This is a genomic window from Lentzea tibetensis (assembly GCF_007845675.1).
Classification (GTDB): domain Bacteria; phylum Actinomycetota; class Actinomycetes; order Mycobacteriales; family Pseudonocardiaceae; genus Lentzea; species Lentzea tibetensis.
Genome location: NZ_VOBR01000038.1, coordinates 1 through 54197 on the forward strand (window position 1 = coordinate 1; position 54197 = coordinate 54197).

Annotated in this window: 68 protein-coding genes and 2 tRNA genes (1 of these 70 running past the window's edge); 46 read left to right on the forward strand and 24 right to left on the reverse strand. The window is 67.5% G+C overall.

Features of this window, described 5'->3' with window-relative positions; genetic code table 11:
* Positions 1-137: 137 nt before the first annotated feature.
* Genes FKR81_RS38005 through FKR81_RS38015 form a run of 3 tightly spaced genes read left to right on the forward strand, consistent with a single transcriptional unit; the run spans position 138 to position 1752 of the window.
* Positions 138-809 (forward strand): alpha/beta hydrolase family protein, encoded by a 672-nt coding sequence (locus tag FKR81_RS38005; RefSeq protein WP_146359269.1) that lies wholly within the window; start codon positions 138-140, stop codon positions 807-809.
* Positions 810-815: 6 nt separating this feature from the next.
* Positions 816-1406 (forward strand): TetR/AcrR family transcriptional regulator, encoded by a 591-nt coding sequence (locus FKR81_RS38010; RefSeq protein WP_146359272.1) that lies wholly within the window; start codon positions 816-818, stop codon positions 1404-1406.
* Between the two features lie 10 nt (positions 1407-1416).
* Positions 1417-1752, forward strand: coding sequence for a histidine triad nucleotide-binding protein (locus FKR81_RS38015; protein WP_146359275.1), 336 nt, complete (start codon positions 1417-1419; stop codon positions 1750-1752).
* Here the strand turns inward: FKR81_RS38015 and FKR81_RS38020 are convergent.
* Complete coding sequence (locus FKR81_RS38020; protein WP_186763413.1) at positions 1749-2531, reverse strand: GNAT family N-acetyltransferase; 783 nt, start codon at positions 2529-2531, stop codon at positions 1749-1751. The genes FKR81_RS38015 and FKR81_RS38020 overlap by 4 nt on opposite strands.
* Before the next feature lie 113 nt (positions 2532-2644).
* Here FKR81_RS38020 and FKR81_RS38025 point away from each other — a divergent pair, with 113 nt between their 5' ends.
* The 5 genes from FKR81_RS38025 (at position 2645) to FKR81_RS38045 (ending at position 6944) form a co-directional block, all read left to right on the forward strand.
* On the forward strand, positions 2645-3715 hold the full coding sequence (locus FKR81_RS38025) for a PhoH family protein (RefSeq protein ID WP_235922147.1): 1071 nt from the start codon (positions 2645-2647) through the stop codon (positions 3713-3715).
* A gap of 4 nt (positions 3716-3719) precedes the next feature.
* Positions 3720-4319 carry an rRNA maturation RNase YbeY gene (gene ybeY / locus FKR81_RS38030; RefSeq protein ID WP_146359282.1) on the forward strand — a complete coding sequence of 200 codons (600 nt, stop codon included), beginning with the start codon at positions 3720-3722 and terminating at the stop codon, positions 4317-4319.
* A gap of 1 nt (position 4320) precedes the next feature.
* Positions 4321-5616, forward strand: coding sequence for a hemolysin family protein (locus FKR81_RS38035; protein WP_146359285.1), 1296 nt, complete (start codon positions 4321-4323; stop codon positions 5614-5616).
* Complete coding sequence (locus tag FKR81_RS38040) at positions 5609-5944, forward strand: cytidine deaminase (RefSeq protein ID WP_146359288.1); 336 nt, start codon at positions 5609-5611, stop codon at positions 5942-5944. The genes FKR81_RS38035 and FKR81_RS38040 overlap by 8 nt, the downstream gene beginning before the upstream one ends.
* Before the next feature lie 61 nt (positions 5945-6005).
* Entirely contained in the window at positions 6006-6944 is a 939-nt protein-coding gene (locus FKR81_RS38045) for a carbohydrate-binding protein (RefSeq protein ID WP_146359290.1), read from the forward strand.
* A 66-nt stretch (positions 6945-7010) separates the two neighbouring features.
* On the opposite strand, the gene FKR81_RS38050 is transcribed toward FKR81_RS38045, so the two are convergent.
* Positions 7011-7445 carry an ester cyclase gene (locus FKR81_RS38050; RefSeq protein ID WP_146359293.1) on the reverse strand — a complete coding sequence of 145 codons (435 nt, stop codon included), beginning with the start codon at positions 7443-7445 and terminating at the stop codon, positions 7011-7013.
* Positions 7446-7572: 127 nt separating this feature from the next.
* Between FKR81_RS38050 and era the strand changes: the two genes are divergently transcribed.
* The 7 genes from era to FKR81_RS38085 are packed head-to-tail and all read left to right on the forward strand — an operon-like array spanning position 7573 to position 12636.
* Positions 7573-8469, forward strand: a complete 897-nt coding sequence (gene era, locus FKR81_RS38055; RefSeq protein WP_146359296.1) for a GTPase Era — start codon at positions 7573-7575, stop codon at positions 8467-8469.
* The gene (recO, locus tag FKR81_RS38060) at positions 8470-9222 is read left to right on the forward strand and encodes a DNA repair protein RecO (protein WP_146359299.1); all 753 of its coding nucleotides are present in this window, start codon (positions 8470-8472) and stop codon (positions 9220-9222) included. It abuts the gene before it with no gap.
* A 41-nt stretch (positions 9223-9263) separates the two neighbouring features.
* A complete protein-coding gene (locus FKR81_RS38065; protein ID WP_146359302.1) occupies positions 9264-10085 on the forward strand; it encodes an isoprenyl transferase in 822 nt (273 codons plus the stop codon).
* The gene (locus FKR81_RS38070) at positions 10082-10474 is read left to right on the forward strand and encodes a YbjN domain-containing protein (RefSeq protein WP_146359305.1); all 393 of its coding nucleotides are present in this window, start codon (positions 10082-10084) and stop codon (positions 10472-10474) included. The genes FKR81_RS38065 and FKR81_RS38070 overlap by 4 nt, the downstream gene beginning before the upstream one ends.
* 37 nt (positions 10475-10511) lie before the next feature.
* Complete coding sequence (locus FKR81_RS44065; RefSeq protein ID WP_186763414.1) at positions 10512-10922, forward strand: hypothetical protein; 411 nt, start codon at positions 10512-10514, stop codon at positions 10920-10922.
* A 26-nt stretch (positions 10923-10948) separates the two neighbouring features.
* A complete protein-coding gene (locus FKR81_RS38080; protein WP_146359307.1) occupies positions 10949-11950 on the forward strand; it encodes a permease in 1002 nt (333 codons plus the stop codon).
* Complete coding sequence (locus tag FKR81_RS38085) at positions 11947-12636, forward strand: TIGR03943 family putative permease subunit (RefSeq protein WP_146359310.1); 690 nt, start codon at positions 11947-11949, stop codon at positions 12634-12636. The genes FKR81_RS38080 and FKR81_RS38085 overlap by 4 nt, the downstream gene beginning before the upstream one ends.
* Positions 12637-12649: 13 nt before the next feature.
* Here FKR81_RS38085 and FKR81_RS38090 read toward each other — a convergent pair whose 3' ends face one another.
* Genes FKR81_RS38090 through FKR81_RS38100 form a run of 3 tightly spaced genes read right to left on the reverse strand, consistent with a single transcriptional unit; the run spans position 12650 to position 13617 of the window.
* Positions 12650-13042 carry a Fur family transcriptional regulator gene (locus FKR81_RS38090; RefSeq protein WP_146359313.1) on the reverse strand — a complete coding sequence of 131 codons (393 nt, stop codon included), beginning with the start codon at positions 13040-13042 and terminating at the stop codon, positions 12650-12652.
* Positions 13039-13386: an ArsR/SmtB family transcription factor gene (locus tag FKR81_RS38095; RefSeq protein ID WP_146359316.1), complete on the reverse strand. Its 348-nt coding sequence runs from the start codon at positions 13384-13386 to the stop codon at positions 13039-13041. The genes FKR81_RS38090 and FKR81_RS38095 overlap by 4 nt, the downstream gene beginning before the upstream one ends.
* Before the next feature lie 9 nt (positions 13387-13395).
* Positions 13396-13617 (reverse strand): hypothetical protein, encoded by a 222-nt coding sequence (locus FKR81_RS38100; protein ID WP_235922148.1) that lies wholly within the window; start codon positions 13615-13617, stop codon positions 13396-13398.
* Positions 13618-13697: 80 nt separating this feature from the next.
* Here FKR81_RS38100 and FKR81_RS38105 point away from each other — a divergent pair, with 80 nt between their 5' ends.
* Complete coding sequence (locus tag FKR81_RS38105; RefSeq protein WP_146359321.1) at positions 13698-14072, forward strand: antibiotic biosynthesis monooxygenase family protein; 375 nt, start codon at positions 13698-13700, stop codon at positions 14070-14072.
* Between the two features lie 724 nt (positions 14073-14796).
* On the opposite strand, the gene FKR81_RS38110 is transcribed toward FKR81_RS38105, so the two are convergent.
* A complete protein-coding gene (locus FKR81_RS38110; protein ID WP_146359324.1) occupies positions 14797-15480 on the reverse strand; it encodes a tetratricopeptide repeat protein in 684 nt (227 codons plus the stop codon).
* Positions 15481-15582: 102 nt separating this feature from the next.
* Between FKR81_RS38110 and FKR81_RS38115 the strand changes: the two genes are divergently transcribed.
* The 4 genes from FKR81_RS38115 (at position 15583) to FKR81_RS38130 (ending at position 18810) form a co-directional block, all read left to right on the forward strand.
* Positions 15583-16968, forward strand: coding sequence for a glycine--tRNA ligase (locus FKR81_RS38115; RefSeq protein ID WP_146359327.1), 1386 nt, complete (start codon positions 15583-15585; stop codon positions 16966-16968).
* 71 nt (positions 16969-17039) lie between these two features.
* Positions 17040-17693: a hypothetical protein gene (locus FKR81_RS38120; RefSeq protein WP_146359330.1), complete on the forward strand. Its 654-nt coding sequence runs from the start codon at positions 17040-17042 to the stop codon at positions 17691-17693.
* On the forward strand, positions 17690-18007 hold the full coding sequence (locus FKR81_RS38125) for a hypothetical protein (protein ID WP_146359333.1): 318 nt from the start codon (positions 17690-17692) through the stop codon (positions 18005-18007). The genes FKR81_RS38120 and FKR81_RS38125 overlap by 4 nt, the downstream gene beginning before the upstream one ends.
* The gene (locus tag FKR81_RS38130) at positions 18004-18810 is read left to right on the forward strand and encodes a hypothetical protein (RefSeq protein ID WP_146359336.1); all 807 of its coding nucleotides are present in this window, start codon (positions 18004-18006) and stop codon (positions 18808-18810) included. Before FKR81_RS38125 ends, FKR81_RS38130 begins: the two co-directional genes overlap by 4 nt.
* Positions 18811-18819: 9 nt before the next feature.
* On the opposite strand, the gene FKR81_RS38135 is transcribed toward FKR81_RS38130, so the two are convergent.
* Both FKR81_RS38135 and FKR81_RS38140 read right to left on the reverse strand, forming a co-directional pair.
* On the reverse strand, positions 18820-19686 hold the full coding sequence (locus tag FKR81_RS38135) for a serine hydrolase (protein WP_146359339.1): 867 nt from the start codon (positions 19684-19686) through the stop codon (positions 18820-18822).
* A gap of 68 nt (positions 19687-19754) precedes the next feature.
* Positions 19755-20480, reverse strand: a complete 726-nt coding sequence (locus tag FKR81_RS38140) for a Type 1 glutamine amidotransferase-like domain-containing protein (RefSeq protein WP_146359342.1) — start codon at positions 20478-20480, stop codon at positions 19755-19757.
* Positions 20481-20541: 61 nt separating this feature from the next.
* Between FKR81_RS38140 and FKR81_RS38145 the strand changes: the two genes are divergently transcribed.
* The 6 genes from FKR81_RS38145 to FKR81_RS38170 all read left to right on the forward strand — a co-directional run bounded on the left by FKR81_RS38145 (position 20542) and on the right by FKR81_RS38170 (position 26150).
* On the forward strand, positions 20542-21207 hold the full coding sequence (locus tag FKR81_RS38145) for a YdcF family protein (protein ID WP_235922149.1): 666 nt from the start codon (positions 20542-20544) through the stop codon (positions 21205-21207).
* Positions 21207-22445: a deoxyguanosinetriphosphate triphosphohydrolase gene (locus FKR81_RS38150; protein ID WP_146359348.1), complete on the forward strand. Its 1239-nt coding sequence runs from the start codon at positions 21207-21209 to the stop codon at positions 22443-22445. The genes FKR81_RS38145 and FKR81_RS38150 overlap by 1 nt, the downstream gene beginning before the upstream one ends.
* Positions 22446-22705: 260 nt before the next feature.
* Entirely contained in the window at positions 22706-23734 is a 1029-nt protein-coding gene (locus FKR81_RS38155; protein ID WP_235922150.1) for a serpin family protein, read from the forward strand.
* Positions 23731-24672, forward strand: coding sequence for a serpin family protein (locus FKR81_RS38160; protein ID WP_146359354.1), 942 nt, complete (start codon positions 23731-23733; stop codon positions 24670-24672). Before FKR81_RS38155 ends, FKR81_RS38160 begins: the two co-directional genes overlap by 4 nt.
* On the forward strand, positions 24669-25613 hold the full coding sequence (locus FKR81_RS38165; RefSeq protein WP_146359357.1) for a serpin family protein: 945 nt from the start codon (positions 24669-24671) through the stop codon (positions 25611-25613). Before FKR81_RS38160 ends, FKR81_RS38165 begins: the two co-directional genes overlap by 4 nt.
* A gap of 21 nt (positions 25614-25634) precedes the next feature.
* On the forward strand, positions 25635-26150 hold the full coding sequence (locus tag FKR81_RS38170; RefSeq protein WP_146359359.1) for a DUF5753 domain-containing protein: 516 nt from the start codon (positions 25635-25637) through the stop codon (positions 26148-26150).
* A 28-nt stretch (positions 26151-26178) separates the two neighbouring features.
* On the opposite strand, the gene FKR81_RS44070 is transcribed toward FKR81_RS38170, so the two are convergent.
* Positions 26179-26355, reverse strand: coding sequence for a hypothetical protein (locus FKR81_RS44070; RefSeq protein WP_186763415.1), 177 nt, complete (start codon positions 26353-26355; stop codon positions 26179-26181).
* Between the two features lie 82 nt (positions 26356-26437).
* Here FKR81_RS44070 and FKR81_RS38175 point away from each other — a divergent pair, with 82 nt between their 5' ends.
* The gene (locus tag FKR81_RS38175; protein ID WP_146359361.1) at positions 26438-27037 is read left to right on the forward strand and encodes a carboxymuconolactone decarboxylase family protein; all 600 of its coding nucleotides are present in this window, start codon (positions 26438-26440) and stop codon (positions 27035-27037) included.
* Here the strand turns inward: FKR81_RS38175 and FKR81_RS38180 are convergent.
* On the reverse strand, positions 27001-27627 hold the full coding sequence (locus FKR81_RS38180) for a dioxygenase family protein (protein WP_146359364.1): 627 nt from the start codon (positions 27625-27627) through the stop codon (positions 27001-27003). The two genes, FKR81_RS38175 and FKR81_RS38180, sit on opposite strands and share 37 nt — an antisense overlap.
* Positions 27628-27771: 144 nt before the next feature.
* Positions 27772-28638, reverse strand: coding sequence for a sigma-70 family RNA polymerase sigma factor (locus tag FKR81_RS38185; RefSeq protein ID WP_146359367.1), 867 nt, complete (start codon positions 28636-28638; stop codon positions 27772-27774).
* A gap of 23 nt (positions 28639-28661) precedes the next feature.
* On the opposite strand from FKR81_RS38185, the gene dnaG reads away from it, so the two are divergent.
* From dnaG to FKR81_RS38205, 4 genes are read left to right on the forward strand one after another with little or no spacing between them, the layout of a single operon-like run.
* On the forward strand, positions 28662-30551 hold the full coding sequence (dnaG, locus tag FKR81_RS38190) for a DNA primase (RefSeq protein WP_146359369.1): 1890 nt from the start codon (positions 28662-28664) through the stop codon (positions 30549-30551).
* Positions 30552-31064, forward strand: coding sequence for a hypothetical protein (locus FKR81_RS38195; RefSeq protein WP_146359372.1), 513 nt, complete (start codon positions 30552-30554; stop codon positions 31062-31064).
* Positions 31065-31103: 39 nt separating this feature from the next.
* Positions 31104-31844, forward strand: coding sequence for a trans-aconitate 2-methyltransferase (locus FKR81_RS38200; RefSeq protein WP_146359375.1), 741 nt, complete (start codon positions 31104-31106; stop codon positions 31842-31844).
* Positions 31841-32473, forward strand: a complete 633-nt coding sequence (locus tag FKR81_RS38205) for an MOSC domain-containing protein (protein ID WP_328593188.1) — start codon at positions 31841-31843, stop codon at positions 32471-32473. Before FKR81_RS38200 ends, FKR81_RS38205 begins: the two co-directional genes overlap by 4 nt.
* Here the strand turns inward: FKR81_RS38205 and FKR81_RS38210 are convergent.
* Positions 32457-32678, reverse strand: a complete 222-nt coding sequence (locus FKR81_RS38210; RefSeq protein ID WP_146359380.1) for a YtxH domain-containing protein — start codon at positions 32676-32678, stop codon at positions 32457-32459. The genes FKR81_RS38205 and FKR81_RS38210 overlap by 17 nt on opposite strands.
* A gap of 138 nt (positions 32679-32816) precedes the next feature.
* Here FKR81_RS38210 and FKR81_RS38215 point away from each other — a divergent pair.
* Positions 32817-32889, forward strand: a tRNA-Asn gene (locus FKR81_RS38215).
* A gap of 121 nt (positions 32890-33010) precedes the next feature.
* A complete protein-coding gene (locus FKR81_RS38220; RefSeq protein ID WP_146359383.1) occupies positions 33011-33874 on the forward strand; it encodes an oxygenase MpaB family protein in 864 nt (287 codons plus the stop codon).
* Here the strand turns inward: FKR81_RS38220 and FKR81_RS38225 are convergent.
* Entirely contained in the window at positions 33817-34284 is a 468-nt protein-coding gene (locus FKR81_RS38225; protein ID WP_146359385.1) for a GNAT family N-acetyltransferase, read from the reverse strand. The two genes, FKR81_RS38220 and FKR81_RS38225, sit on opposite strands and share 58 nt — an antisense overlap.
* Before the next feature lie 102 nt (positions 34285-34386).
* Between FKR81_RS38225 and FKR81_RS38230 the strand changes: the two genes are divergently transcribed.
* Together FKR81_RS38230 and FKR81_RS38235 are read left to right on the forward strand one after the other, a co-directional pair.
* Positions 34387-34464: transfer RNA gene (locus FKR81_RS38230), tRNA-Ile, on the forward strand.
* Positions 34465-34554: 90 nt separating this feature from the next.
* A complete protein-coding gene (locus tag FKR81_RS38235) occupies positions 34555-35862 on the forward strand; it encodes a tyrosine-type recombinase/integrase (protein WP_146359388.1) in 1308 nt (435 codons plus the stop codon).
* On the opposite strand, the gene FKR81_RS38240 is transcribed toward FKR81_RS38235, so the two are convergent.
* Positions 35851-36981 (reverse strand): hypothetical protein, encoded by a 1131-nt coding sequence (locus FKR81_RS38240; RefSeq protein ID WP_146359391.1) that lies wholly within the window; start codon positions 36979-36981, stop codon positions 35851-35853. The two genes, FKR81_RS38235 and FKR81_RS38240, sit on opposite strands and share 12 nt — an antisense overlap.
* Before the next feature lie 144 nt (positions 36982-37125).
* Here FKR81_RS38240 and FKR81_RS38245 point away from each other — a divergent pair, with 144 nt between their 5' ends.
* The 5 genes from FKR81_RS38245 to FKR81_RS38265 all read left to right on the forward strand — a co-directional run bounded on the left by FKR81_RS38245 (position 37126) and on the right by FKR81_RS38265 (position 39846).
* Positions 37126-37521, forward strand: a complete 396-nt coding sequence (locus FKR81_RS38245; RefSeq protein WP_222598539.1) for a hypothetical protein — start codon at positions 37126-37128, stop codon at positions 37519-37521.
* A gap of 252 nt (positions 37522-37773) precedes the next feature.
* Positions 37774-38160, forward strand: coding sequence for a recombinase family protein (locus FKR81_RS38250; RefSeq protein ID WP_146359397.1), 387 nt, complete (start codon positions 37774-37776; stop codon positions 38158-38160).
* 94 nt (positions 38161-38254) lie between these two features.
* The gene (locus FKR81_RS38255) at positions 38255-38527 is read left to right on the forward strand and encodes a hypothetical protein (RefSeq protein WP_146359399.1); all 273 of its coding nucleotides are present in this window, start codon (positions 38255-38257) and stop codon (positions 38525-38527) included.
* Between the two features lie 12 nt (positions 38528-38539).
* Positions 38540-38854, forward strand: a complete 315-nt coding sequence (locus tag FKR81_RS38260; protein ID WP_146359402.1) for a hypothetical protein — start codon at positions 38540-38542, stop codon at positions 38852-38854.
* 113 nt (positions 38855-38967) lie between these two features.
* Complete coding sequence (locus FKR81_RS38265; protein ID WP_186763417.1) at positions 38968-39846, forward strand: S1 family peptidase; 879 nt, start codon at positions 38968-38970, stop codon at positions 39844-39846.
* A gap of 312 nt (positions 39847-40158) precedes the next feature.
* On the opposite strand, the gene FKR81_RS38270 is transcribed toward FKR81_RS38265, so the two are convergent.
* From FKR81_RS38270 to FKR81_RS38290, 5 genes are read right to left on the reverse strand one after another with little or no spacing between them, the layout of a single operon-like run.
* Entirely contained in the window at positions 40159-42336 is a 2178-nt protein-coding gene (locus tag FKR81_RS38270) for an FtsK/SpoIIIE domain-containing protein (RefSeq protein WP_146359487.1), read from the reverse strand.
* Entirely contained in the window at positions 42314-43195 is an 882-nt protein-coding gene (locus FKR81_RS38275) for a hypothetical protein (RefSeq protein WP_235922152.1), read from the reverse strand. Before FKR81_RS38275 ends, FKR81_RS38270 begins: the two co-directional genes overlap by 23 nt.
* On the reverse strand, positions 43192-43518 hold the full coding sequence (locus tag FKR81_RS38280) for a hypothetical protein (protein WP_146359408.1): 327 nt from the start codon (positions 43516-43518) through the stop codon (positions 43192-43194). The genes FKR81_RS38275 and FKR81_RS38280 overlap by 4 nt, the downstream gene beginning before the upstream one ends.
* The gene (locus FKR81_RS38285; RefSeq protein WP_328593189.1) at positions 43515-43874 is read right to left on the reverse strand and encodes a WhiB family transcriptional regulator; all 360 of its coding nucleotides are present in this window, start codon (positions 43872-43874) and stop codon (positions 43515-43517) included. Before FKR81_RS38285 ends, FKR81_RS38280 begins: the two co-directional genes overlap by 4 nt.
* Positions 43871-44116 (reverse strand): helix-turn-helix domain-containing protein, encoded by a 246-nt coding sequence (locus tag FKR81_RS38290; RefSeq protein WP_235922154.1) that lies wholly within the window; start codon positions 44114-44116, stop codon positions 43871-43873. The genes FKR81_RS38285 and FKR81_RS38290 overlap by 4 nt, the downstream gene beginning before the upstream one ends.
* A 189-nt stretch (positions 44117-44305) precedes the next feature.
* Between FKR81_RS38290 and FKR81_RS38295 the strand changes: the two genes are divergently transcribed.
* Both FKR81_RS38295 and FKR81_RS38300 read left to right on the forward strand, forming a co-directional pair.
* Complete coding sequence (locus tag FKR81_RS38295) at positions 44306-44674, forward strand: hypothetical protein (protein WP_146359415.1); 369 nt, start codon at positions 44306-44308, stop codon at positions 44672-44674.
* 227 nt (positions 44675-44901) lie between these two features.
* Positions 44902-45993 carry a tetratricopeptide repeat protein gene (locus FKR81_RS38300; protein ID WP_235922155.1) on the forward strand — a complete coding sequence of 364 codons (1092 nt, stop codon included), beginning with the start codon at positions 44902-44904 and terminating at the stop codon, positions 45991-45993.
* Here the strand turns inward: FKR81_RS38300 and FKR81_RS38305 are convergent.
* The 3 genes from FKR81_RS38305 to FKR81_RS38315 form a co-directional block, all read right to left on the reverse strand.
* Positions 45961-46533, reverse strand: a complete 573-nt coding sequence (locus FKR81_RS38305) for an NUDIX domain-containing protein (RefSeq protein WP_146359421.1) — start codon at positions 46531-46533, stop codon at positions 45961-45963. The two genes, FKR81_RS38300 and FKR81_RS38305, sit on opposite strands and share 33 nt — an antisense overlap.
* 10 nt (positions 46534-46543) lie before the next feature.
* A complete protein-coding gene (locus FKR81_RS38310; protein ID WP_146359424.1) occupies positions 46544-48484 on the reverse strand; it encodes a hypothetical protein in 1941 nt (646 codons plus the stop codon).
* Between the two features lie 349 nt (positions 48485-48833).
* Positions 48834-49688, reverse strand: a complete 855-nt coding sequence (locus FKR81_RS38315) for a hypothetical protein (RefSeq protein WP_222598540.1) — start codon at positions 49686-49688, stop codon at positions 48834-48836.
* Positions 49689-49929: 241 nt separating this feature from the next.
* On the opposite strand from FKR81_RS38315, the gene FKR81_RS38320 reads away from it, so the two are divergent.
* Both FKR81_RS38320 and FKR81_RS38325 read left to right on the forward strand, forming a co-directional pair.
* A complete protein-coding gene (locus FKR81_RS38320; protein ID WP_146359427.1) occupies positions 49930-50586 on the forward strand; it encodes a maleylpyruvate isomerase N-terminal domain-containing protein in 657 nt (218 codons plus the stop codon).
* A gap of 58 nt (positions 50587-50644) precedes the next feature.
* The gene (locus FKR81_RS38325; RefSeq protein ID WP_146359430.1) at positions 50645-50986 is read left to right on the forward strand and encodes a VOC family protein; all 342 of its coding nucleotides are present in this window, start codon (positions 50645-50647) and stop codon (positions 50984-50986) included.
* A gap of 3 nt (positions 50987-50989) precedes the next feature.
* On the opposite strand, the gene FKR81_RS38330 is transcribed toward FKR81_RS38325, so the two are convergent.
* Positions 50990-51892, reverse strand: coding sequence for an HNH endonuclease signature motif containing protein (locus FKR81_RS38330; protein WP_146359433.1), 903 nt, complete (start codon positions 51890-51892; stop codon positions 50990-50992).
* Complete coding sequence (locus FKR81_RS38335) at positions 51892-52386, reverse strand: hypothetical protein (RefSeq protein WP_146359436.1); 495 nt, start codon at positions 52384-52386, stop codon at positions 51892-51894. Before FKR81_RS38335 ends, FKR81_RS38330 begins: the two co-directional genes overlap by 1 nt.
* A 117-nt stretch (positions 52387-52503) precedes the next feature.
* Between FKR81_RS38335 and FKR81_RS38340 the strand changes: the two genes are divergently transcribed.
* On the forward strand, positions 52504-53376 hold the full coding sequence (locus tag FKR81_RS38340) for an exodeoxyribonuclease III (protein WP_146359439.1): 873 nt from the start codon (positions 52504-52506) through the stop codon (positions 53374-53376).
* 36 nt (positions 53377-53412) lie between these two features.
* On the forward strand, positions 53413-54197 hold the 5' portion of the coding sequence (locus FKR81_RS38345; protein WP_235922156.1) for an HNH endonuclease. The gene runs 202 nt beyond the window's last position; 785 of the gene's 987 nt are visible here — the first part of the coding sequence; the start codon lies at positions 53413-53415; its stop codon lies off the right edge, out of view.

Consider the following 54197-nt stretch of genomic DNA (forward strand, 5'->3'; position numbering starts at 1 on the left):
GGGTGTCTTCTGGGGGCCGAGCCCCCAGACCCCCAGCCGGGGGCTCCGCCCCCGGACCCCCGGTTCGGCCTTCGCTTCGCTCGGCCATCCTGCAGTGGCTCGCTGTGTTCTTGTTGACCCATAGTTAGGGTCTATCTGTGCAGGTTGTTGCTTACGGTGAGCATCCCAGTCAGTTTGGTGAGCTCTATCTTCCCGACGGGCCTTCGCGTGGCGGAGTAGTCGTCATCCATGGCGGGTTTTGGCATCAGCGGTACGGGCTTGAACTTGGGCGGCCGCTGGCTGAAGTGCTTGTTGCTGAGGGGTTTTCTGTTTGGAACATTGAGTATCGGCGGGTTGGTGGGGGTGGGGGGTGGCCGGCGACGCTTGATGATGTGGTTGCTGCTGTTGAAGTTGTTGATGTTGGGCCTGTTGTTGCCCTTGGGCATTCGGCTGGCGGCCACCTGGCGGTGTACGCCGCCAAGCACAGCGACAAGGTGATCGGGGTGGTTTCACAGGCCGGGGTGCTGGACTTCGAGTCGCATCCCTCGATCACTCGGCGAGCTGCCGAGTTGTTGGGGGGCATGCCTTCCGAGGTTCCTGAGCGGTATGCGCTGGCCTCACCCGCTCGGCTGGTGCCGGTGGGGAAGCCCGTTGTTTGTGTGCACGGCGACCTCGATGAGGACGTGCCCGTTGAGCAGAGTCTCGGGTTTCCCGGAGCTGAGGTCGTCGTCGTGGAAGGGGCCGGGCACATGGATGTGATCACGCCTGGGAATGTCGCCTGGGAGCGGTGTCACGACGCTGTCGTGCGGCTCGCGCGGCCGTGCTATTAGTTTTCGATGCCCAAGGTTGTCGACCACGAGGCACGCCGGCGTGAGCTGGCGGAGGCTGTCTGGCGGATCGTGCAGAGAGACGGGATCGACCACGCGTCGGTCCGGGCTGTAGCCGCCGAGTCCGGGTGGTCCAGCGGGTCGCTGCGGCACTACTTCCCCACGCAGGACGCACTGCTCGGGTTCGCCATGGAGATGGCGTTCATGCGGTTCCTCGGCCGGCTCGAACAGGTCGACCCTGCGTTGCCCAGCAAGGAGATCGTGCGGCGAATCATCCACGAGATGCTCGCGCTCGACGAAGAACGCCGAGTCGAGTCCGCGGTGCTCATCTCGTTCCTGCCCCGGTCACTCGTCGAACCATCGCTGCACGAGCTGGAACGCACCGGGACGCGCGCTCTCTACGACCGGTTCACGCGGGTGTTCCGGCGCGCGCAGGAAGCCGGTGAGCTGCGCGAAGGCGTCGACCCGGCCAGGGAAGCGCGGCGGATCGTCGCCCTCATCGACGGGCTCAACATGCACCACCAGCAGGGCGCCGACGACATGCCCGACGACGAGATGATCACCATCACGGACGAGCACCTCGACCGGCTCTTCCCCTAGGTTGCACGGCATGGACTGCCTGTTCTGCCGCATCGTCGCCGGCGAGATCCCCGCGACCGTCGTGCACGAGACCGAGACCACGCTCGCCTTCCGCGACATCGCCCCGCAAGCGCCGACGCACGTCGTACTGGTGCCCAAGACGCACACGCCGCACGCCGTCGCGCTCGCCGAGGACGCCCAGCTCCTCGCCGACCTGTTCGCGGCCGCGGGCGAGGTCGCCAAGGCCGAAGGTGTCGCCGAGTCCGGCTACCGGCTGCTGTTCAACACCGGCGCCGACGCGGGCCAGACCGTCTTCCACGCCCACCTGCACGTGCTGGGCGGCAAGCAGCTCGGCCCGCTCGCCTAACCCAGGGCCATCGACACCGGGGCGTGGTAGAGCGAACGGTCGCCGGGGACGTCGGAAGCGTTGCGCACCATCAGGTCGCAGCTGCTTCCGACGGTGGAGACGCCGCGCGCACGGACGTGACGCGCCACCCAGTCGTCGTGCAGGTGCACCTTGACCTGGCCCGCCCGCGCGGCCGCGTCGCAGACCAGCGCGATCGCGTCCGCGGCGAACCGGGAGACGACCGGCCCGATCATCGTGGTCCCGTTGGTGAGCGTCGACGCGACCACGCCGCTGTCGGCGACCCGCACCGACCCGCAGGCCATCAGCCCCTCCCACAACGCGGCGCGCTCGACGCCGAACGCCTCGGCGTCCAGCGCGACGACGAAGGGCAGGTCAGCGGGCTCCGCGGGCCGGCTGATGCCGCCGCCGTCGCGCGGGTAGACGCCGGAATAGGTCGTCACCTTCCCGACCGAGTGAAAACCGAGGCGTTCGTAGAGCGGCTTGCCGTACGGCGTCGCGTACAGGCACGACACGCCGGAGTCCAGCACGTGCGACACGAGCTCGCCGCCGATGCCCTGCCTGCCGTAGCGCGAGTCCACCAGAACCATGCTGATCGCGGAGATCCCGGAGTAGGAGGTCACGACCGTCGTGCCGACCAGCTCATCGCCGTCGAACACACCCCACCCGGTGCCCAGTTCCAGCAGGAACCGCCAGGTCCGGTCCGAGTGCGCCCAGTTACGGTCCGCCGCCACCTTCATGCAGGCGGGTACGTCGGCGACCGTGAGTTGACGAAGCTCCACGACACGTGAGTACAGACGGTGAGCAATCAGGTAGCCACCCATTTTCCGCCCGACTAGCATCGATGGCACCCAAGAACAACGCGAGACCCCACAGGAAGCAGGACAGAGGCCACGTGGCCGAAGAGACTACGAGCAAGAGCACCCCGAACGAGGGGGTCAAGAAGGAAGGCCAGTCCCGGTTCGCCGTTCCGGACGGCGCGGTGCTCACCCTGCTGGGTTCACGCGACGAGAACCTCCGCCTCGCGGAGGAGCTGCTCGACGCCGACGTCCACGTGCGCGGGAACGAGATCACGCTGTCCGGCGACCCCGCCGACGTGGCGTTCGCTGAGCGGGTCTTCTCCGAGCTGATGACGCTCGCGAGCCGAGGCCAGGCGATCGGTCAGGACACCGTGCGGCGCACCGTCGCCATGCTGTCGTCGAACGCGGGGGAGTCGCCTGCCGAGGTGCTGAGCCTCGACATCATCTCCCGGCGCGGGCGCACGATCCGGCCGAAGACGCTGAACCAGAAGCACTACGTCGACGCCATCGACAAGAACACGATCGTGTTCGGCATCGGCCCCGCCGGTACCGGCAAGACGTACCTGGCGATGGCGAAGGCCGTGCAGGCGCTGCAGGCGAAGCAGGTCAACCGGATCATCCTCACCCGCCCGGCCGTCGAGGCCGGCGAGCGGCTCGGCTACCTGCCGGGCACGCTGTACGAGAAGATCGACCCGTACCTGCGCCCGTTGTACGACGCGCTGCACGACATGGTCGACCCCGAGTCGATTCCGCGCCTCACCCAGGCCGGGACGATCGAGGTCGCGCCACTGGCTTACATGCGTGGCCGGACCTTGAACGACGCCTTCATCATCTTGGACGAGGCGCAGAACACGACGCCCGAGCAGATGAAGATGTTCCTCACCCGCCTCGGCTTCGGCTCGAAGATCGTGGTGACCGGTGACATCACCCAGGTCGACCTGCCCGGCGGGCAGCGCAGCGGCCTGAAGATCGTCAGGGACATCCTCGACGGCGTCGACGACGTGCACTTCTCGATCCTCACCAGCCAGGACGTGGTGCGTCACCGGCTGGTCGGCGACATCGTCGACGCGTACGAGAAGTGGCAGGTCCGGCAGGACAACATCGACCAGAACGGCGCCCATCACGGACCCGGTGCGCGCCGGGGGAACCAGCGACGGGGACGATAGGTCCGTGAGCATCGAGATCGCCAACGAATCGGGCGTCGGGGTCGACGAGGGATCGATCGTCTCCGCCGCCCGGTTCGCGCTGGACCGCATGGGCGTGAGCCCGCTGGCCGAGCTGTCCGTGCTGCTCGTCGAGCTGGACGTCATGTCCGACCTGCACGAGCGGTGGATGGACCTGCCAGGACCCACGGACGTCATGGCCTTCCCCATGGACGAGCTGGACTCCGCGCGCCGTCCCGACGCGGCGGGCCTCGGGCCCGCGCTGCTCGGTGACATCGTGCTGTGCCCCGCGTTCGCGAAGGACCAGGCCAAGAAGGCGGGCCACGGCCTGCTGGACGAGCTGCACCTGCTGACCGTGCACGGTGTGCTGCACCTGCTCGGCTACGACCACGCAGAGCCGGCCGAGGAGCGCGAGATGTTCACGCTCCAGAACCGGATCCTGGCGGACTTCCGCTCCGCGGCCGAGGAGGCCGAGCGCGTCAGCAGCCAGCGCGCGGCGGACGACAAGGTGCTCGGGGCCGTGGGGCTCGACGAGGCGACCAAGGACCTCGGTCCGGTCGACCCGCCGACCGCGCCGATCGTCACGCAGACCGACCCCGACGCCTGAGATGTCCGAGAACCCCGCCAGTCTCCTGGTGCTGGCAACCGTTCTCGTACTCGCGGCGGGTGTCTTCGCGTGCGCGGACGCCGCTCTCGGCACCGTGTCGCGTGCGCGGGTGGAGGCGTTGCAGCGGCAGGGCCGCTGGGGCACCCGGCAGCTGCTGCAGGTGCTCGCCGACCGGCCGCGGCACGTGAACCTGTTGCTGTTGCTGCGGTTGTTCTGCGAGCTGTCGGCGACCGTGCTGGTCACCGGTGTGCTGCTGAAGCTGGTCGGCCCGGACTGGCTGGCCGTGCTGTACACGTGCCTGAGCATGCTCGTCGTGTCGTACGTGCTCGTCGGTGTCGGCCCGCGCACCATCGGCCGTCAGCACCCGTACGCGGTGAGCCTGATCGTCGCCGGGCCGATCCGGCAGCTGGGCCGCGTGCTCGGCCCGTTGTCGAAGCTCTTGATCCTCGTGGGTAACGCGATCACGCCGGGCAAGGGCTTCCGCGAGGGGCCGTTCTCGTCCGAGGTGGAGTTGCGCGAGCTCGTCGACATGGCGCAGGAACGCGGCGTCGTGGACGAGGGCGAGCGCGAGATGATCCACTCGGTGTTCGAGCTGGGCGACACCATCGCGCGCGAGATCATGGTGCCGCGCACGGAGATCGTGTGGATCGAGCAGACGAAGTCGCTGCGGCAGGCGCTCGCGTTGTCGCTGCGCACCGGCTACACCCGCGTGCCGGTGATCGGGGAGAGCGTCGACGACATCCTCGGCGTGGTGAACCTCAAGGACCTGATGCGCGACGCGCTGTCCGACGAGTCGTCGGCGTCGTGCGTGGCGGAGCTGATGCGGCCGGCCACGTTCATCCCGGACTCGAAGCCGATCGCGGACCTGCTGCGCGAGATGCAGTTGTCCCGCAAGCACATGGCGATCGTCGTCGACGAGTACGGCGGCACCGCGGGCCTGCTCACCATCGAGGACATCCTCGAGGAGATCGTCGGCGAGATCACCGACGAGTCGGACACCGACGACCGTCCGCCCGTCGAGCACCTTGAGGACGGTGCGGTGCGGGTGAGCGCGCGGCTGCCGGTCGACGACCTGGACGCGTTGTTCGGCACCGAGCTGGACGACCACGAGGTCGAGACGGTCGGCGGCCTGCTCGCGCAGCGGCTGGGCCGGGTGCCGCTGCCCGGCACCGAGGCGGAGATCGCCGGGCTGCGCATGCGCGCCGAGGGCGGCAAGGACGAACGAGGCCGGATGCGCGTCACCACCGTGCTGGTGCGCCCGGTGAACAACGGAGCTGCTGAGGAGAAGGATGTCTGAGCTCGACGCCGAGGACGCCAAGCTCGTGACGCTCGCCCGCTCGGTGCGCGCTCGCAACAGCGCGGACGAAGGTGCTGCCGTGCGCGACACCGACGGACGCACCTACAACGCGTCGACGGTGTCGCTGCCGTCGCTGAGGCTGACCGCTCTGCAGGCGGCCGTTGCCGCGGCTGTTTCGAGTGGCGCCGAAGGATTGGAGGCCGCCGCGGTGGTCACCGAATCGGACACAATTGATGTGGAATCGCTTTCGGCGGTGAGGGATCTGACGGCGAACGGGCCAGTATTCCGTGCGAACGCGGCAGGGGAAGTTGTCGAAACGGTCGCTTGACCGGCCTTGATCATCGGCCTACGTTCGGTTGCGGGGAATTAGCGACCGTTTGGGGATGGTCATGACAAAACTGAGACATGTTTTTGTCGCGCTCGTTTTGTTTCTCGGCGGCATCACATTCGCGGCCTCGCCCGTGCAGGCCGAGCCGCAGTTCGACAAGCTGACCGGCATGGCCGCCGGCACGGGCGAGGTGTCCGCCACCACCTGGTACGGCTGGGAAAGCCTTGGTGGCGGCATCATCTCGTCGCCTGCGGTGTCGTCGTGGTCGGCAGGCAGGCTGGACGTGTTCGCCGTCGGCAGGGACAACGCGCTCTGGCACAAGTGGTTCCAGAACGGCTGGTCCGGCTGGGAGTCGCTGGGTGGTTATCTGACGTCCGCGCCCGCCGCCGTTTCTTGGAGCAATGGTCGGATAGATGTTTTCGCGCGTGGCGGTGACAACGCGCTTTACCACAAGTGGTTCCAGAACGGCTGGTCCGGCTGGGAGTCGCTCGGCGGTTATCTGACTTCGGCTCCCGGCGTCTCGTCGTGGTCGGCCGGAAGGCTCGACGTATTCGCGCGCGGCGGTGACAACGCGCTTTATCACAAATGGTTCCAGAACGGCTGGTCCGGCTGGGAGTCGCTGGGTGGTTATCTGACCACGTACCCGGCCGCTGTGTCCTGGGGCTACGGCCGCATCGACGTGTTCGCGGCCGGCGGCGACTACGCCATGTTCCACAAGTGGTTCCAGGGCGGCTGGTCGGGTTGGGAGTCGCTGGGCGGCTACCTGACCTCCGGACCCGGCGCGTCCTCGTGGGCGTCCGGCCGCATCGACACGTTCGTGCGCGGCGGCGACGGCGCGATGTACCACAAGTGGTTCCAGAACGGCTGGTCCGGCTGGGAGTCACTGGGTGGCTTCCTCGTCGCGGGCACCGGTCCCGGCGCGGTCTCGTGGGGCTACAACAGGATCGACACGTTCGTCGAAGGCGGAGACGGCGCGCTCTACCACAAGTGGTGGGCCTGATCCGTTGGTGCCGTCGGGGCGCATCCACGTACCTCAGCGCAGTGGATGTGCCCCGACGGCAGTCTTCTAGGCGCCTGCGCCGAGCAGGCCGAGCTGGGCCATCATCCCGGCGGCGTCGGGGTGGCTGTGGAACTCGATGATCTTGCCGTTCTCCGCGCGGGCGAAGTAGGTGGCGCGGCCGGTGACCGGCTTGCCGGTGGCGGGCATCTCCATGCCGCCCATCGCGAGCGTGCCGGTGTTGGTGCCGGTGAACTCCAGCTCGCAGGCGACCGCGTCGTCGCCGACGACGCGGTTGGTCGCGCGCACCCGCATGTCCGGGAACGCGGTGAACCAGGAGCGCATGTACTCGCGCCCGGCGTCCGACGAGCGGATCGGGTCTGGCGACGTGTCGTCGAGCCAGGTGAACCCGTCGGCGAACAGGTTCATGAACGCGTCTGCGTCGTGCTGGTCCCACGCGGCGATCCCCGCGTCGTCCAGCCGTTCGATCTCTTCTCTGTTCATACCCCGTGCCTCCTCGTGTGAACGGGTGGTGGGGGACGCGGCCGTCAGCCTGCGCTCGGCCGCGCGCCCGGACCAGTGCCGGAAGGCCCCGCGAAAGTCCGTAGCGGGTACCAGGGACAATGGACGGATGGATGGTTACCGTTCCGGGTTCGCGTGCTTCGTCGGCCGACCCAACGCCGGCAAGTCCACGCTGACCAACGCGTTGGTCGGCACGAAGGTGGCCATCACCTCGAGCAAGCCGCAGACCACCCGGCACACCATCCGCGGCATCGTGCACCGCGAGGACGGTCAGCTGGTCCTGGTGGACACGCCGGGCCTGCACCGCCCGCGCACGCTGCTCGGTCAGCGCCTCAACGACCTGGTCCGCGAGACCTGGTCCGAGGTGGACGTGGTGGGCTTCTGCGTGCCCGCCGACCAGAAGGTCGGGCCCGGCGACAAGTTCATCGCCGCGGAGCTGCAGAAGATCGCGAAGAAGACGCCCGTCATCGGCATCATCACGAAGACGGACCTCGTGTCGCAGCAGCAGGTCGTCGAGCAGTTGCTCGCGCTGCAGAACGTCATGGAGTTCGCCGATCTCATCCCGGTGTCCGCGGTGGACGGCTTCCAGGTGGGCGCGCTCGGCGACCTGCTGCTGAAGAAGCTCCCCGAGGGCCCGGCGCTGTACCCGGACGGCGACCTGACCGACGAGCCGGAGCAGACGCTCGTCGCCGAGCTGATCCGCGAGGCCGCGCTGGAGGGTGTGCGGGACGAGCTGCCGCACTCGATCGCGGTGATCGTCGAGGAGATGCAGCCCCGCGAGGGCCGTGACGACCTGATCGACATCCACGCCAACGTGTTCGTGGAGCGCTCGTCGCAGAAGGCGATCATCCTGGGGCACCGGGGCGAGCGGCTCAAGCAGGTCGGCATCACCTCGCGCAAGCACATCGAGGCGCTGCTGGGTGTCCGGGTCTACCTCGACCTGCACATCAAGATCGCGAAGGACTGGCAGCGGGATCCGAAGCAGTTGCGGCGCCTGGGGTTCTAGATGGCCAATCTGTACCGCGACACAGGGATCGTGCTGCGCGTGCAGAAGCTCGGTGAAGCGGACCGGATCATCACCTTCCTCACCCAGCGGCACGGCAAGCTCCGGGCTGTGGCGAAGGGGGTGCGCCGGACGACGTCGCGCTTCGGCGCCAAGCTGGAGCCGTTCTGCCACGTGGACGTCCAGTTCCACCCCGGACGGTCGCTCGACATCGTCACCCAGGTGCAGACGCTGGACGCGTTCGGCGTCGGCATCGTCAACGACTACCAGCGCTACACGGCCTCCTGCGCGGTGCTGGAGACCGCTGACCGGCTGACCGCCGAGGAGGGCGAGCCGGTCCTGCGGCTGTACCTGCTGGTCACCGGTGCGCTGCGGGCGCTGGCCGCAGGGGAGCGCGACCCGTCGCTCGTGCTCGACGCCTTCCTGATGCGCGCGATGGCGTACGCGGGCTGGGCGCCCGCGGTGAACGAGTGCGCGAAGTGCGGCACCCCCGGTCCACATCGGGCGTTCAGCGTGCAGGCGGGCGGCACCGTGTGCCCGACGTGCCGTCCGCCCGGCTCGGCTTCGCCGTCGAGCGACACGCTCTCACTGCTGTCGGCGTTGCTGCACGGCCAGTGGGAGATCGTGGACGAGTTGCCGCACGCCGCGCGGCGTGACGCGAGCGGACTCGTCGCTGCCCACCTGCAGTGGCATCTGGAACGGCAGCTGCGCTCGCTGCCGCTGGTCGAACGCAAGGCCAAGTCCGAAGAGGGCTAAGGTGCCGCGTACCGAATTCGTTGGAGAGGGAGTTCAGCCCCATGCTGCGTCGACGGCGGACCGCCGAGCGCGAGAAGCGCGTACCACGGCCCCCGGACCCGCATCCTTCCGGCGCACGTCCGCCCGCCATCCCCGCCGATCTGGTGCCCAAGCACATCGCGATCGTCATGGACGGCAACGGCCGCTGGGCGAACCAGCGCGGGCTGACCAGGGTCGAGGGGCACAAGCGCGGCGAGGCCGTCGTGGTCGAGGCGTGCCGGGGCGCGATCGAGCTGGGCGTGAAGTGGGTGTCGCTGTACGCGTTCTCGACGGAGAACTGGAAGCGCAGCCCTGAAGAGGTCCGCTTCATCATGAACTTCAGCCGCGACGTCATCCACCACCGCACCGACGAGCTGGACGAGATGGGTGTCCGGGTGCGCTGGGCGGGCCGCAGGCCGCGGTTGTGGCGCACCGTCATCAAGGAGCTCGAGGTCGCCGAGGAGCGCACGCGTGAGAACGACGTGATGAACCTCGCGATGTGCATCAACTACGGCGGGCGCGCCGAGATCGGTGATTCAGCGCGGGAGATCGCGCGCCTCGTGGCCGCCGGGAAGCTCAACCCGGAGAAGGTCGACGAGAAGACCGTCGCCAAGTACCTGTACCAGCCCGAGATGCCCGATGTGGACCTGTTCATCCGGCCCTCGGGTGAGCAGCGCACGTCGAACTTCATGCTGTGGCAGTCCGCGTACGCCGAGCTGGTGTTCCAGGACATCCTGTGGCCGGACTTCGACCGCCGCGACCTGTGGCGCGCGTGCGAGAAGTTCGCCCAGCGCGACCGGCGTTTCGGTGGTGCGATCGACAAACCCGACTCGGAGGTTCCGTGAACGCGACCACTGACGCTCTGGACGCCGCGCGTGCGGCGCTGGAGCTGTTCCACGACGTCGCCGTGGACGACGACGGCGCGCTGAGCTTCCGGCACGGCGACGTGCCCTGCGCCGTGCAGGGCATGGAGCTCGCCGAGGGGCTGACCGTGCTGTCGCTGACGTGCGTCGTCGCGTGGGACCTGCCGGGTGACGTCGCGACGTTCGTCGCGGAGCGGGCCGGGCAGGGCATGTTCGGGACGCTCGGCGTCATCAAGACCGGCCAGGGCACGGACGTGACGCTGCGCTACGCGTTCCCCGCGGACGGGCTCAAGCCCGAACCGCTGAGCACGCTGCTGATGCTCGTCGTGTCGACCGCTTCACAGGTGCGCACCGAACTGCTCGCGCTGTGACATTCCTGTTCTGCAGAAGGGAACTCCGATGGGTGGCGTGATCATCTACGAACCGGACGAGGAGTCCGAGGTCAACGAGTTCCCCTGGGTGGTGACGTTCGAGCCGTCCGGCGGCGAGGAGTGGGACTCCTTCGTGTGCGGGCCGTACGAGCGGGACCACGCGATCGCGCTGGCCGAGGCCGTCGCGCTCGACGAGGGCGGCGTGCTGGCCGTCGTCGTCCCGATGCTGCCCGCGTTCAGCGCCGTCGACGTGGTCGCCACGATCGAGGAGCTGCGCCAGGCCGTCGAGGAGGAAGAGGAAGACGACCAGGTCAACGGCACGCCGGTCGACTTCGATGACGACGACGAGTTCGAGGAGCAGGAGGTCGAGTTCGAGCTCCCGTCGCCCGAGGAGATCAAGGCGGGCATGGAGCGGACCTACCGGCGGCTCATCGGCTCGGCCGACTGAGCTCCGGTGATGGCTGAGTCGTCCTGATGGCGATCACCGGCGAGATCCGCGGGGACCGCAAGCCCCCGCGGTTCAAGGTGACCTCGCTCGAGGTCCTGTGCTTCGTGCTGGTGCTCGCGCTGGTCTTCCAGAGCGGGCTCGTCCGGATGCTGGACGTGCCCGCTCTGCGCACCGGCTCGACGGTGTTCGTCGCGATCTGCGTGCAGGCGCTGCCATTCCTCGTGATCGGCGTGCTGATCAGCGGTGCGATCGCGGCGTTCGTGCCCGCGTCGGTGCTGCGCAGGCTGCTGCCGTCGTCGTCGGCTCTCGCCGTGCCCGTCGCCGGTGTGGCCGGTGTCGCGCTGCCGGGGTGCGAGTGCGCTTCGGTGCCCGTCGCGCGGCGGTTGATGCAGCAGGGCGTGGCTCCCGCTGTCGCGCTGACGTTCCTGCTCGCCGCGCCCGCGGTGAACCCGATCGTGCTGGTCGCGACGGCCGTGGCGTTCAACGACGCGCCGATGATGGTCGTCGCGCGGTTCGCCGGGTCGTTGCTGACCGCGGTGGTCATGGGCTGGCTGTGGATCCGGTTCGGCAAGCTGGAGTGGATCGCGTCGCGGGCGCTGGAACGGTTGCCCGAGCACGACGGGACGTCGCGCTGGGCGGTGTTCATGGAGTCCGCGCGGCACGACCTGGTCGACGCGGGCGGGTTCCTGGTGCTGGGCGGCCTGTTCGCGGCCGCGTTCAAGGTGCTCGTGCCGGTGTCCTGGATGGAGACCATCGGCGGCCAGGTGGTGCTGGGCGTCCTGGTGATGGGCTTGCTCGCGGTGGTGCTGGCGCTGTGCTCCGAGGCGGACGCGTTCGTCGCCGTCGCGTTCTCCGCGCTGCCCCTGTTGCCGCGCCTGGTGTTCCTCGTGGTCGGTCCTGCCGTGGACGTGAAGCTGATCGCGTTGCAGGCCGGTGCGTTCGGCCGCGCGTTCGCGTTCCGGTTCGCGCCGGTGACGTTCGTGGTCGCGGTGCTGTGCGCCGTGCTGGCGGGGGTGGTGTTGCTGTGAGGCGCGAGACCCAGAACATCCTGCTGATCCTGCTCGGCGGCGCGCTGCTGAAGATCAGCTTCTCCGGGCTCTACCTGCGGTACGTGCAGAAGGGCTTCCTGCCGCTGCTGGTCACCGCCGGCACGGTGATGGTGCTGCTGGCCGGGTTCTCGATCTACCGCGACGTGCGCGGCGCGCGGGTGCCGTCGCACTCGCACTCGACGCGCAGCACGTGGCTGATGCTGCTGCCGGTGCTGGCCGTGTTCCTGATCTCGCCGCCCGCGCTGGGCGTGGACGTCGTCAACTCCGGCACGGACACGAACCGCACCTCGTCGTCCTCCAACGGTTTCGCCGCGCTGCCCGGTGGTGACGTCGTCCCGCTGACCCTGACCGACTTCGTCACGCGCACCGCGTGGGACTCGTCGGGGACGCTGGACGGCCGGACCGTGCGGCTCACCGGGTTCCTGGCGCGCTCGTCCGGCCACACCTACGTGGCCAGGCTGGCGATCTCGTGCTGCGCCGCGGACGCGCGTCCGCTGAAGGTGCACCTGGTCGGCGACGTGCCCGCGTTGCCCGACGAGCAGTGGGTCGAGGTGACCGGCCGCGTGATCCCCGGCTCGGCGTCCAAGGAGAACTCCTACGTGCCGTCGTTCACCGTCAGCTCGGTGAACCCGGTGTCCGCGCCGCTGGAGCCGTACGAGTCGTGATTTCGGCTGAGTCTTAACGCTTGGCCATGCACTCGGCGCAGGTGCCGAAGATCTCGACGGTGTGGCTGACCTCGGAGAACCCGTTCTCGGCCGCGACCCGGTCCGCCCACTTCTCGACCGCGGGTCCCTCGACCTCGACGGTGCGCCCGCAGATGCGGCACACGAGGTGGTGATGGTGGTGCGCGGAGCACCGCCGGTAGATCGCCTCGCCCGAGTCGGTGCGCAGCACGTCCACCTCGCCGGCCTCGGCCAGCGACTGGAGCGTCCGGTAGACGGTGGTGAGCCCGATGCCCTCGCCCCGGCGGCGCAGCTCCTCGTGCAGTTCCTGGGCCGAGCGGAACTCGTCCAGCTGGTCGAGCAGGTTCGAGACCGCCGTCCGCTGCTTGGTCGACCTCAATCCGGTCACAACTTCTCCTCGACGTGCGTCACCGCGTCCACCACGATGTGCGCGAGGTGCTCGTCCACCAGCCGGTAGACGACCTCACGACCGTGGCGCTCCCCGTGCACCACACCCGCGGCCTTCAGCACCCGCAGGTGCTGACTGATGAGCGGCTGAGCCACCCCCAGCGCCTCGACCAGCTCGTGCACGCACCGATCGCTCTCCTGCAGCTGCAGCACGATCTCGATGCGCACCGGCGCGGCCAGCGCGCGCAGCAGGTCACCGGCGGCGGCCAGCGTCCGGGCCGCCCGCGGCGGGACGGGAGCTGCCCGGCGCTCGGGTGAGTGCTCGCCGTGCAACTGGACCGTCATGGCCGCACCTCACCTGGTAGGGATTTTCAGAACCAATTCTAGTGTGATCAACACGAGGATCAGCAGCACGACCACGCGCACCACCCGCGCACCGGGTGTCAGCACCTGCCAGGTGGCTGCCAGCAACGTCGCCGCGCCCACGATCAACACGCCCAGCAGGATCGCTCCTGCTGTGCCGCCGACCCACACGCCGGTGATGAACAGGCCCAGTACCAGCAGGAACATGGCCACCGCCGGCACCTTGGCCAGTGGGCCGTCACCGGGTAGCAGGGAGCGTTTGGGGTTCGCGGGCACCGTGACATCCTTGCACCGTGCTGCTCGTGTGCCGCTTTCGCGTGTCCTCACCCGATGCTTTCGTCGCGCGCTGCCAGCGGGCGCTCGAGTTGCTGACGGCGCAGCCGGGGTGCGTGCGGGGGGCGTTGAGCCGGTCTGCCGACTCCGACGACCGCTGGGTGCTCACCGTCGAGTTCGACTCCGTGGTCGCTTACCGGCGTGCGATGTCGCCGTTCGAGGTGCGGGAACACGTGGTGCCGTTGCTCAGCGAGGCTCTTACCGACGAGCCCGCCATGTACGAGCCGTTGCTGACCGCTGTCGACGGGGAGGTTGAGCGTCAGGTCAGTCTGCTGGCCGAGGATGCGTTCACCGTGCGGCTGGGTGAGGCGGCGGGGCCTGCTACGCCTCGATAGCTGGGGCTTGGCTGCCGGTTGTCGTCGGGGCTGGGGTCTGATGGTTGCTGCGCTTCGGTGTTCTGGTGTCGTGGGTTGCGTCGCGCCTTCGGCGCAGCGATTGGGCCTTGACATGGGGCCCCTCGCGGCGTGGTGGGCCGGCTCCGCCGGCAGGGAAGGGAACCTGCCGGCCGTTGAGGTGTACCACGCCGCACCCCATGTCAAGGCCCAATCGCGCGGTGCCCACCACCCCGCTGACTGCGGAAGCACACACTCCTTGCCTGATCACACCGGCCCACTTGCCGTCGTGCTCGCCTTCCGTCGGCACACCGACCCGCTTGCCGTCGGGCCCGCCTTCCTGACTTGCCCTCCGAGCCTGCCTTCCTGACCTACCTGGCGTTGGGCCTGCCTGTCGTCGGGCTCGCCTTCCGCAGTCGCACCGGCCTACCTGTCGTCGGGCCTGCCTTCTATTGGTACACGGACCCGCCCGCCGTCGGGCTCGCCTTCCGTCGGCTCATCGGCCGACCCCACCCGCCGTCGTGCCCGCCTTCCGCGCGATGCGACACACCCTGGCCTTGCCGGGCCGCCGCCCACGACCGCTGGCCGCGCTCACGCAGGCGTCCCCGCACACGAGAACCCCCGAATCGATGCTCCCAGCCAGCACCGACAATCCCCGGCCCCGCAGACACGCCAACTACGAAACCGGGGGTGCGGAAGCCCGCAACTTCTGCGGCGCGGCGTGCCCCTACTCGGCCGCAGCGATCGCCTTCATCTCGTCCACCCACTCCTCGAAGGAGTCGTGCGGCAGCAGCTCGAGAGCGCGCCGAGCCGCCGAAGCGGCCTCGTCATCCCGACCGAGCGCCTTGAGCGTCTTGGCCTTGCCGCTCTCCGCGTAGGCCTCGGGGCATTCCTCGAAAGCGACGAGCGCCTCGTCGAACCGCCCGTTCTCGAAGTAGTACCACCCGAGGTTGTTCTGCAGCGGCCCGAACCACTCCTTGACCTGCGGGTCGTCCGACCCGGCCACGATCTCCAGGCCCTGCTTGGTCCACTTCTCCGGGTCGTCCACCAAAGCGGCCATGTGTGCGGCGTCGACGGCCAGGAACGCGTCCCCTCGGGTCTTGGCCAGTACGAAAGCCGCCACGAACAGGGGCTGGGCCGCTGCGGCATCCCCACCTGAGCGGTGCAGCCGTCCCCGCTCCAGCAGCACCCGCACGCGGGCGGTGCTGTCCGGCGACACCATCGCCTCCGCCTGGTCGACGAACTCGTGACCTGCGCCGAACTCGCCGCGCAGGCCCTCGATCCTGCCCAGCTGCGTCAGCAGTTCGGCCTTGTCGTCGTCGGACGACGTGCGTTCCAGCAGCTCCTGGAAGCGCGATTCGGTCGCCGACAGGTCGGCGAAGTCCCAGAGTTCTCGCAGCCGGTCCTCCATGGGGTGCAGCGTAGGCAGGAAAACCACTGGTCGCCCATTAGAGGTTCGTGTCGAACAGCTACTCTTGGCGGTCCCCGAAAACCACCCGACCTGGAGTTACCGTTGGCCGCCGATCGCATCGAGACCGTTGTCAGCCTGTGCAAGCGCCGTGGCTTCGTCTACCCGTGTGGGGAGATCTACGGCGGTACCAGGTCGGCCTGGGACTACGGCCCACTCGGTGTCGAGCTGAAGGACAACATCAAGCGCCAGTGGTGGAACTACATGGTGCGCGGCCGCGAGGACGTCGTCGGCCTCGACTCGAGCGTCATCCTGCCGCGTGACGTGTGGGTCGCGTCCGGGCACGTCGAGGCGTTCGTCGACCCGCTGGTCGAGTGCAACTCGTGCCACAAGCGGTTCCGCGCGGACACCCTGTCCGAGGAGTACGCCGAGCGCACCGGCAAGCAGGTCGCCGAGGGTGACGTGTCGGACGTGCCGTGTCCGAACTGCGGCACCCGCGGTTCCTACACCGAGCCGAAGATGTTCAACGGCCTGCTGAAGACGCACCTCGGCCCGGTCGAGACCGAGGAGGGCCTGCACTTCCTCCGCCCCGAGACCGCGCAGGGCATTTTCACGAACTTCCTGAACGTGCAGACGACGTCGCGCAAGAAGCCGCCGTTCGGCATCGGTCAGATCGGCAAGTCGTTCCGCAACGAGATCACGCCCGGCAACTTCATCTTCCGCACGCGCGAGTTCGAGCAGATGGAGATGGAGTTCTTCGTCGAGCCCGGTACGGACGAAGAGTGGCACCAGTACTGGATCGACGAGCGCACCCGTTGGTACAACGACCTCGGCATCGCCAAGGAGAACCTGCGGCACTACGAGCACCCGAAGGAAAAGCTGTCGCACTACTCGAAGCGGACGGTCGACATCGAGTACCGCTTCCAGTTCGGCGGCCAGGAGTGGGGTGAGCTCGAGGGCGTCGCGAACCGCACGGACTTCGACCTCACGACGCACTCCGAGCACTCGGGTGTGGACCTGTCGTACTTCGACCAGGCGTCGGGCAACCGCTACAAGCCGTTCGTCATCGAGCCCGCCGCCGGTGTCGGCCGCCCGATGATGGCGTTCCTCCTCGAGGCCTACACCGAGGACGAGGCGCCGAACGCCAAGGGCGGTGTGGACAAGCGCGTCGTGCTGAAGCTCGACCGCCGCCTCGCGCCGGTCAAGGTCGCCGTGCTCCCGCTGTCGCGCAACTCCGACCTGTCGCCGAAGGCCCGCGACCTGGCGACCGCGTTGCGCCGCAACTGGAACGTCGAGTTCGACGACGCGGGCGCCATCGGCCGCCGCTACCGCCGCCAGGACGAGATCGGCACGCCGTTCTGCGTCACGGTCGACTTCGACACGCTGACCGACCTCGCGGTGACGGTGCGCGAGCGCGACACCATGTCGCAGGAGCGCGTGTCCATGGACCAACTGGAGCAGTACCTGGCCGCACGCCTGCTGGGCTGCTGAGCGGAACGAATCGCACTTCCAGCTGTGTCGGTGCCTTCCCTGCCGAATAACTTCCCGGCAGGGGAGGCACCATGCGTGACGACTGGGACTACGACGAAGTCGATGTGTACGAGGACGAGCCCGAGGACCGGCCGTCCCAACCGGACCCGGACGGGCTGACCGGGACCGACCCCGCACGCGTGGTGCGGGTGATCGTGAACGACGGCGCGGACGTGCTGGCCGTGCGGCTGGCCGACGGGTGGGAGCACGTCGTCGATCCACGTGCGCTGGGTGCGGCCGTGCTGGCCGCGATGAACGACGCCGTCGTGCAGGTGCTCGCGGTGGACCGCCCCGCGCCCCAACCGGTCCGGCGCGCACCGAGCTCCGCGGAGCCGATCACCGCGGCGGACACGCTTCGGCTGGTGGACGCCGTGTTCGCCGACCTGGATGCGTACACCCGGCGGCTCACCGAGACCGTCGACCACCCCGTGCAGGTGCGGAGCCGGGGCGGGCACGTGCACGGCACCGCACAGGCGGGCCAGGTGCTCGAGCTGATCCCGGCCCCCGACTGGGCCGCCGTCGCCCGAGGCACCGAGCTGGAGGCCGAGCTCGCCGAGGTGCTGCGGGAGCTGCGGCAGCGCAGCACCCCGCACGAGGCCGTGCCGGACAGCCCGGCGATCGCCGAGGTCCTGTCGGCGCTGGCCGATCCGCAGGCGCTGCTGCGCAGGGTGGGACTGAGCTCGTGAGCGACCTCTACACGTCACTGCACGCACTGCGTTCCGACGCGGCGGTCTGGAGGAACGTCGCGCACGACGTCGAGACGCTGCGGCCGGTGGTCGGCGAGCTGTACCTCGCCGACGCGCACATCGGTTCCGTCGCGGTCGACCACGGCATGGGCCGGCTGCTCGAGGACCTGCGTCTCGCCGTGGACTCGCTACTGGGTGGTGCGGGCCGCACGTTCCGCGAGATCAGCGACACGTTGGGGCGCACCGCGGACACCTACCTGAACGAGGAGACCGGGAACCTGCACACCATGAACCGGATCGAGGGGCAGCTGTGACGAACCCGATCATGCAGGAGGTCGGCGAGCGGGCCGAGCAGCTGGACCAGCTCATCCAGAAGGTGTTCAGCAAGGCCAACGCCATCGTGGCCTGGGCGCCGCCCGGCTCGGAGGCGGTCGTCGGCCGCATCGACGGCCTGCTGGCGAACCTCAGCACCAAGATCAAGGAGTTCTGGGACTGGTTCGACCGGTTCTGGACCATGCGCGGCGACCCCTCCCACCTCAAGGCCATCGCCCTGGAGTGGGAGCTGCGCGTCGGTGACCGGCTCGCGGACGTCGCGGTCCCGCTGGACGTCGACAAGCTGCCCACGTGCTTCGAGTGGAAGGGCCGGGCGGCCGACGCCTACAAGGCGATCGTGCCGGGACAGGCGAAGGGGCTCACCGATCTGCAGGCCGCCGCCTACCGGATGAGCGACTCGCTGCGCTCGCTCAGCAACGCCATCGACGCGTTCTGGACCGCGGTGCTGTGGGCCATCGTCGGCTTCAGCGTCGCGGTGACCGCCGCGTTGTTCGCGGTGGCGTCGATCGCGGGCTCGGTGGTGGGTCTGATCACCATGACCGCCGCGACGGCCGAGGTGTGCGCGTTCTGGGGTGCCGCCTACGGTGTGCTCGGTGGCGCGGTCTCATTGGCGGGCACCGAGTTCAGCTCCATCAAGGCGTACCTGGCGACGATCGAGGTCGAGAACATGGCGCTGGGGCGCCAGGGGCTCGCCGTCGGCACCGAGTGGAAGCAGCCCGACCTGGGCCGGTTGCAGGACGCGACAGTGGCCGACGGCGACCCGTCGGACTGGCAGCCCTACTGACCAGAAGTCCTATTGGCCGGGGCTGCGCAGCGCGGCCAGCAACGCCGATGTCACAGCGTTGACCCGGCTCCGCGCCGCCTGCCACGACCCGCTCTGGTCCACGGACAGCAATGCGACCGCGTACCGGTCGTCCACCACGCCCGCGCTGTGCAGGTAGACGTCGCTCGGCAGGTAGTACATCCAGCCCTGCTTGGTGACGGCGCCGGTGCCCAGCAACCCGAACTCCTGGTCGAACCCGTCCGCGGCGATCTCCGGTGCGGCGGACAGCGCGGGCACGATGAAGTCCCGCAGCCCCGTCGAAGCGAGCACGTACTGGTAGAGCCGGGTGACGTCGTTCGCGGTCACGACCACCTCGCCCCACTGCGACGGGTCGTCGGGCGCGTGCGTGCCGGTCAGCCCGGCGAGCGAGGCGACGCGGCTGACCGCGTCCATGCCGTCGTGCGACGTCCACAACGCGTCCATCGCCGTGTCGTCGCTGGCGCTCAGCGCCCGCGTCAGCAGGGACAGGTCGTCGTCGGACTGCGGCCCCTGGAGCATGTCGACGGCCAGGATCAGCTTGCTCAGCGAGGCCGAGTAGAACGGCTGGTCGCCGTAGCTGTCGACGAGCGTCCCGGTGCGCAGGTCGAGCACCGCGAGGCCGAGGTCGAGCTTGCCGCCCGCCGCGTCGACGGCGGAGGCGAGCGCACCGGCGAGGTCCGGGGCAGGGATCGCCGGTGCGCTGCTTTCCGGCAGCTGTGGAGCGGGAACCGCGACCACCGGCGCGGGACGGGGCTTCGCCCTCGCCTCGCACACGGTCTCCTGCGGGAATGCGGTCGTAGTCGCGAGCGCTACCGCTAACAGGCCCGCGACCAGCCCGAACCTCCCTTTCCACGACACATGTCAACGGTCGTTCAGGAACGGCCCGGTGTCGAGATCCGCGACCTGTGGGGTTGCTGAAGGTTCACCTACAGGCGCCGGGTGTCGAGCTTCTCCTCGAGCACCGCACCCGACGCGTCGCGTGACACGACGTACGCGATGGCGCCCGGCTGTTCGGTGACCGCTTCCACGAGCTCCGTGCCGCGGTAGACGAGACCGGCGCCGTCGTCGGTGCAGTGCGTGAGCGGGAGCTCGCCCGAGGCGACCGCCTTGTGCACGGCGGGCCTGCGGGTGGCCTCGCTGTCGTAGTGCACGCCGTTGCCGTACGGCAGCAGCCCCAGCCCGTTCGTCACGACCCGCAGCTCAGGTCCGAACGAGTCCGTCGTGCCGCCCACGTACCAGCAGATCGACCCGGCGGACACACCGCCGAGCACGACGCCCGCGCGCCACGCGTCGGCCAGCACCTCGTCCAGTCCGTGCACGCGCCACACGGCGAGCAGGTTCGCGACCGAGCCGCCGCCGACCCACACCACGTCGTGCGACCGCACGAAGTCCACGAGGTCGTTGGTGGGCGGCATGGTGAACAGGTTCAGGTGCGACACGTCGACACCGGCGAGCTTGCCCGCCTCGGAGACGTGCGCGTTGAACGTCCGCTGGTCGCCGTTCGCGGTGCCGACGTGGCAGAGCGACGGCCTGCCCTCCGCACCGGACAGGTCGATGGCGTGGTGGATCAGCGCCCCGAACTCGAGGTTGGTGCGACGGCCGGGGCGCCATCCGCCGGAGGTGGCGACGATGGTCGGTAGCTCAGCAGGCATGACGTGATCTTGGCAGAGGGGCCGCCGACGTCACGCAGCGAATTCTGGAAGCATGCATGGGGTGCGGACCAAGCCACTGACACCCCTGGCCAGAATCCGGCGGCTCGTGCTGAGGCTCGTGTTCGGCGCGGTTGTCGTAGGTGCGCTGGTCGTGGGCGGTACGGCGTTCCGCGTCTGGCAGGTCGCGAGGGTTGACGACTGGACGAAGGCCGACGTGGCGATCGTGCTGGGCGCCGCGCAGTACAACGGTGTGCCGTCCGACGTGCTGGAGGCCCGGCTGCGGCACACGCTCAAGCTCTACCAGCAGGGCGTGGTGAGCTACGTCGCCACGACGGGAGGCCGTCAGGCTGGCGACAAGTACACCGAGGGCCAGGCGGGCAAGATCTGGCTCGTCGAGAACGGCGTCCCCGAGGACAAGGTGCTCGAGGTCGGCGAGGGCAGCGACACGCTCGGCAGCCTGCGCGCCGTCGCCGACGTCGCCAAGGTGCACGGCCTGGAGACCGCGGTGATCGTCAGCGACCCGTGGCATTCGCTGCGCGCCCGCACGATGGCCGAGGACGCCGGGCTGACCGCGTGGACGTCGCCGACCCGCAGCGGACCGAACGTGCAGACCCGCGAGACGCAGCTCTTCTACATCAAGCGCGAGACCGGCGCGCTGCTCTACTACCGGCTGATGAAGGCCCCTGCCGGGGTGTTCGACGGGATCGCGGCACATACGCTTGGCTGATGCTGCGTTACTCCGACCACGACGCCGAGCGGCTGCTGAACGAGGAGCCCAAGGGCGGGTCACTGCCCGGCGCGCAGGAGCGGCGCACGCCGTTCTCCCGTGACCGCGCCCGCGTGCTGCACTCGGCCGCGCTGCGCAGGCTGGCCGGCAAGACGCAGGTCGTCGGCCCCGGTGAGGGTTCGGAGGTCACCGGTGTGCCGCGCACCCGGCTCACCCACTCGCTGGAGGTCGCGCAGATCGGCCGCGGCATCGGTGAGGAGCTCGGCTGCGACCCGGACGTCGTCGACACGGCCGGGCTCGCGCACGACATCGGGCACCCGCCGTTCGGGCACAACGGGGAACGCGCGCTGAACGCGCTGGCCGAGCCGTGCGGCGGCTTCGAGGGCAACGCCCAGACGCTGCGCATCCTGGTCCGGCTGGAGCCGAAGACGGCGCGCGGGCTGAACCTCACGCGCGCGGTGCTCGACGCCGCCACGAAGTACCCGTGGACGCGCCGGGCGGGCATCACCAAGTTCGGCGTGTACGACGACGACCTGGACGTCTTCGAGTGGATCCGCTCAGGTGCGCCCGAGCGCAAGCAGTGCATCGAGGCGCAGGTCATGGACTGGGCGGACGACGTCGCGTACTCGGTGCACGACGTGGAGGACGGCGTGCTCGCGCACCGCATCAGCCTGACGTCGCTGACCAGCGCCACCGAGCGCGCCGCGATCGCCGAGCTGGCCGCCAAGCACTTCTCGGCGGAACCGGTGTCCGCGCTGGAGGACGCCGCGCAGGACCTGCTGAAGATCCCGGCCGTCGCGGAGCTGGCGCGCGCGGAGTACGACGGTTCGCTCGGCGCGCAGGTCGCGTTGAAGAGGCTGACCAGTGAGCTCGTCGGCCGGTTCGCCTCCGCCCCGGTCGGTGCGACGCGCGAGGTGTACGGCGAGGGTCCGCTGGTCCGCTACCACGCGGATCTCGTTGTGCCGCCCCAGGTCGCGGCCGAGGTCGCGCTGCTGAAGGCGATGGCCGTCCGGTACGTCATGAGCGATCCGTCGCGGCTGCTGATGCAGCGGGAGCAGCGCGAGCTGATCACCTCGCTCGTGGCGCAGCTGTTGCGGCGCCCGGACCGGATGGACCCGGCGTTCCTGCCCGCGTGGGAGTCGGCCGCGGACGACGCCGCCGCACTGCGCGTCGTCGTCGATCAGGTCGCCCTGCTGACGGACGCGCAGGCTGTGGCCTGGCACAACGCACTGGCGTAGCTTCGAAGGTATGGCGGACGACGAGACACGACCGCCAGGCCGAAGATGGCCGTGGCGTCGACCGAGCAGGGAGGCGGTTCCGGCGGGCCCGGATGGGTTCGGCTGGGGCTGGGACGACGAGGGGGACGACGGTTCCGCAGGTGTGCGCGAACCACGTCACCCGAAACCGCTGGGGCCGATGGGAGGGGCGGGGGAACGGCCCATCCCCGACGATCCGATCGCAGTGCAGTTGCCCGATCCACGACACTAGGAGCAATCCCGTGACCGATCGAGCGCACCTGGCGTTCGCCACCGCACTGCACCGCGTCGCCGCGCCCGATCAGAACAGCGACGCGTGCTGGTCGCCCTACTCGGTGGCCAGCGCGCTCGCACTCGCGATGGAAGGCGCGCGCGGTGAGACGCGCGTCGAACTGGAGGGCCTGCTCGGCTCGTCGGTGACGGCTTTGTTGAAGGAAGCCGCGTCGCCGAAGGAACTCTCGGTCGCGAACACCCTGTGGGCGGCCGACGACCTGCCGCTCAACCCCGAGTTCAGCCTCGCCGCGCACGTGCGGAACGCGCCGTTCGCGTCCGACCCGGAGACCGTGCGCAAGCTCGTCAACACCGACGTCGCCGAGACGACGCACGGGCTGATCCCCGAGCTGATGCCGTCCGGCTCGGTGTCGCCGGACGCCGTCGCGATGATCGTCAACGCGCTGTACCTGAAGGTCGCGTGGCTCAGCCCGTTCCCCGCGTACGACACGACGGAGCGCCCGTTCCACACGCCCGGCGGTGACGTGGCGGTGCCGACCATGCGGCACACCGCCAAGTTCCGCTACGCCCGCAGCCCCGGCTGGCAGACGATCGTGCTGCCCGCCGCGTCCGGCGTCGAGGCCGTGGTGCTGCTGCCCGACGGCGACCTGTCCGCGCCGCTGGACCCGGTGGTGCTGGAGGCGACCGACCACGTCCGCCTCGACCTCTCGATGCCTCGGGTCGACGTGTCGATGAAGATGTCGCTCAAGGACTCACTGGTGCAGCTGGGCGTCTGGAGCATGTTCAGCGAGAACGCGGACTTCACCGGCATCTCGCCGGACCCGCGGCTGTTCGTCGACGACGTGCTGCACGAGGCCGTGCTGCGCGTGGACGAGGAAGGCCTCGAAGGCGCCGCCGCGACGGCCGCGACGTTCCGCCTGGTGTCGATCGAGATCGAGGACGACCCGGTCGTCGTCGAGGTCGACCGGCCGTTCCTGTTGCTGGTCCGGCACGCGAACACCGGCGCGATCTACTTCATGACCCGTATCGTCCGTCCGTGAACGATTTCGCACCGCGGCTCCTGGGGGAGCTGCCCGGTGACGTGTGCTGGTCGCCGTACTCCGTCGAGTCCGCCCTGCGCATCGTGCTGCGCCTCGCCGAGGGCTCGACCCGCGCGCGACTGCTGGAGCTCCTGGGTTCGGAGGAGCTGCCGGGTTCGCACCCGCCGGGCTTCGCCGTCTCGGACTCCTTGTGGGCGCGGGACTTCCTGAACCTGCCCGCGCCGGTCCGGTTGTTCGACGACCCGGCTGCGGCTCTGAAGCTGATCAACGCCGAGGTGGCTGAGGCGACCCGTGGGCTGATTCCGGAGCTGCTGAAGTCGTTGGCGCCTTCGACGACGGCGGTCGTGGTCAACGCGCTGTACCTGAAGGCTCAGTGGTGGGGGCAGTTCTGGCTCGTCGGCGACGAGCCGTTCCACAGCCCTTCCGGCGACCGGCTGGTGCCGATGATGCAGCGGCAGAGCAGCTTCCCGTACGCGCGGCTGCACGGCTGGGAGGTCGTGAAGATCCCTGCGCACGACGACGTGGAAGCTGTGGTGCTGCTGCCGTCCGACGGTATGGATCTCGATTCTCGTGCGCTCTCCGAGTTGCTGGACGCGCATGCTCACACCGAAGTGCTGCTGACCATGCCCACGCTGAAGCTCTCGTACGGCGACGACCTGCGTCCGGCGCTGGAACGGCTCGGGCTCGCGGCCGTGTTCGCGCAGGGCGGCATGCCGCATCCGGACATGGTGATCGACCAGGTGATCCACCAGGCCGTGCTGCGCGTCGACGAGCACGGCATCGAGGGCACCGCGGCCACCGCGATCATGGCCGTCGGCAGCCCGGTCCCGGTCCCCGTCGAGCCGGTCGAGGTGACGGTGGACCGGCCGTTCCTGTTCCTGGTGCGGCACTCGGTGACCGGCGCGATCTACTTCCTGGCGCGCGTGGAGAACCTGTGATCGAGTTCGCGGCCCGGCTCCACCGCGAGCTGCCGGGCGACGTGTGCTGGTCGCCGTACTCCGTGGCCGCCGCTCTGCACACCGTGCTCGGCCTGGTCCGCGGCGAGACGCGTGACGAGCTGCTGGAGTTGCTGGGTTCCGCGGGGTTGCCGGGTTCGCATCCGCCGGACTTCGCGGTCGCGGACGCCCTGTGGGCCCGTCGCGGCATGAACCTGCCGCCGCCCGTCCAGTTCTTCGACGATCCGGTGATCGCCCGGAAGCTGATCAACGCGGACGTCGCCGCGGTCACTCGCGACCTGATCCCGGAGTTGATCGACGACCTGCCACTCGACACGGTCTCGGTGCTGGTGAACGCCCTGTACCTGAAGGCGAGCTGGGCCGAGGAGTTCACCGCCGCTGGCCCGCTGCCGTTCACCACTCCGGACGGCGAGGTCGACGTGCCGTCGATGTCGGTCGAGGAACGCCTCGGCTACGCCCGCCTGCACGGCTGGCAGGTGGTGACGATCCCGGCACTCGGCGACGTCGAGGCCGTGGTGCTGATGCCGAAGCAGTCGCTCGACCTGAACCCGGCCCTGTTCGCGACCCTGCTCGCCGCGCCGCAGCCGACCAACGTCAGGTTGCGGATGCCGAAGCTGGAGTACGGCGCGGAGCTGCTGGAGCCGCTGGCCGCGCTGGGCGTGACAGGCATGTTCGTGACCGGTCCGGACTTCCCTGACCCGACGATGACCGTCGACTCCGTGGTCCACCGGACCGTGCTGCGGGTCGATGAGCACGGCCTCGAGGGCGCCGCCGGCACGGCGATGGTCGCGGTGATGGGCTGGGACGACTTCCCCGACCCGGTCGTGGTGAAGGTGGACCGGCCGTTCCTCTTCGTCGTGCGGCACGCCCGTACGGGTGCTATTTACTTCATGGCACGCGTGTCCCGCCCTGCGAGTTCTTGATCATCGCCTTACCGTTCCGGCATGACGACGCATGGGGCCGAGCAGTACCTCGTGCTCGCCGAGGCGGGCGCCACCAAAATCAGCTGCTTCAGCGGTGTCACCATCCCGGTACTGCTGCGCACCGAGGAGTACGCGGCCGCGCTCGCCCACCAGCTCGGCCTCGCGCCCGCCCCGGAGCTCGACCGCCGCAACGTGCTCGCCAAGTGCGACTTCTTCATCCACGAGTACGCACTGCGCACGCGCGTAGGCGACGACCGGCTGATGGAGGAGCAGATGCTGCACCTGCTCTTCCGCGCCGACGTGATCCGCGTCGTGCCGGCGGACGCGGGCGGCGCGGCGGCGTTCGGCCTCGACTACACGATGATCCAGTACGCCCACGACCCGCCGGTGCTCTACCTGGCGAACGTCGTGCTGGCCACCGACCAGGAGACCGTCGAGCGCGCCCTGATGATCTTCGAACGGTTGCGCGACATCGCGCTGGACAACGAGGACTCGCGCGAGATGCTCATGAGCTACCTGGCCGAGTACGACCGATAGTCGACGCGACCGATGTTCAACACGCGCGTCAGCTGGTGTTGCGGCGCAGGTAGAGCTTCATCCCGTTCTCACCGGGCAGCGCGCACAGCAGCAGCTTGACGTTCTGGTGCCGCACCGGAACCGCGCACGAGTCACCGGCGAGAAGAGTTCCGGCGAGCAGGCCTGCTGACTCGTGGTCGATGTCCAGCACGAAGTCGTTGCTCATGGATGGACCCTAGGCATTGGGCGAGGGGCAACCCAGTCACCCAAAGGTGTCACGTTTCCCCGAGCTGTCTCGTCATCAGTGCATGCCGAGGATCACGGGAGTACCGACCAACGAAGCGAACTGGCTGATCAGGCTGGTCTACCGGTTCGCGCGCAAGCGCTTCGGGGCCGTGCCGGAACCGGTCACGGTCGCCGCGCACCACCCGAAGCTGCTCATGGCCAACGGGTGGCACGAGCTGAGCGTGCAGAAAGCCTCGAAGACGGGCTCGCTGGGCGAGCTGGCCGTGTACCGCACGGCGGTGAAGCTGGGCTGCTCGTGGTGCGTCGACTTCGGGGCCATGCTGCAGAAGCACGACGGCCTGGACATCGATCGCCTGAAGGAGATCGACGACTACGCCACGTCGCCGAAGTTCACCGAGCTGGAACGGCTCGCGCTCGCCTACGCGGACGCGATGACCGAGACGCCGATCACCGTCACCGACGAGCAGGTGGCGGAACTGGAGCGGCGTCTCGGCCGCAAAGCGCTGGTCGAGCTGACCTACCTGATCGCGCTGGAGAACTCACGTGCCCGCTTCAACAGCGCGTTCGACATCACCGATCAGGGCTTCACATCCGGTGACGCCTGCCTGATCCCGGTGCCCAGCGATCAGGTCTCGATGACGAAGTCGAACTTCGCCGTGTAGCGACCGCTCACCAGCGGGCCGAGCTCGACCGTGCAGTCGCGGTCGAGGTACCGGTCCCGCCGGTTGAGCGCGGCGACGTTCATCCCGTACGCCTTCAGGTTGTCCGGGAAGAACAGCTGCGTGGTGAGGATCGGGCCGTTCGCCGCCTGCACTTTCACGTGGATGTGCGGCGTGCGGCCCGGATAGTCCTTCGGGACGACTGTTTCGAGCGTGTACGCGCCGGTCGCGGCCGAGTACTGGTGGCCGCGCATCTTGAAGCTGGGGCTGGAGTTGTCGTACGCGCCCTTGTCGTCGGCCTGCCAGAAGTCCAGCAGGGCGCGGGGGATGGGCTTGCACTTCGTGGTGTAGACGAAGCCGGTCAGGCTCAGCACCACGCCGGTGACTCCCGAGGTGCGCAGGTTCGTGCGCTGCGGGGAGTTGCGCTTGAAGTAGGGGCCTTCGATGTTCGACGGTGTGTCGTCATCGTCGACGCAGGTGGGGGTGAGCGCGAGTGGCGCTCCCTTGGCCAGTGGTGCGGTAACGGCAGTCAGTGCGACAGCCGCTGCGCCGGTCGCCAGCAGCTTGCGGCGCGACGGGTTGTCTTCGGTCATGTCGATCTTCTCCGTGTTCCACCCGACGGCAGGGTTTGAGGGGTGTAACAAGGCGGCCGACTACAACCCTAGGGTGAAGCCGAAGGGGACCGACATACGTCGTTCGGGCATGAACAAGCGGCCGTTCAGTCCTGCGGAACCGCGTCAGAACCGGACATGTCCGAGTTTGTCGGGATTGGAGTGGTCGTAGATCGCGACGACCTTGCCGTCCCGCACCGCGAACGACGTGACGCGCGCCGCCACATCGCCCTGCTCCGGGTAGACGAGCCCGAGGTCGCCGTTGACCAGCGCCGGATGGCCCTGCGGCACGCCGCCGTACTTGCGGATGAGCCCGAAGAGGAACCGCGCGACCTTGTCCGCGCCGACGACGAACTGCACCGCCGTGCGCGCCTTGCCGCCGCCGTCGCCGATCACGACGACGTCCGGGTGCAGCAGGCCGAGCACCGCGTTCAGGTCGCCCGCCGACACCGCGGTGAGGAACTTCTCCAGCACCTCGCGCTGCTCGTCCAGCGCCGCGCGCGGCGGCGGTTCAGCGTCCGAGACGGCCTTGCGGGCCCGTGACGCGTGCTGGCGCGCCGCCGCGACCGAGACGTTCAGCACGTCCGCGATCTCGTCGAACGGCACGGAGAACGCGTCGTGCAGCACGAACGCGACCCGCTGCTCGGGCGTCAGCCGGTCGAGCACGACGAGCGCCGCCATCCGCACTCCGTCGTCGCGCACCACCGCGTCCAGCGGGTCGTCGTCGGAGGTCAGCAGCGGCTCGGGCAGCCACGACCCGACGTAGGTCTCGCGCCGCACGGCGGCCGAGCGCAGCCGGTCGAGGCAGATCCGGCTCACCACGGTCGTGAGCCACGCCCGCGCGTCCTTGACGCCCTGCGCGCCGGTGAAGCGGAACCAGGCCTCCTGCACCGCGTCCTCGGCGTCCGCGACGCTGCCGGTCAGGCGGTACGCGACGCCGACGAGGTGCGTGCGGTGCTCGGTGAACAAGTCGGCGGCGGTCACGACCCCCAGTTTGCCAGCACTAGACTCGCCTCGTGGCAGGACGCATCAGGGAGAGCGACATCGCGCTGGTGCGTGACCGCAGTCGGGTCGACGAGGTCGTGGGCGACCACGTGTCGCTGCGGCGCGCGGGTGGCGGTGCGCTGAAGGGGTTGTGCCCCTTCCACGACGAGAAGACGCCTTCGTTCAACGTGCGCCCGACGCACGGCACGTTCCACTGCTTCGGGTGCGGCGAGGGCGGCGACGTCATCGCGTTCGTGATGAAGGTCGAGCACCTCTCGTTCGTCGAGGCGGTCGAGCGGCTCGCGGACCGGGCGGGCATCCAGCTGACCTACGAGGGCGGCGGCGCGACGATCCAGCGCGACCGCGGCACGCGGTCCCGGCTGCTGGAGGCGCACCGCGCGGCCGCGGAGTACTACGCCGAGCAGCTCGCGACGCCGGAAGCGTTGAAGGCGCGGGAGTTCCTGGCCGAGCGCGGGTTCGACGAGGCGGCCGCGCGCCTGTTCGGCTGCGGCTTCGCGCCTGCGGGCTGGGACAAGCTCACCAAGCACCTGCTGAACCGCGGCTTCGAGCTCACCGAGCTGATCAAGGCGCAGCTCACCAAGGAGGGCCGTCAGGGCCCGATCGACCGGTTCCACCGCAGGCTGCTGTGGCCGATCAGGGACATGGGCGGCGACGTCGTCGGGTTCGGCGCGCGCCGGATCTTCGACGACGACCAGATCCAGGCGAAGTACCTGAACACCAGCGAGAGCCCGATCTACAAGAAGTCGCACGTGCTCTTCGGGCTGGACCTGGCCAAGAAGGAGATCGCCAAGCGCCGCCAGGCCGTCGTCGTCGAGGGCTACACCGACGTGATGGCCATGCACCTGTCCGGTGTGACGACCGCGATCGCCTCGTGCGGCACGGCGTTCGGCACGGACCACATGAACGTGCTGCGCAGGCTGCTGATCGACGACGACATGAACGGCGAGGTGATCTTCACCTTCGACGGCGACGCGGCGGGGCAGAAGGCCGCGCTGAAGGCGTTCGAGGGCGAGCAGCAGTTCTCCGCGCAGACCTACATCGCGATCGCGCCGGACGGCATGGACCCGTGCGAGCTGCGCCAGGCCAAGGGCGAGGTCGCGGTGCGCGACCTGGTGGCGCGGCGCACCCCGTTGATCGAGTTCGCGATCCGCACCCAGCTGCAGGACTACGACCTGGACTCGGTCGACGGCCGCGTCGAGGCGCTGAAGAAGATGGTCCCGTTCGTCGCGCAGATCAAGGACCGCGCGAAGCGGGACGGCTACGCCACCAAGCTCGCCTGGTGGGTCGGCTGGTCCGACGAGGCCGCCGTGGTGCGCCGCGTGCGCGAGACGTCGGGCGGCAAGACGCCGCGCGCACCTCGTCCGGTCGTGGACCCGAACCAGGGTGCGCTGGGCATCGAGGTGGACGGGCCTTCGCGGCCGGACCCGCGTGACCCGCGGCTGTGGCACCAGCGCGAGGCCATCAAGTCCGCGCTGCAGCTGCCCGAGGTCGCGGGCCCGTACTACGACCAGCTGCCGGACGAGGCGTTCACGCACCCCGCGTACCTGGAGCTGCACCGGGCCATCAGGGGTGCCGGCGGTGCGTCCGGTGGCCTGTCCGGACCGTCCTTCGTGGACGCCGTGTCGCAGCGGTGCAAGAACCAGTCGGTGCGCACCGTGCTGTCCGAGCTGTCCGTGGAAGCCTTGCAGGTCAAGGAGGGCGACGAGTACAAGTACGTGTCGTCCGTGCTGTCGCGGTTGCAGCAGCTGCTCGTCGGCGGCCAGATCGCGGACATCAAGTCGCGCCTGCAGCGCATCTCGCCGGTGCAGGAGCCGGACGAGTACCGCGCGCTGTTCGGCGACCTCGTCGCGCTCGAGGAGTACCACAAGGCGCTCGGTTCACAGGCGGTTGGAGGGCTGTAGGTGCTCAAGTGGTGGCGCAGGGTCTCCGGCCGCGGGGTCCCGGAGGGCTTCACCGGTGCGCTGGCACCCGACGAGATCGTGCTGGCGTCCGCCGCACTGCCCGACGGCCGCCACCTGGTCGCGACCTCGCTCGGGTTGTGGCTGCCGGACGGTCGGATGGTCGGCTGGCACCTGATCAGCAAGGCCACCTGGAGCGCCAACGCGTTGACCGTGATCGAGGCGGTCGTCTCCGGTGAAGCAGGTGGCGCCGTGCTGCTGGAAGACCAGGCGCCGCAACGGTTCGCGCTCGAGGTGCCGGGCAAGCTGCCGCAGGTCGTGCACGAGCGCGTGACCGGTTCGATCAAGTCGCGGCACCGCAAGGACCTGCCGGGCGGCGGCGTGTGGTTCCTCCAGCGCAAGGTCGCCGGCCAGGACGGCGTCGTGCTCCAGGCGCGCCCGGACCCCGGCACGGACGTCGAGCTGGTGCGCTCGATCGCCGCGGCGGTGGCGTCGAAAATGGAGCAGCTCCGTTAGCTTCGCCTGGGCTAGCAGTACGCGTGTACTGTTAGAACTATGTGGGATCCGGGGAAGTACCTGTCGTTCTCTGACCACCGTTCGCGCCCGTTCCACGAGCTGATCGCTCGGGTGGGCGCGGAGTCACCCCGCCGCGTCGTCGACGCGGGCTGCGGTCCGGGCCACCTGACGCCCCTGCTGTCCGAACGCTGGCCCGGCGCCGTGGTCGAGGCGTTCGACTCGTCGCCGGAGATGGTGTCCTCCGCGCGTTCACGCGGCATCGACGCCGCGGTCGAGGACGTCCTGTCGTGGAAACCCGCGCCGGACACCGATGTGCTGGTGACCAACGCCGTGCTGCAGTGGGTGCCTTCGCACCCGGCGCTCCTGTCGGACTGGGCGTCGTCGCTGCCGTCCGGCGCCTGGCTGGCGATGCAGGTGCCCGGCAACTTCTCCGGCGCGTCGCACCAGCTGACCCGCGAGGTCGCCGGCCCGTCGCTGGCGCACGTGTTCCGCTCCGGCGTGCCGGTGCTCGAGCCCGTCGAGTACGCGGAGCTGCTGGCGGACCACGAGGTCGACGTCTGGGAGACCACCTACGTGCAGCGCCTGACCGGCGCGGACGCCGTGCTGGAGTGGATCACCGGCACCGCCCTGCGTCCCGTCCGCGCGGCTCTCGACGACGCCGGGTGGGAGGACTTCCGGGCCCGCCTGGCACCGCGGCTGCGCTCGGCCTACCCGATGCGCGCCGACGGCACCGTGTGGTTCCCGTTCCGCCGGATCTTCGTCGTGGCGCGCATCAGGTGAGGGTCGTCGCGTGTGGCCGTTACCCCGTGAAGTCGTTGCGGGGCGAGGACTTGCCGTCGGTCTCGTTGTCCGCGCGGGGTGTGCTGCTCGACCGGTTCTGGGCGCTGCGCACGCCGGAAGGCCGTGTCGGCTCGGGCAAGACCACCCGCCGCTTCGTGCGGATGTCCTCCCTGCCGGACATGTCTGCCGCGCTGGTCGGTGACTCCCCGGTGGTGACCTTGCCGTCCGGTGTCTCGCTGCCGCTCGGGGCAGAGCTGGACGCGGCCGTGTCGGCCGTGGTGGACCGGCCGGTCGTCGTGGCTCCGGAGAACGACGTCCCGCACGTGGACGACCAGCCGATCCACCTCGTCACGACCGCGTCCCTCCGGTGGCTCGGCGTGCCGTCACCGGATTGGATGATCTTCCGGCCGAACCTGGTCGTCGACGCACCGGGTTCGTCGCGGGTCGAGGACGGGTGGATCGGTCGTCGCCTCCAGGTCGGCGGAGCCCTGTTGTCGATCGTCGGCCCCGCCGTGCGCTGCGCCATGATCGGCGCGTACCTCCGCGAGGCGCCCAAGTTCGGCGTCTACGCGCAGGTGCTCCGACCTGCGACGGTGTCCGTCGGCGACGCCGTCACGCTGTCGGAATGACCGGGTCCTTGCGCTGCCCGTTGTGCTCGTGGTGCATCCACGGAATCGTGTCGGCCACCTTGTCCTTGGCCGTACCCGCTGCCTTGCGCACCGTCGGGTTCTCCATGACCCGGTGGTAGGCCCGGACGATCTGGTCGTACCGCTCACGGCCGGCCTTCGCGCCGAGCACGTAGCCGATCGCCACGCCGACCAAGATGCCCTTCATGAGGTCTCCTCTCCCGTCGTGCCTGGTCAGGGTCCATGATGCCCCGAACTAGGGGGGTGCCTAGAGAACCCGTTTCCAGCATGCGCTAGAGTTACCCACTGTCAGGAGGAACCAAGCCTGACGGACATAACCGAACATTCCCCCATAGCTCAATTGGCAGAGCATGCGACTGTTAATCGCAGGGTTACTGGTTCGAGTCCAGTTGGGGGAGCAGAACCCCTGGTGAAGCCCCGTCCTTTGTGGATGGGGCTTTCTTCGTGTCAGGCACGTTCCGTGCCTTGTCCTCCGACCGGGGTCTTTCGCTTCGGGGTGCCGTGCGTCACGTTGGGCACATGCCGCGCAATCTCCGACGCATCCTCGAGCTCGACCCGGAAGCCGACCACGGCGAGATCCTGCGCATCACCGCCGGCCTCGACTTCCCGTGGGACTACGTCCGCGCACTGGAGTTCGCGCTCTTCCGCACGTACTGCGTCCCGTCGATCTCCCGCCTGCTGTCGGAGACCGGCGAGTTCCGCCGCCACCCCCAGAAGCGCTACGACGACACGGCGTTGCTGATGGGCGAACTGCTGGAGCACGGCTACGACTCCGCGCGCGGCCGCACCGCGCTGCGCTCGGTCAACCGCATGCACGGCCAATACGCGATCAGCAACGACGACATGCGCTACGTCCTGTCGACGTTCATCTACGACCCCATCGCGTGGATCACCGCGCACGGCTGGCGCACTCTGTCGGCACACGAGCGCGCGGCGGCGTTCCACTTCTACCGCGCGGTGGGCACGCGCATGGGCATCCGCGACCTGCCCGCTTCTTACGACGAGTACGCGGCGTTCAAGGAGGCCTATGAAGAACAGCACTTCGTGTACTCACCGACCAACCGCGAGATAGGCCAGTACACCCTCGACCTGTTCTGCTCGTGGTACCCGTACGTGCCGCGTTCGTGGACCGCGCGCGCCGCCGTGTCGTTGCTGGACGACCGCATGATCGCGGCCTTCGGCTTCACCCCGGCACCCGCGTGGCTGGGCCGCCTGGCTCGCGCGGGCCTGCGCTTCAGATCGTTGATCGTGCGAGCGTTGCCCCCGCGCCGCCGCCTGAAGCTGACGTCCGCGCCGAACCGCAGCTACCCCGGCTACCCAGAGGGCTACTCGGTGGACGACCTCGGTGCGATCTCCAGCACGGCCCGGTTCCCGTCGAACTGAAACCCTTGCGCCTTCAGGAACTCAGCGCCGGGCTTCCAGTCATCCGCGATCTTGGAGATCACCCTGGTGATCTCGGGGAACCGCAGCCGGAGCTGGTTGGCGATCTCCGTGCCGATCCCCCACCGCCGCAGCTCCCTCGGCACGAGGAAGCACCCGACCACGGCCGTCCGCACGTCGGGATGCCCGAGCACGAGGTCGACGAACCCGATCGGCTTCCCCTGCGCTTCGGCGACCAGCAACCGCTTCTGCTCGAAGTCCACGCCGTCCGGCAGCGCGTAGTACAGACTCTGCACATCCCCAGGTCCGGACAGGTGCCCGGTGGCGGCCTGGAACCAGTCGTCGCACTCCGCAAAGAGCCTCAGCACTTGCGGTTCGTCCTGCGGGGTGAGGTCGCGGAGGGTCAAACGCACGGGCGCAGCCTATGTGGTGGGCCTCACGGACCCGCGCAAGGGCCGTTCGGCGTGATCGGTATCCTCCACACCGCAGCACGCACCTACCTGGTGCAGCCTCCGGGGGCGGTAGCTCAGCTGGTCAGAGCAGCGGACTCATAATCCGTCAGGTCGTGGGTTCGAGCCCCACCCGCCCCACCACTCTCACCAGCGTAAATAGCCTCTCACAAGATCGCCTTAAGATCCACTGTCCATGTTGCTGTCCATTGACAGCGGGGTGACCATGGGGTCATGACCAGGGCAGACGGCACGGAGGAGCGCCGGACGCGAGGCAGCATCCGGGCTCGTGGTAACTCGCTTCAGGTCCGCGTGTTCGCGGGCAAGGACCCTGTCACGGGCAAGGATGTCTACATCACCGAGTCGGTGAAGGGGACTGACAAGGCCGCCTACAAGGCGGCCGACAAAGTCCAGACTCGACTGCTTGCTCAGGTAGACGCGCAGCGTGCGGCGAGCACCATCGTGACGTTTTCTTACGCCGTTGACGAGTGGCTACGCACCTCCGATCTGGAGGACAGCACTCGCGACGGCTACGTCGGCTACATCGAGCGAACCATTCGGCCTGTGCTGGGCGCTGTCCAGATCAGGAAGCTCACGGCGAGGATGCTCGAAAACCTGTACGCGGAGCTACGTCGGTGCCGCGTGCGCTGTAGCGGAAAGCCTTTTGTCGAGCACAAGGCTGAGGATGACCACGACTGTAAGGCGGCGAAGTGCAAGCCGCACAAATGCAGTCCGATGGCCGCATCTTCAGTGCGGCAGGTTCACTCCATCATCAGCGGCGTGCTCAACGCGGCCATGCGTTGGGACTGGATCACGAGCAACCCTGCCAAGGTGGCCCAGAAACCGAAGCAGAAGCCACCGCAGCCCGATCCGCCGTCGCCCACTGATGCTGCTCGTCTGGTCGAGGAAGCCTTCGTCATGGACGACGACTGGGGGACGTTGGTCTGGCTCGTCATGACCACGGGTGTCCGGCGCGGCGAGATATGCGCTCTCAAGTGGTCGAGGGTGAATCTTGAAGAGGGTGTCATCGAGATTCGCCGGAGCTACACGCTCCGCCGTGGGGTCGGCAAGGAGAAGGACACCAAGACCCATCAGATGCGCCGGATCGCTCTCGACACGGAAACAGTCGTCCTGCTCATCGAACACCGCCAGCGGTGCCGTGATCGCTTCGCAGAACTGGGCATCGACCTGACGGACGAGATGTACGTCTTCACCGGCGTTCGGAACGTTGATCCAACCGTGCCCTACTCGCCGCATGCGGTGTCGAGCCGGTACAAGGACATGGCGGAGCGATTGGGCATCAAGACCCACATTCATGCCCTCCGGCACTACTCGGCGACTGAACTACTCACCGCAGGTGTCGACCTCCGTACTGTCGCCGGACGACTCGGCCACGGCGGGGGTGGAGCAACAACCCTCCGCGTTTACGCTGCTTGGGTGGCGGCATCCGACCGAAAGGCAGCCGAACTTCTCGGCTCACGGATGCCGAAGCGTGGCCAGCGGAAGCTCGCAGAGCGCCCCAAGAAGAAATCAGCCGAGTAGCGACACGAGACGCTTTCGCTGTCGCGCTGATCCAATTTGGGTTGCCAGTAGCCGCGCACGCTCCGCGTGTGCGGCTGCTTCGTCTTTCTGTCCGGTAATCGTCAGGACCTGAACGAGATCAACCCTTAGTGCGGTCTCTGCACGTGTGAATGTCGGATCAAGTCGGCTCAAGACGTCCGACAGGACGTCGATCGCTTCGCAGGTGCCGAGTCGAGCGAGTGCATTACCTCGCCACCGTGCCAGGTGGGTTGGGTCGAAGACCAGATATGGCGTCTCTGAGTTGTCGGCTGTCGTCGGCATCGAACGCAGCGCGTCATCAAATGCTCGCATACATACCTGGCTCTCGCCGTTCGCTGCGCAAGCTTCACCGTAGCCCGCGGTGAGCCATGAATAGAGCAGCTTCGGAACTCGTCCCTTCGCGATTGTGCACGCATAGTCGGTCAACTCGACTGCGGTGCGCGTCTCGCCGATATCGAGCAACACAACGGCTTGCCCTGCGCAAGCGTATGCCTCCAATGCGCATGAGCGTGCTTCCCGTGCTGCCATTCGTGCAGTGTTGTAGTGGTCCCACGAGTCACTGACGAAACCTTGGTCGAGAGACTGCCATCCGGCGAGTGCGGACGCGTCAACCAGAACTTCAGCGAGGCTCGATCGGGTCGTCTGATTCAGTACGTCGCGAAGCGCGTGTTCCATCTGGCCGATTTGTGCTCGTAGCTCGCCGAGCAGTGCTGACGCTCCCAAACGTCGGTCAATGACGCGCGTGATGTCGAGTTTCTGTCGAAGTAGAGCAACGGTGTGTGCATCGACGTTTCGCCCAGCGGCAATCCTCGCTTGTAGTCCGAGATCATCGTCGGCGAGAACCGGCCACTCTTGTGCCGATTTGTACACAGGCTCAAGCAGCCGCTCGATCGGCACGCTGAGCATTTCTTCGAGCAGGCGGCGCGTCGACTGACGGACCGGTCCGAGTGGCCGACCGTCTGCCCGAACGCCAGATGTGAGGCGGTGCACATGCCGAGCGCTGAGCGTGGCGTCCAGCTCATGTTCACGGGCGTACTTCTCCGCCTGCTCACTGAACTCCTCTGCGGTCTGCCGTCGCTGCCGGAGCAGCTCGCCGAACAACGTTCCTGGCTGCCCGTTCTGAGGTGGGGAACCCATCGGCGGACCTCTCCGTCGCTAATGTCAGCGCTGATGAGTGTAGGTCCTGAAAAGTCGCAATAGGTCTTTGTCAGGTCATTTACACCCGATGTGCCGCCCGAGACGCTGATGTCTGCTGATCTGGTGCCTACGGAGGCGGTGAACGTCGTGGTGTGGGACGCAACAGGGATCGCGTTGTTCCTCGTATGGCTGGTGCTGCCACCGCTGTACGTCGTGGTGCTCGGCAGGTACTACGTCGGTCAGTGCGCCGAGGCCGCACAGCAGGCCGTCTGGACGCGTGAGGAACTGCGGCAGGTGCTGGGAGACCTGCGGGCCGTTGACGAGCCGCTGGGGCCTTCTGGGGATGGTTCTCCGGCGAGTTGGCCGTTAGTGCCGTGTGCGAGGGAGCGCCGTGCCGATGGTCTCCAGGAATCCAGCACCGCGCGCCGCCTGCCTCCTGCCCAGCCGCACGACATCCGGCTTGATCAGCCGCCGCTGACCGACGCTCACTCACCTCGGAGTTGATCGCGTGTCTCAGGTACACGTCATGGTGGCCGCACCCGTGGTGCCACCGACTATTTCCTTGCCAGGTAAGGAAACAAAGGACGGTAGGGCCATTGCTGGACCACTGATGCCCGAACCGGCCCAGCTCTACGGCCTGATCTGCCTGGCCTTTGTGCGGCACGTCCCGCTGAGTGAGCGCTGTGTCCAGTGTCATGCGCCGTGGCCGTGCGAGCAGGTGCGTTTGGCGTACCGGTTGCGGGAGGGGTTTTAGCCGTGATGCTGTCGCCGAAGCCGTCGCGTCTGGAGTTGGACCAGCGGAACGTGGTCTATGGCTACGTGCTCGCGCCGATACCGGATGAGCTGGAGATTGCCGCTCTGCACATGGAGATCGTGCACTTCTGTGCCAGCGCGGGTTACCGGTTGGAGCACGTGTTCACCGACCGGGAAGTGCCTGACGATGTGGTGGTGCGGCCTGGTTTCGCGGCGTTGCTGGAAGCGCTGGAACTGCCCGCCTCGCACGCCGTGGTGGTGCCGCACGTGGATCACATTTCGACGGACAACCGTGCCCGCGCCGAGTTGTACCGGCAGATCCGGCGCACTGCATCAGTGGTCATCGATGTGCACGACGAGCCTGACGACGTCAAGGCGGACGGGGCATGACCGAGGCGGACTACCAGGTGTGGGGTGTGGTGCTGGCCGTGTTGGGCCTGATCGGTTTTGGTGTGGCCGTGGCGTACTGGCGGAAGGGCCGACCGTGACCAGGGAAGAGACCGCGTTCGTCATTGCTCTGTCCCAATTGGACGAGACGCTACAGCGCTACGTGTTGCGGCTGGTGGGCGAGAAGTGGCCGGAGAAAGAGAAGCTCAGCGAGGTACTCGGCAAGATTGAGCACGATCTTGGCACCGAGATGGTGAACCTGGGCCGCTTGTTGCAGGATCGCGCGGCCGAACGGGGATACGTGGCTGCACAAGCCGACGACGTCGCCGACCCGCCAGCACGCGGCATCCTTGTGATCCCTGAGTTCTAGGCGCACCGTGTCGTGGATCTGGCTACCAGGGGCGCGTTCGTCGTGCTCGGTCTCCTCGTCGCTGGTGTCCTCTGGTGGTACGTGGCCGACGAGTGTCGTCAGCGCAGGCGGGCACGGGCCGAGGTGTGGGCGCGGCAACAGGTATCACCCGATGAACCGCCCGATGAAGCCCAGCCGTCGCAGCGGCACTGGGCCTACGACACGGTGCCGCTCGATCTCCCGGCGACAGAGCAACTAGGCGAGCCGTCCGAATTGGTGCGGCCGTTCATCCGGGCGCAGGGCTACACCGATGTGTTCCCCCCCGGTGAGCGGCCCCCACCACCCTGAACGACCGGACAGGTGAGTCCGGTTTTGTTGGCACACAACGAGAAGGGCTGCAATCAACCTTGAGAAGCAACATCATGAGGCGCGCGGTTCGTGCTGCCTGCGTAGGTGCGGCGGTGCTGTTCGTCTCGGCGCCGATGACTGCGGTGGCGGCACCACCGCCACCGCCCGGTGACGAACACGGCCCGGTGAAGCCGTATGTCGTCGGCGGACGGGACGCCACGCAGGTCTACTCGTTCATGGCGTCGCTGCAACTGCCGGATGGTCGGCACTTCTGCGGTGGCTCGCTGATCGCCAAGCGGTGGGTGGTGAGCGCCGCGCACTGCATGGTCCGCGTGGTGCCGGGTGAGACCCGTGTGCGGGTCGGCTCGCTGGACCGTACGGCGGGCGGCAGTTTCGTGGGCGTCACGCGGGTCATCTCGCACCCGCAGTACGACCCGAACAAGCCGGGCTATGACATCGCGCTGATCGAACTCGATCAGGCGGTGCCGCAGCGGCCGATCCCGATCGCGCCGCGTGCGGGTGGGTCTGGCACTGACACGCGGATCATGGGCTGGGGTGTCACCTGTGACCGTGATCTGGTGAACGACCCGACCTGCCGCCAGTCGCCGAAGGTGTTGCAGGAACTGGACACCGTGGTGGCCGACGACGAGCGGTGTTCGTTCTTCGACCCGAAGCACGAGTTGTGCACGGCCTCGCGTGACGGTGAGGCGCGGATGGGGTGCTTCGGTGACTCCGGTGGGCCGCAGGTGCGCAAGATGTTCGGCCGCTGGTGGCTGGTCGGAGCCACTACCGGTGACGGTGACGATTCCGAGATGCGGCCTTACGTGTGCACCACCGGGCCGGACGGCAAGCCGGGGGTGGGTATCTGGCAGGACGTGCCCACCTACCGGGGCTGGATCACGGACACGATCTGGACCTGTGACGCCGTGGCCGGTGCGGAACTGCGGGCGCAGGTACGGGAAGCCGAGAGTCACGGTGTCGGCGTGAGCTGACGCCCGATCGTGGCTGAGTTCTGAGTTGTGAAGCCACCAGTCTCCGCGCTCCTCCGCTCGCGCGGTGACTGGATCTGGGAGCCGACGCGGCCCGCGACGCCCGCGTCGGCTCCCCCTTGTTGTGACGGGTGGCCGTGTGCCGCACCCCTCTCGGAAGGGCGCGGCACACGGCCGTTTTCGGGTGCTGGTGACGGGTTACCCGTCACGCGTCACACCCGTCACGGAGGCCCGTTCACACAGCTAGACGCCGGTTTCAGACCCGTCACACGGGGTGTGACGGGGTGACGGGTGTCTGGGACGGGGTGTGACGGGTCACTGGTCATCGTCGATCACCTCCCCATCGATCACGGCCGCCTCACGGAGGCGCTCGACCGCCGCGCGGATGTCGGCGACGACGTAGCCGCGCACCTGCTTCACACCGTCCTCGGTGGGCACCCGGTCGCGCTTGGGGCTACAGCCGAACTTGGCCATGTCGAGACCGAACGCGGTGGGCTCGACATCAAGCACCGCGACGAGTTCGGCGGTGGGCACGAAGTCGCGTCCGTCGTCGCCGTCGAGATCATCGGCGAGATAGTCCACAACCGACGCCAGCGGTTCCGGCAACTCGACCTCGTCCGCGCGCTCGGCGTCGGCGGGCGTCGGCCCGGTGCCGCCGCCGATCGCCTTCGCCACGGCCGCATGATCCAGCACCGGCCGCACGGTCTGTCCGGCCGCGTGCCCGGTCAACGTGCCTTCCGCCTCGCGCAACGCCCTGCCGCGTAGGCAGATCTCCCTCCAGTCCTCGTTGGGCATGTAGAACGTGCGCACGGTCAGCGCGAGCACATCGGCACCCGCTTGGGTCTCCCCGTCCGGCCGCAGGATGCCCACCCCCTTGTGCGATGGGAGCAGGCGGCTGGAGTCGTAGCCGCGTGTGTTCATCTGCTCCCCGAGAATGATGTTGCTGTCGCGCCAGTCCATCACCCGCAACGCGAACCGCGACCCGAGCACCGCACGCAGCTTGGACGGGATCGTCTTGCTGTCCGGCCGCTGCGTGGCGAGCACGAGGAGCACCCCGGCGGCTGGTGCCTTCTTCGCAAGCCACGTCAGCAACTCGCCGATGTACTCCCCAGCCATGAGCTTCTTCCCCTGCACCTCAACAGGAGTACGGTCCTCCAACGGGATCTGAACCTCGTCCACGAACAGTGCCGTGATCGGCATGCCCAACACGGGATCGCGGGACATGTCCGGCGTGACCTTCGACTCCGGGCACGTCAGGTCATCGAGATCCTGCATCCTGCGGTAGCGCTGCTGGACGTCTGCGACCAGTTCCACAAGCCAGTCCAGGAACGCCAACACGTGCTCTGTGTCGTCACCGGACATGAACCGGTGCACCACCTGTTCGGCCGCCTGCCAGTCCTTTCCGGCCTTGAAATCGGCCACCAGCAACCGCACGTGCGGGTCCAAGATCAAGCCCGCGGCTGCCAGTCGTTCGGCCATCGTCTTGCCCTGCCTAGGGATTGCGCCGATGAGCACCGACGTCCACACCAACGGCAGGTCGATGCGTCGGCCGCGTGCGTCGGTGCCGAACGGCACCGGCCGCCACGCGTCCCACCGCTGCACACCGAGCAGCGGCGTCCGGATCGGCGGGGTGGCGTAGGGGTCCTCGTCGGCCACCCACATGGCGACGCGTCCGGCGTGCCCGCCGTTGCCGCGCACCCGCTCCACACTGAGCTGGATCTCATCCACCGCCAACGCGGACGCCAGATCTTCGCGGTGCTTCACGATGTCGGCCGCCTTGCGGGTGGCGGGCAGGTCCACCGTGATCGCCCAGCCGAGTCCCTTGCGGGTGGCGCGGTCGACCAGGCGCAGCGTCTCGTCCTTCCCGATGAGCTTCGCGTCCCGGAACGCGTCCACGAGTACCTGAGGGTCCATCGTCCACGTGAGCGTGCGTGGACCGGCGAGCACGGCCTTGCGTCCGGGGCTGCCGTCCCGACGCCTGCCCAGGATCGCCAGCGCCACCGACGCGGTGGTGCCAGCGATCCACAGCAACCGGTGCCCGTACACGAGATCGAGCACCGCGACCACGATCGCCACGGCGGCCGTGGTCGTTCCGGTGACCTTCCACCGGAACAACGTGAGCTCACGGATGTCGGTGAACTTGTCGGCAAGCTTCTCCGACTGCTCGGCCGCCTCCCGGTAGTCCCGCACGGTGACCCACGAACGCCACCACCGGACCGCGACCACGAGACCTCGCACCACGGCACCGAGGAACCGGAACGGTGAACGCACCACGGCCACGACGAGATCCTTCGCGGCCTGCACCGCGTGAACGCGATCCTTCGCCCACAGCGGCACGCGCGGTGAACGCCTCCACCACGTCCCGAGTCGGCGACGCCACGGCGTCCGCTCAACTGATGGGACGTCGTTCACGAACTCACCTTCGAGCACCGCCCGCACCGGCAGACCGGCGCCGGCTGCATCGCCGGGGCTACTCGCCGGCGTCTGGCCCATCGTGCTCATCGCTGACACCTCCCTCGGATGTGGTGGCGTGCTGCTCGCTGAGTTCGGCCGTGAGGGTGGCGGCGAGCCGCGACGACAGCCCTCGTGAGCACCGGGTGACCTCACGGATCCACGCGGGACTCACCACGGCCTCAGGTGTCCACGCTTCCCGTGCGGTCGTGAGGTAGTCCGCGAACGTGATGCGTCGCCCGGACCGCTTCCTGGTGCGGGGCTTACGTTCCGCGGGCACATGAACTGTGCTAGCCGTCGACACGTTCACCGCAACGACCGGCGCGGTACGCCGCTGCGCCTCCGTGAACGCGGCGGTGACCGCCTCCGTCAGCTTGTCCCGTAGGTCGGTGACAGCTTCGGCAGCGACGAACACGACGAGCGGCGGGACGGAGTGCAGCACCACGCCGGAGACAGACCCTGCTGCCCATGAGTGCCAGGTGTTCATGACGTAGGTGGCGGCGAGCGTGAACCACTTCGCTCTGCGCGTCCATGAACCTGTGCGCACCTGGTACCGCGCGGTGACCTGCTCGGCTCGCAGGATCGCCAGCAGCACCAGCGACACCGTGGGATCGAGCAGCCACGCGGCGAGCCACGGCAGAGACCACGCCGGGGTGCCTGCTGCCGCGAAGCTCTGGACGTTGGTCATGGTGAACCCGAGGCCCAGCACGATCCCGGCCCAGCACAACCGGTCCACTTCCGTCCGGACGCGCTCCACCCGCAGGGCCACCACGTCCGGGTGCGTGGCGTACGCGCGCAGCTCGGCAGCTTCCGCCGCGTCGGCCGCCAGCTGGGCGGCGGGGGCGGCGGGTGGCCGCCCGAAGGCGGCCACCCCTTCCCGAACCCGAGTGATCGTGCTCATCGCCGATCACCCCTGCGTGGATTGTCGAACGAGGTGATCGTCAACGCTCGAGTCAGCGTGTACCCGGAGAACAATGCGGGCAGGCCCAGCACCACGAGCAACAACACCGTGTCGCCCCGATGCGTGATCACCACCCACTGCACACCCACGATGACCCCAGCCATCACCAGCACCCGCCCGGTCAGCGACAACAACCGGGCACCAGTGCGCGCCGCGTTCGCCGCTGCCTTCGCCCGGCGAGCACTCGCCCGCCAGATCCACAGCGCCACCACGACCCCACCCAGCACCGCGAGCAACTGCGTCGGCGTCAGGTTGATCGTCACGACGACCGCCCTCCGCCCTGGTCCTCGTCCATCCGGTCGCGGCGGGCACGCCACACCCGGTACAGCGCGCGGCGGTCCTCTCCGGTCAGCCCGCCGCACACGCCGAACTGGTACTCACCAGCAAGGCGCAACTCCCACTCAAGACAGAGCCTCCGCACCGGACACGGCTCACACAGCCGCGCCGCCAACTCCCGATCAGTGATCTCCTCCCCCTGCCACTCCGGCTGCTCCTCGTTGGACCACAACCACATGCACGTGCCATCACGCGTGACGATCTCCATCAGCACCGCGTCCGGCACCTTCGCGTACCGGTCCAACTCGGCCGCGATCACCTCGTAGTAGTTCTCCGGGTTCACCACGCACCCCCGGTGGCCCGCTCGAAGTCACGGGCATTCCGCTTGTCGGCTGCCATCTGCGCGATGTCGACGACTCCGCCAGATTCGGCCGCCTGCTGGGCAATCTCTTCGACTGCGCGGGCGGGGACGACATACCGCGTGCGGACGCGGACCGCAGGGAAGGCGTCCTCCCTGATCGCTCGGTAGATGGTTGCCGCGTCCACCCGCAGGATCCGCGCGGCCTCTGACACTGTGTAGAACATGGGCGGATTGCTGCCCGCCATGCTGTTCGTAGCCATTGCTTGTAGGCCTTTCAGAAGACTGATTTCTTCATGGAAGGCGCTGACATTGGCGTCAATTCAGGCCGATCTCCCGCTGACGTCAGCGCTAAGTCCGATTGCTCGTCGCATTGCGCGCTAATGTCGGCGCTGAGGCGGAGCACGGAGGCGCACGTGGCGGAGGACTGGTCGGCGGTCGCGGAGGCAATCAATGCCCGCGCGGGTGAGCTGGCTTTGAAGCAAAAGGAAATCGCCGAGAGATCCGGCGTATCGCATGCGATCGTTCGCGAGATCCAACAGGGGAGGATTGAGCGACGGCGAAATCCGCGCACTCTCGAAGCTCTGTCGATCGCGCTCGACTGGCATCCGCAGCATCTGTCGGCTGTGCTGCAAGGGAAGCAGCCGCCGGAGGGCGCCCCGGCTGGGGCTGTTGACCCGGTCGTGCCGCTGTTGCAGACAATCATTCGTGAGCTCCGCGGGCTTCGTGCCCAGGTCGGAACGCTGGCAAGTCGCCTTGACGATGGGAGCCGTCAAAAGGACTAGCCGGTTTTCCCTAGTCGGCTTCGGTGTTGCTGTCATAGGAACAGCAGACCGTTGAGGAGGGGGTGGAAATAATTGCTCGCGGTTAGCAAGCCGCGTGTTAGGAGGAGTTAAGAACGCAGGTCACGACCGTTGGGGAACGGGGGAACGTGACGAGAAGAAGGCGCGGCGAACCGCCACGATCGCGGTTGCAAGCCGTACGCGAAGAGCTAGTGCACACGCAGGACCACGTGGTCAGGTACTTCCTGACGCGTGGTCCGCAGATAGGCGTCGCGGTAGCGTCCGAGTCGGCGCTGCACATCATGATCTCGCGCTGGGAGAACGGCCACGTCGACGTGACGGAACCCGGCTACCAACGGCTGTTCCGCGAGGTCTACGGCCGTTCGAACGAAGAGCTGGGCTTCCCGCCCGAAGTTCTCAACCAGTCCGCCGAGGAGCTGCGCGACCGGCTGGTCGTCGCCCGGAACATCGACACGGCGACGCTCGACCTCTTCCAGCGACAGGTGAACGACCTGCGCAGCTCAGATCACCGCTTCGGCGCGGTCGTGGTGCTGGACAACCTGAACAGCCTGGTCCGCCAGATCGAAGAGGTGCGGGTGTTCAGCGTGAGCACGCAGCATCGCGAGCGCCTTGCCAAGATCCTCACGGATGCGCGCACGCTCGCAGGGTGGACTGCGCTCGACAGGGGTTCGCAACTACAGGCGTGGCAGTACCACGAGGCTGCGAAAGTGTCTGCCAGGGAAGCGAATTCACCAAGCCTGCTGGCACATGCTGCTGCACAGCAGGCGGTGATCCTGCTCGACATTGGCGAACCTGCTTCAGCAGTCGAGCTGCTGGAGTTCGCGCGCCACGTGGCGGAGAACAGGGCCCCTGTCCTGTTGCAGTGCTGGCTTGCTGCGGCGCACGGTGAAGGCCTCGCGGCGGCCGGTCGCGGCGATGAGTCGATGCACGCATACGACGACGCAAGTTCTTTGCTGCCAACGAATCCCGTTGATCCCGAGTTGCCGTTCCTGCTCCTCAACGACAGCCAGTTGGTGCGGTGGCGGGGTAACGCGCTTCTTCGGCTCGGAGATCCGGATGCGATCACTCAGCTCGAAGCCGCAGTCCGTGACCTTGTTCGGCCAGGGCTGTCGGCCGTGCGCGGGTTGACCAACACCTACACCGATCTTGCGTTCGCGTACGCCGCCGCTGGCGACAGCAGGGGAGCGATGGACTACGCCCGGCAGGCGCGTCAGCTCGCCAAGCGGATCGGGTCTGATCGCCAGCGGCAGCGACTCGCGAGCCTGGAGCTACCTGGACCTCGTGGTCCCGGTGTCACGTGAAGCTAGGTAGTAGAGGAGGGGGATGATCGCGCCGGATCCTAGGACTTCGCCGCGCCGGACGAGATCCAGGATGCGGTCAATCGGAATCCACTCGATGCGCGCGGCTTCCTCCGCGTCGGTCGGCTCGCCGACCTTCTCGGCGGATCGCCAAAGGTAGGCGTCTACAGGTGCATCAATGATTCCCGGAAGCGGCTGAAACTGTCCGATATGTTCCGGCTCGCCCACGGGCTTCCAGCCCGTTTCTTCTTCGGCTTCGCGCGCGGCCGTGGCTGCTGGATCTTCGCCTTCCTCAACCAATCCGCCAATGAGTTCATAGCCCCACTGGTCTACCGCAAATCGGTATCGCCATAGGGTCAAGATCTCTTCATTGTCGTTGACTAGAAGTGCAACGGCAACATGGTCGAGCTTTACAACATGGTGCTCGAACCTGCTGCCATCTGGCGGCTCAACATCGACGAGATTCACTCGCACCCAACGGTTGTCGTAGACGGTCCGCTCGCCGTGGACCTTCCATTTTAGTGCCTCCGGATACTCCGTCACGAGCGGTATATTACTCGGGTGAGTCCAACTCCGGTAGATCGACCTGTGCAAGCGAGGGGTCGATGTGGCTCAGTATAGTACGGAGACCTTCCTTATACAGTTTCAATTGGCGTTTCGGGCGCTGAGTTGGAAGGCGCAGTTCGACGAGGATGAAGTCGCGGATCTGCATATTGTGGAGGCTTCCGGATCGCTTCTTATTCAGAATATCCTTCAAGCTCGGCCCTCCCCTCTCTTGTATGCCTTCGATCATCTCCAACTCGGGAAGATCCGCTATCTCAAGCGGCATGATGTCCTCACCTTGAAGTAGCCCCTTCTTGGCGACTTTCTCCCTCAGGAGTGGAAGCGATATTGGATTTACCGGAAACCCTTCCGTCAGTACGAGAAGAGGGTAGTATTGGCGCCTAATGTCTTTATTTGGCTCGATTCCGGTGAGTGCCTCCTCATTCTCTCTGAGGGAATGGATAGTTGCGTCAATCTGTGCAACTTCTTCGATTAGCTTGTTCAGATCCGCGATGACCGCGTCATCGGATATCCCTGATACAGAGTCGCGACGCAGTTGAATGGTTGTTATCTCTGATACTACCCAGGAGTCTCCGTAGTCAACTGCCACATCAGCGATCTTTACCCCCTGCTTAGTTGAGTACGCCTTGCGCAGTTCCTCGTCGTGGTAAGCGCGCTGGTTCGCATCCTTCGAGCTTCCCGTTAGACTGTCGATTATTTCAGCTGTGTATGCCTCGGCGAGTCGCCTTACGGCGTTGTCGATTCGGCTAGCCTGCTTTCGGTCCTCATCATTTCCGGTCTTCATGAGCGCGTTCTTGATGTCGAAAATCGGGCGCCACCCAAAGATTCTCTTCATGAGAAGGTCGGTGTCTATTACGGCCATAGTTCCCTCGTGGTCGCGCAGCACCGGGTAGGCGCGGAACGTGTCGAATGACCAGCTCGTCGCCTTCCCTGATTTCTGTTGTGCCTGTATTGCGTCCCGCATTGATGATATGTCGGCCGTAAAGAAACTAAGCGCTCTTTCTATGCGATCGGAGGCCCAGTTCAGCCCTGTAAGGTAGTCGGGCTTTATTATGCACTGGCCATTTAGAGTGGCAGTGCGTAGCGCGATTCCTGCCACCAACACGTCTCGCAACGGAACGCCTGTGGCGCTAAGGTACGCTTCTTCGAGATCTACGATGTCTCGATCATCGATTCGTTCCTTCGGTAGTTGTAGCCAGGTTCGATTGAATCGCGCGAAGACGTGTGCCTCGTCAACGTCGGCGTTGAATAGTTGATTCGAGATAAGCTCGCGCCCGAGTGCCCCGGGTACTCCCTTTGATGTGAGCTCGTGGCTTAGGTCGTTGCTCTCATCTTCTACCAGATGGTCGGCAATGGCCAGGTAAACAGTAACGATGTTTACAGGGGATGAGTCCTTCGGTGGTACCTCCGGACAGTGCAGCATTGCCTGCTGGGCTGTGACGAGGAGGGCTTGTGCAACAATGAGCCCTCGCTTTGGAGTGGAATTCAGGAGATTCAATACCCGTTGCCGGCCTTCTGCTTTAAACCAGCGGGTTGCATATAGGGCGTCGACGTCGGATTGAGAGTAGTCCGGTGATCGAAGATTCTTCATTATCTCGGCCACGAACGCGATCACTGGAGCTGCGTTGATCTGAGAAAGCGCCTGCTGAATGTACTCCTTCGGTATGTTTATGCCGAATATCTCTTTTGTCGTGAGGTATACCAGCATCTGATCAATGGGTGCGGGTCCAGCGGCAAGATGTTCGGGAACGATAAGGCCGTCGGCTCGTTGTACAAATCTAGGGGCAATGGCCTTTATTGCGGTTCCGCCGACGTAAGCTTGGTTTCCTATGATCGGCGCAATAAAGGAAGACAGGTCTAGTGGTTCGTGCCCTGTGAACGACTTGTAGGTATTCGCGGGACTAGAGTCGTTGCCGGATGTCATCTCCATGCCTCCCTGGCCGATAACATCTGATCGTAGGTCAGCGGTCAGCCATTACACGTTGGCCGCAGGCTGCAACGTGTTTGGTGGGGGTACGCTTGTTCAGGAGCGCATGCGATCTTGACGCGAGCCCGGTTGTCGACGAGGTCGCTGTCCATGGTCGTGTCCATGGAGCACCGCCAGTAGTGCCGACGATGCGACGGTTCGAGGCAGTGTTGTCGTGCCTTTTCGCTGGTAGCCGCAGTATGTGGTGTGACCTTGAACACTCATAATCCGTCAGGTCGTGGGTTCGAGCCCCACCCGCCCCATCCGCTCGTGGGTGGGGTGTGCTGGCCGAAAGCGCCAGCCGCCTCGCTCCTCACCAGCCGCCTTCGAAGGCGGCCAGGAGTGCCGGTTCCGGGTCGGCTGCGGTGGTCGCGTTCGCCGCAACCACAACGATCACGGCCAGCGACAGCATCGCTGAGAGAACACCGAACGACCTCCACACGCGCCTCGTTCGCCGGTCGGACGAGTTCGTTCTCGAAAACCTCTTCCACGACACCGCGGTCATGCCGATGAGGACGATCACCACGATCGCAGCGATCACGGCCATCGCCACGTGATATCGGGCGAAGTCGCTGATCATCACGTCGAGGGCAGGCTGGGTTTGGTCACGGGAGTCAGCCAGTCGTCGCCTGACTTGCTCCAGTGTGTCAGCGAGTTCATGGTCGGGTGCGCCGCCTGTCAGCATCGGAAACAGCGAGGAGTAGGGCGCAACCACACCCTGGACGTTGGCCATCACCGTCGCCAACGAGACCAGCGCGAGCATCGTGACGAGAACGCCGGTCGACGCGAGAGCGACCCGCTTTCCCGCCCCGAGTCCGTGAGCCCTCAGAAATTCCTTCCAGAGATGAACGCCGAGCGTGACGAGCACGCTCAGCAAGAGCGCGGCGATCACGGCCTTGGCCAAGTGGTATCGGATCCAGTAATCGACAACCCTCGCCAGGTCTGGGGATAAATCTCGGCCGCCAGAACGCCAATGCTCGACGAAGGCTTTGCTGAGGGCTTCGACGAAGTGGCGTTGGTCGGCGAAACCGCCGCCTGACCCGATCGCCGCCAGGTAGCGCGGGGCGACGACGAAGGCGGCGACGAGGGCAGTGGCGAGAGCGAGGAGCGCAGCGAGTGCGCGGCTGGAGATACCTGCGGATCGCGACAGGTCTACGGGATTGTGCAAGGAGATCCCCCGGCTTGATCGAGTGTGTGGACGGCGCCGCTCCCACCCGGATCGCACTCACCACCGCCGAGGTCGGGCGCTTGTTCCACGTTATCGGCCAGGCCGCCGGGACAATCCGGAAAGCGCTGCACTGGTCCACTTTCCGCCACCGTCACCACGTCGACGCTGGCCCGCTTGCCCCACCATCGCGCACGTCCAAATGTGCTGGCCCCCTATTGCCACACCGCACTACCGTGCCGATGTGGATCTCTTCTCGCGCTCCTGGACAGCACTGCGCACGGCGGTCGCCGAACTCGACGACTCCGACTTCGCACAGCCGTCCGGCTGCACCGGCTGGCTCGTGCGGGACCTGGTGTGCCACCTGGTCATCGACGCGCAGGACGTCCTGATCACCCTCGTGACCCCAGCCGAAACGGAACCGACCAGGAACGCCGTGACCTACTGGGAAGTCGCCGAAACACCACCAACCGGCGACGACCCGCTCGACGCGCTGATCGTCCGGCTGGCCGCCGCGTACGAGGAGCCGTGGCTGCTCAAGTTCCACCTGGACGACGTCGGCTCCGCCGCGGGCCGCGCCGCTGAACTCGCCGACCCCGACCTCCGGGTCAGCACCCGCGACGTCGTCCTCACCGCGGGCGACTACCTCTCCGCGTACGTCCTGGAGTGGACGCTGCACCACCTCGACCTGATCGCGCACCTCCCGGACGCGCCGCAACCGCCCGCAGACGGCCTCGCCCGGACGCGCCAGATGCTGGAGGAGATCGCCGGCACCGCGTTCCCCGCGTCGTTCTCCGACTCCGACGCACTGCTGGTCGGCACCGGACGGCGTGCCCCGACCGCCGCGGAGGAGGCCGAGCTGGGCGAGCTGGCCGTGAAACTCCCTCTCGTTCTCGGGTGATCACCCTGCTTGAGGCGTTCTGGCCCGCGCTGGTCCCGGCTGGTTGATGATGTTGGTCATGAACATCGACTCAGTGTTCGTGCGCCTGCGCGTGGACGACCTCGACGCGGCAGTGGTCTTCTACGAACGGATCACTGGAGAAACCGCGGCACGCTTCGCGTTCGCTGACGTGAGTCTCGCGCGAATCGGTCCGTTCCTCTTGTTCAGCGGATCCGACGAGGCGGTCCGTCGAGTGGCCGGCGTGGCGGCCACGTTGTCCGTCGCGGACCTAGACGTGGCCGTGAAGGAAGCGATCGAGGCCGGGGCTGAGGTGGTGATGCCCGCAGTGCCGACGCCGAACGGACGTCGTGCGGTGGTGCGTCATCCGCACGGTGGCGTGTTCGAGTACGTCGGCCCCTGAGGGTCAACCGCGGTGCATGTCCCAGTGCTGGCGCATCCAGCCGATCTGCCCGCGGGTCAGGTCCGTCTCCAGTCGTTTGCCGTGCAGCCGCGCGTACTCCTCGAACGTCCTGACCGCCTCGCTCACGTCGATCAGCAGGTCCACGGGGTGAACGGCGATGTGGCCGACGTCGAAGAGGCGGTGGATGTCGCGGCGCATCAGCAAGCCGCCGTCGTCGTGGTGCACACCAGTCGCCGCATAGCTGTAGAGGTGTGCGGCTTCCAGAGCTTCCTTGGGCGCGGTACCGGTGAACGCGCAGGTGTTGTCGTATCGGGCGAGAAGTCGGCCACGAAAGCCTTCCTGGCCGAGCCGAGTGCGGACGTATGACTGGCGATGTCCGTTGGTGTACTCGACAGCGGCCGATATCGGAGCGAGTCGCGGGCTCAACGGTTCCGATTCGACAGCGGCACTGAACCGCTCGTAGTCGAGTTGCCGCATGCTGAGCTGGGACTTCGGGCGGAAGCACAGGTCACGCAGCTGCGCGCCGGTGAGCCGGCCGTTCAGGTCGAGCCACCCCGCTTCGTGGCGGGTTCGATAGGTGTCGACTTCTTCGGTGCGCGTCACGGCTTCGTCGAACAGGTGCTCGCACTTGTAGCACTTGTACCGAGGCAACTTCTTGGCGCGCGGTTTGATGCCCGCTTTGCCGCACCTCGGACATCGGTGCAGTTCCTTGGGCTCCTGACCGCGGTCGATGTGCTCGATCACGGACGCACCGAGCAGGATTTCCTTGTTCCACATGACGATGACGTCGCCCGGCTTGGGCAGCGCGTGGTTGGGAACTGTGTTGTCCCAGCTGTAGTGCGCTTTCGGATCGTCGTCGTACCCGTCGTTGCCACCGTGCTCGCGGTCGTTTCCGGCTGCGAGCATCAACCAAGCGGTGAAGTTCCCCAAGACGTCTCCATGTTTTGTTTCACTCCATGGAGAGATCGCAATTTCACTCGAACGTGTTTCAGGTGGTCGATAGCCGGTCGGCGATGACGTCGGTCCAGTGGCGAAACCGCTGATACGCGTTCCACCGGGAGGAACACGGTGCGACCGTCGCGGAGGCGCAGTTGAGGATGCCCCAGTGCTTCGGGGTCGGCATCGCGGATGTCGCGCCAGTGCTCGAGTCCGCTGAACCGGACCCGTGCGACGCAGACCAGGCGGGTCTTCTGCGGGATGACCTGAACATCGCCGAGTGCGTGGAGCAGCGTCACGTACCTGCGTGCCAGGTCGAGTACCTGCTGGTCGGCGTTGGCGAACAGGTTCTCGAGCGAGAACTGGCCGCAGGAGTGCCACAGGTTGCGGCTGACCAACCTGGCGCTGCACCGGGGGCAGATCCAGAGCTCGGGTAGTTCCCGCTCAGCCGGAGTGTCGTCCATCCCGCCTCCACGGGCCGACGGCGGGCACCGTTCCGTCCGCCCGATGTCAGCGTAGATCTGCGGAGGTGAGTCGGTAGACGCGCGACGCGGCGGTTTCTGTCAGAGGGCGCGACTACTGTGGGGCGCGTGCGAGTGGCGACCTGGAACGTGAACTCGGTCAAGCAGCGCGTGCCGCGGTTCCTGCCGTGGCTGGACCAGCGCCGGCCGGACGTCGTCTGCCTGCAGGAGACCAAGCTCGCCGACGACGCCTTCACCGCGTTGCTCGGCGGCGAGCTCTCCCAGCGCGGGTACGAGGTGGCCCTGTCCGGTGAGGTGCAGTGGAACGGCGTCGCGATCCTGTCCAAGGTGGGCCTCGACGACGTCGTGGTCGGGCTCGAGGACGGGCCCGGCTTCCCGCATCAGGAGGCACGGGCGGTGGCCGCGACGTGCGGCGGCGTTCGAGTGCACTCCGTGTACGTGCCGAACGGGCGGACGCCGGACTCCGACCACTACCAGTACAAGCTGGCGTGGCTCGCCGCGCTCAGGAACGTCGTCCGCAACGGGCCCGAAGCCGCGGTCGTCTGCGGCGACGTGAACATCGCCCCGACGGACGCGGACGTGTTCGACCCGGACGCCTACGTCGGCCAGACCCACGTGACCCCGCCGGAACGCGCGGCGCTCGCCGAGCTGCAGGCGGTCGGGCTGCGGGACGTGGTGCGCGACCGGTGGCCGGACGAGCGCGTCTTCACCTACTGGGACTACCGCGCGGGCATGTTCCACCGCGACCTCGGCATGCGGATCGACCTCGTGCTGGCGTCGAACCCGGTGGCGGAACGGGTCAAGGCGGCCTGGGTGGATCGGCTCGCGCGCAAGGGATCCGGGCCCAGCGACCACGCGCCGGTGATCGTCGACCTCGACGAGGCGCCGGACGGGGACATCGGGCCCGTCGTGCCGCCGCCGAGTGCGCCCGCGACGAAGCGGGGTTCGGCGAAGTTGCCGCAGTCGCGCTGAGATCGTGCCTAACCTGATCGAGTGACCTTCGCGGACGTGACCAGGCAAGCCATCCTGAGTGCGATCAAGGAGTACGACGCCAGCGGCGGGGAGCAGTTCCTCGATCAGCACGGATATCGCAGGGCGCGCAACTACTTCCTGGTGCACAACGGCCGGGAGTACGACTCGAAGGCGATCGTTGGCGTCGCGCACGGTTATCTGCCTGGGCGGTCGCCGCTGCGCGCCGACGAGTTCTCGGGTGGCCTGGCCACCGTTGTGCCCCTGCTGCACGATCGAGGCTTCGAGATTCGCGAGATCGGTGCGAACCAGAATCCGTCGTGGTTGGAAGCGGAACTCGTCCTCGTCTGCGAGCAGCTCGTGCTCAACAACTGGAAGCCGTTTCGCGCTGGGGACAGCAGGCGAGACGACCTGTCCCGCTTGCTGCAGGCACTCCCGCTGCACCCGCTGGAGGACCGCGGCCGGACCTTCCGCAGCCCCGACTCGGTCAAGCGCAAGATGGACAACATCGCGACGAGTCATCCCGACTACGAGGGCACGCGGACACGGGGCGGCAAGCTCGACATGGAAGTCCTTCACGCATTTCTCGAGCGTCCCGAGGAGATGCGGCTGGAAGCGGAGGCGATCCGGCGCGGCGTCGAGTCCGGTGAGTTGGTCGAGCTGCGGCCGATCCCGGACCTGGACGAGATGGACGCCGCCGAGGAAGGCCGCATACTGCTGCGCCGGCACCTCGCGCGAGAGCGGAACCCGAAGCTGCGCAAGCAGAAGATCAGGTCGGTGCTGCGCAGGCACGGCTGCCTCGAATGCGAGGTCTGCGACTTCGA

Excerpts from the sequence above, each read along its gene's own strand:
- FKR81_RS38140 (WP_146359342.1), bottom strand. The coding sequence starts at position 20,480 with ATGCCTGCTGAGCTACCGACCATCGTCGCCACCTCCGGCGGATGGCGC.
- FKR81_RS38275 (WP_235922152.1), bottom strand. The coding sequence starts at position 43,195 with ATGAGCACGATCACTCGGGTTCGGGAAGGGGTGGCCGCCTTCGGGCGG.
- FKR81_RS38200 (WP_146359375.1), top strand. The coding sequence starts at position 31,104 with ATGTGGGATCCGGGGAAGTACCTGTCGTTCTCTGACCACCGTTCGCGC.
- FKR81_RS38325 (WP_146359430.1), top strand. The coding sequence starts at position 50,645 with ATGAACATCGACTCAGTGTTCGTGCGCCTGCGCGTGGACGACCTCGAC.
- FKR81_RS38040 (WP_146359288.1), top strand. The coding sequence starts at position 5,609 with ATGTCTGAGCTCGACGCCGAGGACGCCAAGCTCGTGACGCTCGCCCGC.
- FKR81_RS38335 (WP_146359436.1), bottom strand. The coding sequence starts at position 52,386 with ATGGACGACACTCCGGCTGAGCGGGAACTACCCGAGCTCTGGATCTGC.
- FKR81_RS38045 (WP_146359290.1), top strand. The coding sequence starts at position 6,006 with ATGACAAAACTGAGACATGTTTTTGTCGCGCTCGTTTTGTTTCTCGGC.
- FKR81_RS38210 (WP_146359380.1), bottom strand. The coding sequence starts at position 32,678 with ATGAAGGGCATCTTGGTCGGCGTGGCGATCGGCTACGTGCTCGGCGCG.
- FKR81_RS38095 (WP_146359316.1), bottom strand. The coding sequence starts at position 13,386 with ATGACGGTCCAGTTGCACGGCGAGCACTCACCCGAGCGCCGGGCAGCT.
- FKR81_RS38010 (WP_146359272.1), top strand. The coding sequence starts at position 816 with ATGCCCAAGGTTGTCGACCACGAGGCACGCCGGCGTGAGCTGGCGGAG.
- FKR81_RS38235 (WP_146359388.1), top strand. The coding sequence starts at position 34,555 with ATGACCAGGGCAGACGGCACGGAGGAGCGCCGGACGCGAGGCAGCATC.
- recO (WP_146359299.1), top strand. The coding sequence starts at position 8,470 with ATGGCCAATCTGTACCGCGACACAGGGATCGTGCTGCGCGTGCAGAAG.
- FKR81_RS38175 (WP_146359361.1), top strand. The coding sequence starts at position 26,438 with ATGCCGAGGATCACGGGAGTACCGACCAACGAAGCGAACTGGCTGATC.
- FKR81_RS38245 (WP_222598539.1), top strand. The coding sequence starts at position 37,126 with ATGTCTGCTGATCTGGTGCCTACGGAGGCGGTGAACGTCGTGGTGTGG.
- FKR81_RS38150 (WP_146359348.1), top strand. The coding sequence starts at position 21,207 with ATGCTGCGTTACTCCGACCACGACGCCGAGCGGCTGCTGAACGAGGAG.
- FKR81_RS38120 (WP_146359330.1), top strand. The coding sequence starts at position 17,040 with ATGCGTGACGACTGGGACTACGACGAAGTCGATGTGTACGAGGACGAG.
- FKR81_RS38050 (WP_146359293.1), bottom strand. The coding sequence starts at position 7,445 with ATGAACAGAGAAGAGATCGAACGGCTGGACGACGCGGGGATCGCCGCG.
- FKR81_RS38220 (WP_146359383.1), top strand. The coding sequence starts at position 33,011 with ATGCCGCGCAATCTCCGACGCATCCTCGAGCTCGACCCGGAAGCCGAC.
- FKR81_RS38080 (WP_146359307.1), top strand. The coding sequence starts at position 10,949 with ATGGCGATCACCGGCGAGATCCGCGGGGACCGCAAGCCCCCGCGGTTC.
- FKR81_RS38330 (WP_146359433.1), bottom strand. The coding sequence starts at position 51,892 with ATGCTCGCAGCCGGAAACGACCGCGAGCACGGTGGCAACGACGGGTAC.
- FKR81_RS38170 (WP_146359359.1), top strand. The coding sequence starts at position 25,635 with ATGACGACGCATGGGGCCGAGCAGTACCTCGTGCTCGCCGAGGCGGGC.
- FKR81_RS38065 (WP_146359302.1), top strand. The coding sequence starts at position 9,264 with ATGCTGCGTCGACGGCGGACCGCCGAGCGCGAGAAGCGCGTACCACGG.
- FKR81_RS38180 (WP_146359364.1), bottom strand. The coding sequence starts at position 27,627 with ATGACCGAAGACAACCCGTCGCGCCGCAAGCTGCTGGCGACCGGCGCA.
- FKR81_RS44070 (WP_186763415.1), bottom strand. The coding sequence starts at position 26,355 with ATGAGCAACGACTTCGTGCTGGACATCGACCACGAGTCAGCAGGCCTG.
- FKR81_RS38110 (WP_146359324.1), bottom strand. The coding sequence starts at position 15,480 with ATGGAGGACCGGCTGCGAGAACTCTGGGACTTCGCCGACCTGTCGGCG.
- FKR81_RS38310 (WP_146359424.1), bottom strand. The coding sequence starts at position 48,484 with ATGGAGATGACATCCGGCAACGACTCTAGTCCCGCGAATACCTACAAG.
- FKR81_RS38015 (WP_146359275.1), top strand. The coding sequence starts at position 1,417 with ATGGACTGCCTGTTCTGCCGCATCGTCGCCGGCGAGATCCCCGCGACC.
- FKR81_RS38270 (WP_146359487.1), bottom strand. The coding sequence starts at position 42,336 with ATGGGCCAGACGCCGGCGAGTAGCCCCGGCGATGCAGCCGGCGCCGGT.
- era (WP_146359296.1), top strand. The coding sequence starts at position 7,573 with ATGGATGGTTACCGTTCCGGGTTCGCGTGCTTCGTCGGCCGACCCAAC.
- FKR81_RS38035 (WP_146359285.1), top strand. The coding sequence starts at position 4,321 with ATGTCCGAGAACCCCGCCAGTCTCCTGGTGCTGGCAACCGTTCTCGTA.
- FKR81_RS38290 (WP_235922154.1), bottom strand. The coding sequence starts at position 44,116 with ATGTTCTACACAGTGTCAGAGGCCGCGCGGATCCTGCGGGTGGACGCG.